Annotated in this window: 43 protein-coding genes and 1 tRNA gene; 28 read left to right on the forward strand and 16 right to left on the reverse strand. The window is 63.0% G+C overall.

Features of this window, described 5'->3' with window-relative positions; genetic code table 11:
• The first annotated feature begins 96 nt into the window (after positions 1 to 96).
• The 3 genes from ABI_RS11450 to ABI_RS11460 are packed head-to-tail and all read left to right on the forward strand — an operon-like array spanning position 97 to position 3482.
• Positions 97 to 1710 carry an alpha-glucosidase gene (locus tag ABI_RS11450; RefSeq protein WP_006273137.1) on the forward strand — a complete coding sequence of 538 codons (1614 nt, stop codon included), beginning with the start codon at positions 97 to 99 and terminating at the stop codon, positions 1708 to 1710.
• 33 nt (positions 1711 to 1743) lie between these two features.
• A complete protein-coding gene (locus tag ABI_RS11455; protein ID WP_006273138.1) occupies positions 1744 to 2784 on the forward strand; it encodes a class I SAM-dependent methyltransferase in 1041 nt (346 codons plus the stop codon).
• A complete protein-coding gene (locus ABI_RS11460; protein WP_006273139.1) occupies positions 2781 to 3482 on the forward strand; it encodes a pseudouridine synthase in 702 nt (233 codons plus the stop codon). The genes ABI_RS11455 and ABI_RS11460 overlap by 4 nt, the downstream gene beginning before the upstream one ends.
• Here the strand turns inward: ABI_RS11460 and ABI_RS11465 are convergent.
• The 5 genes from ABI_RS11465 to ABI_RS11485 all read right to left on the reverse strand — a co-directional run bounded on the left by ABI_RS11465 (position 3479) and on the right by ABI_RS11485 (position 10336).
• Complete coding sequence (locus tag ABI_RS11465) at positions 3479 to 3940, reverse strand: hypothetical protein (RefSeq protein ID WP_006273141.1); 462 nt, start codon at positions 3938 to 3940, stop codon at positions 3479 to 3481. The two genes, ABI_RS11460 and ABI_RS11465, sit on opposite strands and share 4 nt — an antisense overlap.
• Before the next feature lie 46 nt (positions 3941 to 3986).
• Entirely contained in the window at positions 3987 to 4868 is an 882-nt protein-coding gene (gene aguB / locus ABI_RS11470; RefSeq protein ID WP_040309174.1) for an N-carbamoylputrescine amidase, read from the reverse strand.
• Between the two features lie 10 nt (positions 4869 to 4878).
• Complete coding sequence (locus ABI_RS11475; RefSeq protein WP_006273143.1) at positions 4879 to 5910, reverse strand: agmatine deiminase family protein; 1032 nt, start codon at positions 5908 to 5910, stop codon at positions 4879 to 4881.
• A 130-nt stretch (positions 5911 to 6040) separates the two neighbouring features.
• Positions 6041 to 8521 (reverse strand): TonB-dependent receptor, encoded by a 2481-nt coding sequence (locus tag ABI_RS11480; RefSeq protein WP_006273144.1) that lies wholly within the window; start codon positions 8519 to 8521, stop codon positions 6041 to 6043.
• A 549-nt stretch (positions 8522 to 9070) separates the two neighbouring features.
• Positions 9071 to 10336 carry an OmpA family protein gene (locus ABI_RS11485; RefSeq protein WP_040309175.1) on the reverse strand — a complete coding sequence of 422 codons (1266 nt, stop codon included), beginning with the start codon at positions 10334 to 10336 and terminating at the stop codon, positions 9071 to 9073.
• Between the two features lie 418 nt (positions 10337 to 10754).
• Here ABI_RS11485 and ABI_RS11490 point away from each other — a divergent pair.
• Positions 10755 to 10844: transfer RNA gene (locus ABI_RS11490), tRNA-Ser, on the forward strand.
• 162 nt (positions 10845 to 11006) lie between these two features.
• Here the strand turns inward: ABI_RS11490 and ABI_RS11495 are convergent.
• The 3 genes from ABI_RS11495 to ABI_RS11505 form a co-directional block, all read right to left on the reverse strand.
• Complete coding sequence (locus ABI_RS11495; protein WP_006273147.1) at positions 11007 to 12290, reverse strand: hypothetical protein; 1284 nt, start codon at positions 12288 to 12290, stop codon at positions 11007 to 11009.
• Positions 12290 to 14656: a putative bifunctional diguanylate cyclase/phosphodiesterase gene (locus tag ABI_RS11500; RefSeq protein ID WP_006273148.1), complete on the reverse strand. Its 2367-nt coding sequence runs from the start codon at positions 14654 to 14656 to the stop codon at positions 12290 to 12292. The genes ABI_RS11495 and ABI_RS11500 overlap by 1 nt, the downstream gene beginning before the upstream one ends.
• A gap of 102 nt (positions 14657 to 14758) precedes the next feature.
• Complete coding sequence (locus ABI_RS11505; protein ID WP_006273150.1) at positions 14759 to 15385, reverse strand: cupredoxin domain-containing protein; 627 nt, start codon at positions 15383 to 15385, stop codon at positions 14759 to 14761.
• Positions 15386 to 15530: 145 nt separating this feature from the next.
• On the opposite strand from ABI_RS11505, the gene ABI_RS11510 reads away from it, so the two are divergent.
• Positions 15531 to 16547: a threonine aldolase family protein gene (locus ABI_RS11510; RefSeq protein ID WP_006273152.1), complete on the forward strand. Its 1017-nt coding sequence runs from the start codon at positions 15531 to 15533 to the stop codon at positions 16545 to 16547.
• Here ABI_RS11510 and ABI_RS11515 read toward each other — a convergent pair.
• On the reverse strand, positions 16542 to 17399 hold the full coding sequence (locus tag ABI_RS11515) for a 2-dehydropantoate 2-reductase (protein ID WP_006273153.1): 858 nt from the start codon (positions 17397 to 17399) through the stop codon (positions 16542 to 16544). The two genes, ABI_RS11510 and ABI_RS11515, sit on opposite strands and share 6 nt — an antisense overlap.
• A gap of 47 nt (positions 17400 to 17446) precedes the next feature.
• Here ABI_RS11515 and ybaK point away from each other — a divergent pair, with 47 nt between their 5' ends.
• From ybaK to ABI_RS11545, 6 genes are all read left to right on the forward strand, one after another.
• A complete protein-coding gene (gene ybaK / locus ABI_RS11520) occupies positions 17447 to 17920 on the forward strand; it encodes a Cys-tRNA(Pro) deacylase (protein ID WP_006273154.1) in 474 nt (157 codons plus the stop codon).
• Positions 17921 to 17968: 48 nt separating this feature from the next.
• Positions 17969 to 19519 (forward strand): cryptochrome/photolyase family protein, encoded by a 1551-nt coding sequence (locus tag ABI_RS11525; RefSeq protein WP_006273155.1) that lies wholly within the window; start codon positions 17969 to 17971, stop codon positions 19517 to 19519.
• A 49-nt stretch (positions 19520 to 19568) separates the two neighbouring features.
• Positions 19569 to 20078 carry a TspO/MBR family protein gene (locus ABI_RS11530; RefSeq protein ID WP_050808278.1) on the forward strand — a complete coding sequence of 170 codons (510 nt, stop codon included), beginning with the start codon at positions 19569 to 19571 and terminating at the stop codon, positions 20076 to 20078.
• Entirely contained in the window at positions 20078 to 20776 is a 699-nt protein-coding gene (locus ABI_RS11535) for an SDR family NAD(P)-dependent oxidoreductase (protein ID WP_006273157.1), read from the forward strand. Before ABI_RS11530 ends, ABI_RS11535 begins: the two co-directional genes overlap by 1 nt.
• 89 nt (positions 20777 to 20865) lie before the next feature.
• Positions 20866 to 21519 carry a maleylacetoacetate isomerase gene (gene maiA / locus ABI_RS11540; RefSeq protein ID WP_006273158.1) on the forward strand — a complete coding sequence of 218 codons (654 nt, stop codon included), beginning with the start codon at positions 20866 to 20868 and terminating at the stop codon, positions 21517 to 21519.
• A 2-nt stretch (positions 21520 to 21521) separates the two neighbouring features.
• Entirely contained in the window at positions 21522 to 21881 is a 360-nt protein-coding gene (locus tag ABI_RS11545) for a Rieske (2Fe-2S) protein (RefSeq protein ID WP_006273159.1), read from the forward strand.
• Positions 21882 to 21887: 6 nt separating this feature from the next.
• On the opposite strand, the gene ABI_RS11550 is transcribed toward ABI_RS11545, so the two are convergent.
• Together ABI_RS11550 and ABI_RS11555 are read right to left on the reverse strand one after the other, a co-directional pair.
• Entirely contained in the window at positions 21888 to 22322 is a 435-nt protein-coding gene (locus ABI_RS11550; protein ID WP_040309176.1) for a hypothetical protein, read from the reverse strand.
• 44 nt (positions 22323 to 22366) lie between these two features.
• Complete coding sequence (locus ABI_RS11555) at positions 22367 to 23227, reverse strand: alpha/beta fold hydrolase (RefSeq protein ID WP_006273162.1); 861 nt, start codon at positions 23225 to 23227, stop codon at positions 22367 to 22369.
• A gap of 202 nt (positions 23228 to 23429) precedes the next feature.
• Between ABI_RS11555 and ABI_RS11560 the strand changes: the two genes are divergently transcribed.
• The 5 genes from ABI_RS11560 to ABI_RS11580 are packed head-to-tail and all read left to right on the forward strand — an operon-like array spanning position 23430 to position 28501.
• A complete protein-coding gene (locus ABI_RS11560) occupies positions 23430 to 24377 on the forward strand; it encodes a hypothetical protein (RefSeq protein ID WP_006273163.1) in 948 nt (315 codons plus the stop codon).
• Complete coding sequence (locus ABI_RS11565) at positions 24374 to 25252, forward strand: ThiF family adenylyltransferase (RefSeq protein ID WP_006273164.1); 879 nt, start codon at positions 24374 to 24376, stop codon at positions 25250 to 25252. Before ABI_RS11560 ends, ABI_RS11565 begins: the two co-directional genes overlap by 4 nt.
• Complete coding sequence (locus ABI_RS11570) at positions 25249 to 26430, forward strand: hypothetical protein (RefSeq protein ID WP_006273165.1); 1182 nt, start codon at positions 25249 to 25251, stop codon at positions 26428 to 26430. Before ABI_RS11565 ends, ABI_RS11570 begins: the two co-directional genes overlap by 4 nt.
• Positions 26424 to 27521, forward strand: a complete 1098-nt coding sequence (locus ABI_RS11575; protein WP_006273166.1) for a GNAT family N-acetyltransferase — start codon at positions 26424 to 26426, stop codon at positions 27519 to 27521. The genes ABI_RS11570 and ABI_RS11575 overlap by 7 nt, the downstream gene beginning before the upstream one ends.
• Positions 27518 to 28501 (forward strand): nitroreductase family protein, encoded by a 984-nt coding sequence (locus ABI_RS11580; protein ID WP_006273167.1) that lies wholly within the window; start codon positions 27518 to 27520, stop codon positions 28499 to 28501. Before ABI_RS11575 ends, ABI_RS11580 begins: the two co-directional genes overlap by 4 nt.
• On the opposite strand, the gene ABI_RS11585 is transcribed toward ABI_RS11580, so the two are convergent.
• Together ABI_RS11585 and ABI_RS11590 are read right to left on the reverse strand one after the other, a co-directional pair.
• Positions 28498 to 30138 (reverse strand): c-type cytochrome, encoded by a 1641-nt coding sequence (locus ABI_RS11585; protein ID WP_006273168.1) that lies wholly within the window; start codon positions 30136 to 30138, stop codon positions 28498 to 28500. The two genes, ABI_RS11580 and ABI_RS11585, sit on opposite strands and share 4 nt — an antisense overlap.
• A gap of 52 nt (positions 30139 to 30190) precedes the next feature.
• On the reverse strand, positions 30191 to 31069 hold the full coding sequence (locus ABI_RS11590) for an EamA family transporter (protein WP_006273169.1): 879 nt from the start codon (positions 31067 to 31069) through the stop codon (positions 30191 to 30193).
• A 167-nt stretch (positions 31070 to 31236) separates the two neighbouring features.
• Between ABI_RS11590 and ABI_RS11595 the strand changes: the two genes are divergently transcribed.
• The 4 genes from ABI_RS11595 to tdh all read left to right on the forward strand — a co-directional run bounded on the left by ABI_RS11595 (position 31237) and on the right by tdh (position 35788).
• Complete coding sequence (locus ABI_RS11595; RefSeq protein WP_040309344.1) at positions 31237 to 32292, forward strand: glycosyl hydrolase family 18 protein; 1056 nt, start codon at positions 31237 to 31239, stop codon at positions 32290 to 32292.
• Between the two features lie 386 nt (positions 32293 to 32678).
• Positions 32679 to 33428 (forward strand): 1,2-phenylacetyl-CoA epoxidase subunit PaaC, encoded by a 750-nt coding sequence (paaC, locus tag ABI_RS11600; RefSeq protein WP_006273171.1) that lies wholly within the window; start codon positions 32679 to 32681, stop codon positions 33426 to 33428.
• Between the two features lie 75 nt (positions 33429 to 33503).
• The gene (locus tag ABI_RS11605) at positions 33504 to 34700 is read left to right on the forward strand and encodes a glycine C-acetyltransferase (RefSeq protein WP_006273172.1); all 1197 of its coding nucleotides are present in this window, start codon (positions 33504 to 33506) and stop codon (positions 34698 to 34700) included.
• Positions 34697 to 35788 (forward strand): L-threonine 3-dehydrogenase, encoded by a 1092-nt coding sequence (gene tdh / locus ABI_RS11610; RefSeq protein WP_245531341.1) that lies wholly within the window; start codon positions 34697 to 34699, stop codon positions 35786 to 35788. Before ABI_RS11605 ends, tdh begins: the two co-directional genes overlap by 4 nt.
• A 168-nt stretch (positions 35789 to 35956) precedes the next feature.
• On the opposite strand, the gene ABI_RS11615 is transcribed toward tdh, so the two are convergent.
• Positions 35957 to 36811 (reverse strand): type II CAAX endopeptidase family protein, encoded by an 855-nt coding sequence (locus ABI_RS11615; RefSeq protein WP_006273174.1) that lies wholly within the window; start codon positions 36809 to 36811, stop codon positions 35957 to 35959.
• Positions 36812 to 36936: 125 nt separating this feature from the next.
• Between ABI_RS11615 and ABI_RS23685 the strand changes: the two genes are divergently transcribed.
• Complete coding sequence (locus ABI_RS23685) at positions 36937 to 38043, forward strand: helix-turn-helix domain-containing protein (protein ID WP_050808279.1); 1107 nt, start codon at positions 36937 to 36939, stop codon at positions 38041 to 38043.
• On the opposite strand, the gene lhpI is transcribed toward ABI_RS23685, so the two are convergent.
• Both lhpI and ABI_RS11630 read right to left on the reverse strand, forming a co-directional pair.
• On the reverse strand, positions 38036 to 38956 hold the full coding sequence (gene lhpI / locus ABI_RS11625; RefSeq protein WP_006273176.1) for a bifunctional Delta(1)-pyrroline-2-carboxylate/Delta(1)-piperideine-2-carboxylate reductase: 921 nt from the start codon (positions 38954 to 38956) through the stop codon (positions 38036 to 38038). The two genes, ABI_RS23685 and lhpI, sit on opposite strands and share 8 nt — an antisense overlap.
• A gap of 253 nt (positions 38957 to 39209) precedes the next feature.
• Entirely contained in the window at positions 39210 to 40130 is a 921-nt protein-coding gene (locus tag ABI_RS11630) for a LysR family transcriptional regulator (protein WP_006273177.1), read from the reverse strand.
• 140 nt (positions 40131 to 40270) lie between these two features.
• On the opposite strand from ABI_RS11630, the gene ABI_RS11635 reads away from it, so the two are divergent.
• The 7 genes from ABI_RS11635 to ABI_RS11665 form a co-directional block, all read left to right on the forward strand.
• A complete protein-coding gene (locus ABI_RS11635; RefSeq protein WP_040309177.1) occupies positions 40271 to 41554 on the forward strand; it encodes an NAD(P)/FAD-dependent oxidoreductase in 1284 nt (427 codons plus the stop codon).
• Positions 41555 to 41724: 170 nt separating this feature from the next.
• Positions 41725 to 43260 carry an L-piperidine-6-carboxylate dehydrogenase gene (gene amaB / locus ABI_RS11640; protein ID WP_006273179.1) on the forward strand — a complete coding sequence of 512 codons (1536 nt, stop codon included), beginning with the start codon at positions 41725 to 41727 and terminating at the stop codon, positions 43258 to 43260.
• Positions 43261 to 43297: 37 nt separating this feature from the next.
• On the forward strand, positions 43298 to 44485 hold the full coding sequence (locus ABI_RS11645; RefSeq protein ID WP_006273180.1) for an acyl-CoA dehydrogenase: 1188 nt from the start codon (positions 43298 to 43300) through the stop codon (positions 44483 to 44485).
• 190 nt (positions 44486 to 44675) lie between these two features.
• Positions 44676 to 45812, forward strand: coding sequence for a CaiB/BaiF CoA transferase family protein (locus ABI_RS11650; RefSeq protein WP_040309347.1), 1137 nt, complete (start codon positions 44676 to 44678; stop codon positions 45810 to 45812).
• Positions 45809 to 47458 carry a thiamine pyrophosphate-binding protein gene (locus ABI_RS11655; RefSeq protein ID WP_157138871.1) on the forward strand — a complete coding sequence of 550 codons (1650 nt, stop codon included), beginning with the start codon at positions 45809 to 45811 and terminating at the stop codon, positions 47456 to 47458. Before ABI_RS11650 ends, ABI_RS11655 begins: the two co-directional genes overlap by 4 nt.
• Positions 47459 to 47753: 295 nt before the next feature.
• Positions 47754 to 48086, forward strand: coding sequence for a hypothetical protein (locus ABI_RS25220; RefSeq protein WP_006273184.1), 333 nt, complete (start codon positions 47754 to 47756; stop codon positions 48084 to 48086).
• Between the two features lie 49 nt (positions 48087 to 48135).
• Positions 48136 to 48723, forward strand: a 588-nt coding sequence (locus ABI_RS11665) for an IclR family transcriptional regulator (RefSeq protein WP_040309180.1), incomplete at its 3' end; no start/stop codon positions are given.

Here is a 48723-nt window from a genome sequence, read left to right on the forward strand (position 1 = left end):
GATTGTGCACTGACGCCGATCAGGCCCCTCAGGCTAGCCGCCCCGCGCCTAACCTCTCCCGTAAACGGGAGAGGGGTTTAAGGAAGGAATCTCTCCGTGAACGGCTACGCACGCGCCTGGTGGAAGGAAGCCGTTTTCTATCAGATCTATCCGCGCTCCTTCTGCGACAGCAATGGCGACGGCATCGGCGACATCAACGGCATCCGTCAAAAACTCAGCTACATCAAAGGACTCGGTGTTGACTGCATCTGGTTGGGGCCGCATTTCGACAGCCCTAATGCCGACAATGGCTACGATATCCGCGATTACCGCAAAGTCATGGCCGAGTTCGGTACCATGGCCGAGTTCGATGCGTTGCTGGCCGAGGTCAAGGCCGCAGGGATGCGCCTTATCCTCGATCTGGTGGTCAACCATACCAGCGACGAGCACGCCTGGTTTGTCGAAAGCCGCAAGTCCAGCGATAATCCTTATCGCGACTACTATATCTGGCAGAAGACGCCGCCCAACGCCTGGACCTCGATCTTCCGCGGCCCGGCCTGGCAAAAGGATGACGCCACTGGCGACTATTACCTGCACCTCTTCCACGTCAAACAGCCGGACCTGAATTGGGACAATCCGAAGGTCCGCCACGAGGTCTACGACGTGATGCGATTCTGGCTGGATAAGGGCGTCGACGGCTTTCGCATGGATGTCATCCCGTTCGTGTCGAAAGATCCAGCCTGGCCGGAACTAAGCGGGCGGCCGCAAGACACCTACGCCAACGGCCCCAACCGCGACGCCTATCTGCAGGAAATGCGGCGCGAGGTTTTGGAACCCTACCAGGCCGTTTCGGTCGGCGAGGCCTTCGGCGTGGCGCTGGCGGAAACACCAAAGCTGATCGACGAGCGGCGCGGCGAACTCGACATGGCTTTTCAGTTCGACACGGTCGATATCGATCGCGGACCTGATGGGTGGCGCCCATGGACCCTGCCCGAACTGAAGGCGATCTTCACCCGCCACGATGCCGCTTTCGACCGTCACTGCTGGCCGACGGTCTTCTTTTCCAACCACGACAATCCGCGCATCGTCTCGCGCTATGGCGACGATCACCCCGACTGGCGGGTGCGCTCGGCGCAGGTCATGGCGACCTTGCTTCTGACCCTGAGGGGCACACCCTTCATCTATCAGGGCGACGAACTGGGCATGACCAATGTCACCTTCCGCGATATCGCCCAGTTCGACGATATCTGGACGAAGAACGCCTGGCGTGAAGAAGTCGAAGGCGGCCGCACCACGCCGGAAGCCTTTATCGCCAACCAGAACAAGGTCAGCCGCGACCATGCCCGCACGCCGATGCCGTGGACTGCGGACGGTGGGTTCACCACGGGTACGCCATGGTTCGCGCTCAATCCCAACTACACCGACATCAATGCCGAGGCCGCTCTGGCCGACCCGAACTCGGTCTATCATGCATATGCACGGCTCATCGCCCTGCGTAACGCCCATCCCGCTTTGGTATACGGTGATTACCGCGACGCCCTGCCCCACGACGACAAGCTGTTCGTATATGAACGCAGCCTTGACGGCGACGTCTGGATGATCGCGCTCAACTTTTCCTGTGATGCGTCGGTCTTCCTGGCCCCCACCGGTTTCGACCTGGTTCTGAGCAATTACGGCACCGCCGACCGGCATCTGCGCGGCTGGGAAGCCCGCATCTACCGGAAGTTATAGCATCCTGACGCGGCCTGTGGCATAGGCCGCGCCATGGCTTTTGATCCCGTTTTAGAAACCCTGTGCCTCGCCCTGAGCGAGGACGTTCCTGCGCCGGCCGACGGCCCCGCCCTGTTCCTGCGCGCCCGCTACAACCCGGCGCTTGACGTCCTGCCGCGCGAGGCGTGGCTGTGCGACCAGAGCTTCAAACCCGACTATGACGTTCTGGTCCGTCAGGGTTTTGCTCTGCGCGAAGCCCCGCCTTTTCGCGAAGATGGGGACGGTACGCAATACGGCCTGGTCTGCGTGCTGCCGCCGCGCCAGCGCGAGGAATACCGCGCCCTGCTGGCCCGCGCCGTCACCGAGACCAGGCCGGGCGGCATCGTCCTGGCCTCCGTCAGCAATCTGGAAGGCGCCAAGACGGTCGAGAACGACCTCAAGGCCCTGTGCGGAAATGTCACCAGCCTGTCGAAGAACAAGTGCCGCGCCTTCTGGGCGCATGTCGGTGACGGCATAGACCGCGACCTGGTGGCGGCTTGGTCGCAGCTGGATGCGCCGCGTGAGGTCGAAGGCGGTCTGATCGGTCGCCCGGGTCTGTTCGCCTGGGACCGCATCGACGCTGGATCACGTTTGCTGGCCGAAAACCTGCCCAAGTTGTCGGGCAAGGGCGCGGATCTCGGCGCCGGCGCCGGCTATCTCAGCCGCGAGGTGTTGCAGCGCTGTCCCGCCGTCACGCACCTGACGCTGTTCGAGGCCGAGTCGCGCGCCCTGCCCCTGGCGCGGCAAAACCTGGCATCATTCGCGGACCGCTGTGACTTTCACTGGCACGACGTCACCAAGGGCGTGCCAATAAGCGTCTCTGGTCCGTTCGACTTTATCGTCATGAACCCGCCGTTCCACACCGGCCGCGCCGATCGCAACGACCTGGGCCACGGCTTTATCCGCGCGGCGGCCGGCGCGCTCGAAAAGGGCAGCGCCCTGTGGATGGTGGCGAACCGCCACCTGCCCTACGAGGAGGTTCTGAAGGCCGCCTTCAAAACCGTGATCACGGTGGCCGACGCCCCGCGCTACAAGGTTTTCAAGGCGGTCAAATGAAGCTGATCAAACTGTTGGCCAATCTCGGCTATGGCAGCCGCAAGGAGATGCAGCAGTTGATCCGCCGCGGCACCATTACCGATGCCGCCGGACAGCCCCTCGACGACGATTCTGCCATCGCCCATGACGATATCCGTTTGCGCGGCAAGCCCCTGGACCCGGCCCAGGGCATGATCCTGCTGTTGCATAAGCCGACCGGCTTTGTGTGTTCGACCAAGGACCGCGGCCGTCTGGTCTATGAACTCTTGCCCGAGCGCTTTTCCCTGCGCAAGCCGGTGATATCGACGGTGGGGCGGCTCGATTCGGACACGTCAGGCCTGTTGCTGATGACGGATGACGGCGATTTCCTGCACAAGGTCATCTCGCCGAGGAACCATGTCGCCAAGATCTATGAGGTCACCACCGCGCGCCCGATTTCACCGACCTATGTGCCGGTGTTTGCCTCGGGCGAACTCATGCTGGAGAGCGAAAAAGAACCGCTGAAGCCGGCCCAAATGGAGATTACCGGCGAGACGACCGCCCGGCTGACCCTGTATGAGGGGCGTTACCATCAGGTGCGGCGGATGTTCGCCGCTGTCGGCAATCACGTCGAAGCCCTGCACCGCGCGCAGATGGGCGAGTTGACCTTGGACGATCTCGCGCCGGGTAAGTGGCGCCTGATGACGCCGGATGACATTGCCATGGTGCTGAAGGTTTAGGAAATCCAGGTCGTGTCGCGTTTGACGATCTTCCAGCCACCATCTTGCAGACGCACCGTCACCTCTTCACCGTGACCGCACAGAGCGCGGCACACAAAGTCCAGGACAATCACGGCTTCGGCGTCGTCGGTGAAGCGCGGCTCATGAAACACCCAGCCGCGGTCCTGAACCGAGATCTGGACATTCGGCGCGTTCATCCGGCTGGCTGGGAAGATGGCCAGACCGGCGGCCTTGAGTTGCTCGCTGCAGTCGATGCCGCGGCTCCCCTCGCGCTTGATATCGGCATCGAATGGCCCTTCTCCGACCTGCTTTGCCACCTGCACGATCAGGTCGCAGGTTTCGGCTTCGGTCAGCGGCCGGCGGCGCGCGCCATCGGAGGCGGACGCTTGCGGTGCTGGCGCTGAAGCACAGGCGGCCAGTCCCAGCAACACGGCAGTCGTCAGGATACGAGCGGTCATGAGCAATCTCCTTTTACACCAAGTCTAGGCTCGCATTGCGGCGAAATCACACCGGACGTGGCGAGGCCAGGGCTGTGTACAGATCAGGCCGCCGGTCGCGGAAGAAGCCCCAGGCGGCGCGGTGGGTGTTGAGGTAATCAAGATCGAACTCGGCGACCAGCACGCCTTCTTCCGTCGCGCCGAACGACCGGACCAGATCGCCGCGGTTATTGGCGATAAAGCTGTGGCCATAGAAGGTCTGGCCGGCACCGTTCTGCGGCGAGATCAGGCTCTCAGTGCCGATACGGTTCGACGCGACGACCGGAATGACGTTGGCCACCGCATGGCCCTGCATCACCCTCTGCCACGGGGCGGCGGTATCGAGCGAGTCATCATGCGGCTCCGAGCCGATCGCGGTCGGATAGAACAGGACCTCGGCGCCCAGCAGCGCCATGCCGCGGGCGGCTTCCGGATACCACTGGTCCCAGCAGATGCCGACACCGATGCGGGCGAACTTGGTGTCCCACACCTTGAAGCCGGTATCGCCCGGCCGGAAATAGTATTTTTCCTGATAGCCCGGGCCATCGGGGATGTGCGACTTGCGATAGAGGCCCAGAAGGTCGCCGCCGGCATCAATGACGACCAGCGAATTGTAATAGTGCGGGCCTTCCTTCTCGTAGATCGAGGTCGGGATGACGACGTTCAGTTCGGCGGCCAGTTTTTGCATCGCAAGAACGGCCGGATGGGTGCGCCAGGGATAGGCGGTGGCGAACCAGCGCTCTTCCTGGGTGACGCAGAAATATTCACCCTGGAACAGTTCCGACGGCAGAATGATCTGCGCACCCTGCGCCGCCGCGTCGCGCACCAGCGCCGCGGTCCTGACGATATTGGCGGCCATGTCGGCGCCGTAGGCCGTCTGGAGGGCGGCCACCTTCACGGTACGGGGCATATCGGTTACCTCAGGCTTTGATAAGGGGCACTTGCTGGCTGATGCAATGGAAGCTGCCGCCGCCGGTCAGGATGGCGCGCGACGACAAGCCCAGGACCTGGCGTTCGGGGAAGAGGCTTTGCAGCGCCTCCACCGCCAGTTCACCCGGACGATCTTCGTAGATCGGCACCACCACGCAGTCGTTGGCGATCAGGAAGTTCATATGGGAGGCCGGGATGATTTCGCCATCCTCGTCGGTGACTTTTCCCGGCGACGGGATGCGCACCACCTGGATCGGACGACCGCGGGCATCGGTCTGAGCCGATAGCAGCTTCGCCGTCGCGTCATAGACGTCGGCATTGGGATCGTCGCGGCCGAAAGCCACGGGACAGGCGACCACGCCCGGCGCGACGAAACGCGCCAGATTGTCGACATGGCCGTCGGTGTGGTCGTTGAGCATGCCGTCATCCAGCCAGATGACCTTACGCACGCCCAGGGACTGGAACAGAGCCTGTTCGGCCAGGGATTGGGTCCAGCCAGGATTGCGGTTGGGATTAAGCAGGCACTGGCGCGTTGTCAGAACCGTGCCGCGACCGTCATGGTCCAACGCTCCGCCTTCCAGAATGAAGTCCTCGGTCGTGCTGGCGAAACCGTCGGCCTCGCTGATCTGACGCGCGACCTCATCGTCAAACTTCAGGTGATACTTGCCGCCCCAACCGTTGTTCTGGAATCCCACCGGCAGAGCCTGGTGGAGGTCGTCCTCATCGGCATCGTCGGCAACATAGATCGGGCCAGTGTCGCGGAACCAAATATCGCCGAAGCGGCCATCGACGATCTCGACCTTTTTGACATCACCCAGCAGCGTTTCCGCCGCAGCCCGGGCTTCGTCGCCCATGACCATCAGCTTGACGTGCTCGTCGCCCATTTCGGCCAGGACGCGCGCCAGGGCCGCGACCTCGGCCTGGGCCGGGATCAGGTCCTCCTGCCACAGATTGCCGTGGCTGGGGAAACCCAGCCAGATCGCCTTATGCGCTTCCCATTCCGCCGGAACGATTCGAGTCATGCCTGAGCCCACAATTGATAAGCGCCGCCTCTTAGCACCGCCATGCATACATTGCCACGACAATCAGGCGTAAAAAAGCGGCCCCGGACAAACCGGAGCCGCTTCATTTTTAGTCGTCGTCAGACGAAGCTTAGAACTTCGTCTTCAGGGTCAGCATAGCGGTGCGCGGCGCGCCAACGGAGTGGGTCGGCTGGCTGGCCGACTTGGAAACTACAGGCGTGCCCGGATCGACGTCGTTGATGACAACGGTGTTGTTGGTCGAACCCAGCGAACCCAGATAGGTTTCATCAAACACGTTGATCACGTTGATCTGAAGTTGCGTGCCTTCAAGACCGAACGGAACGATGTCCCAATTCAGGTCCAGGTCGAAGGTGGTGTAGGCATCCGACTTGGCGTCGTTCACGTCGGAGATGAAGCGTTCATCGACGTACTTGCCTTGCAGACCGACGCGGAAATCCGGATTGACATCCCATTGCATCCGCGTGGCGTAGGTCCATTCCGGTGTTTCGACCAAAGTCTTGCCCTTGGTCGGCAGGTAAGTCGAAGCGGTCAGTTGCAGGTCACTCAACAGTTCGCTGTGATTGTAAGAGGCCGAGGCGTAGAGCGACAGATGCTCAGTGGCCTGCCAGCCAATCTGACCGTCCCAGCCGTACATATCCACGTCGCCGACATTGCGGTCGACCGACAGCAGGGTGTCCGGATCGTACGTGGTCACGATGCGGTTGTGGAACTTGGTCGACCACAGGGCCGTCGAGGCCAGGATCGAACCGCTCTGGTAACGGTAGCCCAGGTCGAACGACTGAGTAGTTTCCGGATCGGCGATCGAGGTGACGAGCGGCGAATTAGCGGCAGCCGCGCGGCTGTACTTGTACAGGTTGTCCGTGCGCGGCGCTGAGATCTGCTCAGCGTAGCTGGCATAGATCATCTGGCTGTCGCCGATCGCGTAGGACACGCCAACGTTCGGAAGGGTCTTGGAATATTCCTTGACGAAGCTGATCGGCGCAATATGCGGCGTGGAACCGGTCGACGGGAAGAAGACGTTGCCCGAAGCGGTCGGCGTGCCGGAGGTCGCTTCGCTGGTGCAGCGCGGGAAGTCGCCGCCGGAGGGCTGGTAGCAATAGTTGTTCAGTTCGCGGGTAAGCTTCGGCGCGCGGACACCGAGGTTCACGACCAGCTTGTCGTCCAGGAACTGGCCACGATAGTCGAGCGAGAACTGTTCCAGCTTGGCGATCGAGAAACGGTTGCGGTTTTGCAGCACATTGCCGGTAAGTGACGTAACGGCATTGTCCGGATTGTCACGACCACCGAATACGTCAACCGGATCGCCATTGGCCTGCAGGTAGCCGAAGGCGCCGGTCTGGCGGTGACGGCCGTAGTCGAGGGTGTAGGCGCCGCGGATGCGATGGTTGTCGTCAAGGTCCCAGATCAACGAGCTATTGACGGTATAGCGGTGGGTGTTCGTCGTCGACGGACGCCACAGAGTGACGACGTCCATGACATCGCCGTCGCCGTTCAGGTCCTTACCGACGCCGGCGGTATCCGTACCGTCGTTGTCCAGCCGCGAGTTCTTTTCGTTGACGTTTTCGGTCTGGGTGCCGCCGTTGGCCAGGACGTATTGGACGGTTGGGTCAAACGTAAAAATCAGGTTGTCGGTCAGGTGATACTTGAACTTACCGCGCAGGCTGCCTGTGTCGGAGGGGTTGACGCGCTGTCCGAAATAATTGCCGCAGTTGGATGCAGCCTGAGCCGTACCGCCGACAGCCTTCGGGATCGTGCAGGTCGCGTCGTAGTCTAGCTGCGGATTGGTCTTGAAATCCGCAAGCGTTATGTTGCGGTAAGAATTGTTGCGGTTTTCGTTCCAGTTAACAGCCAGGCTGACATAGTCGCCGACATCGCCGAAGCCCTTGAAGATCATGCCGTTGTACTGCGTCTTGTCGATGACGCCCGGGCCTTTGAACTTGTCGTACTTGGTCTTGGAAACGGTCACATAGGACTTGAAGCCGGCGATCTCGCCCGTGTTGACCATCAGGAAGGCGCGTTTGTAGGCGAACGATCCGATGCCGAGGTTAAAGTTGACGCCGAAATCGTCGGTCGGACGGACCGTGGTGTAACCAACGGTGCCGCCAGCGGCCGAAGCGGTCGGGCTGTCGACATCAGTCGTACCCTGATTTACCGTGGCGCGCTCGATCAGTTCCGGATCCAGCTGTTGGTTGGAGTAGATGGCATAGTTGCCGGTGTCGTTCAGCGGCACGCCGTCGAAGGTCAGCGAGATGCGGTTGCCGTCAAACCCGCGGATGCGGATGTTGCCACCGGACGAACCATAAGGATCGTTGTTGGTGAAGTTAACACCCGGAACCAGGTTGATGCTGTTCAGGATGGTCTGGCCGGACGGCTGAGTCGCAATGAATTCCTGCGTGACCGTCGAGCGAGACTTGGTGATGTTTTCCTTGGTCAGGGCGCCGTCGATGGAGCGCGGGCTACGGCTGCCAGTGATGACGACCGCAGTCGATTCTGTGGCTTCCGTGCCGGTCGACTGGGCATAGGCGCCCGAAACGCTGACCAGCGACGCCAGCGCGGTGCCGGCCAGGATGATGGACTTGTTGAGTTTCATTCGGAGGATCCCCTCTCCAGTGGGTTACACGCAAAAAAGCAAAACATACCGGGCATCCGGGACAACAAATGAGCAGCCTGAGCTAGCCCAGGTTGGCCCCGTGAGACGCCGCAAGAATTGTGCTGTTAATTCTTTAGTAGGTTTCTCGCCGCTTTTTGAGCGAAAAGTGCAAACCTTTTGTGACGCTTGTCACATACGCAACGGGTTGCAGCCTTATTGTCACAGTTTGCTGCTGTGCAGCAGGCACGATTTTGCCGCATTTCGCGCGATTCCCTGGGGGTGCCGCAAGGGAAACCCACCATATATAGGCGCTCAAACCCAAGCCCTACCTAGATGTGCCGAGTCGTGACCGAACCATCACGATCTCGCGGGAAAAATTTCACACCATTGCATTTTCGTGAAGACGTGCGGAAAGACCCTGTGTCTTTTGCGACGCAGCATACATGTTGCGGATATCACGATGCCCTTTTCGGACAAGCAAAAACCCGGCCTGAAGACAGGCCGGGTTTCCGCATTTTCGCTTGTAACGTACGAATCGAGTTCTAAATCTTAGAACGCGATGTCGATCGTCGAACGACGGTTCAGGGGTTCCTTCACGCCGTCGCCGGTGGCGACTGCGGGTTGAGATTCACCCTTCCAGTCAACAGCCAGCTTGGAGCCGTCAACACCGAGACCAGCAAGGGCATCGGCCACGGTCTTGGCGCGGCGTTCCGACAGGCGGATGTTGTAAGCGGCCGAACCGGAGGTGTCGGCGTGACCGACGACCACGACGCGAGCAGCACCACCGGTCTTGGCGTAGTCAGCAGCGGCCGAAACCACAGCCTGAGCGTCCGCCGTCAGGTCCGACTTGTCGAACTCGAAGTACACGATGAACGTGCGGTCTTCGTACTTCTGCACCGGAGGCGCAGGCGGCGGCGGCGGCGGGGGAGCCGGCGGGGTCATCGGCGGAGCGGGCGGCGGCGGGGGAGGCGCAGCCACGACAGCCGGAGCACCGAAGGCCCAACGCAGGCCGACCGAGACCGTCTGGTCATTGAACTTGCCGGAGAATTCACCCGGCTGTTCCCAGCCAGCTCCGTTCGCGCCACCGCCGGCCATGTTGGCCGCGCTCAGAGGTGCAACGATGCCGTCGAAGGTGGCTTCACCAGCCGCCAGGTAGCGGTAGGTGACGTCCAGGCTCAGGCGGTCGGACAGGGCCCAGGCGATACCGGCCAGGAACTGTGCGGCCGGAACCGTGTCGGAACCCGTGATGCTGAGATCGGAAACACCACCAGCCGGGCTGGTCGACATTTGACCGATCAGCTTAGCCTTGACGTGGTCGACACCGACGCCGACGCCGACAAACGGGTGCAGCGAGGATTCCGGCAGGATGTCATAGTACAGGTTGACCATGAAGGTCGTCTGGTCGAACGAACCGCGCGGACCGCCGCAGGGATCGGCCGCACCACGGATGACGCCGACGGTGCACAGCGCGGTGTCAACGGTCGTGTTGCCCGGAATGGTCGGGTAGTCACGAGCAAACGGAGCAGTCGCGCTGGTCACGTCGCCGGGGCGATAGCCGCCTTCGAATTCAACGCGCCAGTTGGGGTTGTAGCGATAACCGAGACGGGCAAAGCCGGCCCAGTCTTCGTCGGTTGCGACGTCGTACATGTACGCGCCACCATCCGCCATCTTGCCGGTGGAAACGGCTTCATAGTCGCCCTTGGAATTGTAGCCAAGGTCGACACCGCCGTACCAGCCCGGGTATTGTTCGGCAGAAGCGCCTGTCGCTGCTACCATCGCAGCGAGAGCGACGCCCGCTAGCAAACTGAGTTTCATAATAATTGCCCTCTCTTGGCCATCGAACGAACAGCCGATCATCTCGACTGAAACTTCTAGTACGTGACTTCAATAACTTTCCGAAGTCGTTTTGCATAGCACCCAAATACGTATTTGGTTAAGAATCTGCACTTTTGGCTCCGCTTTGACGCGAACTGACACCAGAAAGACACGCTTATGGGAATGCAACCGTACAGGCGGTCATAATGACCGAACGCTACCGTAAAAAATCTATAGGCCCACCAAGGGGGCACATAAAAATATCATAAGGAAAAGAAAAAGGCTTGCGATTTCTTCGGCCTTTGCGTAGAGACACGCCCTCTGATCGACCCCCAGGCGCCCCGGCGCCGACGGACCGGGCCCGAACACCCTTTTACTGGTTTGTAAAATCAGGTGTTTTCTTCGGTCTCCCTCTGACGGAGAGGTGGCTGAGTGGTCGAAAGCACCGCACTCGAAATGCGGCATAGGGGCAACTCTATCGTGGGTTCGAATCCCACCCTCTCCGCCATATCACCTCTAAGAAGCACCCCCGCAAGGGGGCTTTTTTATGCCTTCATAACGCCGCAAAGTCTTAACGCCCGCTGGCCGGACCGCCCCGAAAAAACAGCGAATTTACCGCTTTTCCGCCGCAGTTATCGCAGCGCCGCATGGGCAATCGCGAGTCAGTAACCTACAAATGGATTTTCAGAGCGACCTGGACCTGGGTCTGGCTCTGGCGCGGATCCAGCCCCTGGGCGACGCGCGCCGGGCGAAAACTTTGCACGTGCACAACCTCAGCGGCCATGTCGAGGTGCTCCGTCAAAGGCCGCATCCAGGCCAGGGTCGCGGCGTGGCCCTTTTCGGTATTGTCATCCCTTTTGCGCCACGAAAGGTCCTTGACGGCGAACGCGTCGAATCGGCCGGAAAGGCGCGAACCGTCTTCGAAGCGGCGCGTCGCGAGCAGATAGATTGAGTCATATCTGATTTCGAAGGCACGTGCACCTTTGTCGACCGTGCCCCCCATGGCCGTTGCGCCGGTCATGTACTGAGAAAGTATCTCCCAATCGGACGCTGGCTGATACAGAATGCCCAGGTTGTAAAAACGTGTAGCCCAGCCATACTGGCCGTTGCGAACGATTTCAGGATTGCCTTGATTGTCGTAGAACTCCAAGTCAACCCTAATCGGCACCGGCGGTCGCCAATCAATTCGGGCGTAGTAACCCAAGCGCCCATCCACTTCGGCCAGCGGCTTGGATATCATCGCCTGCGACCGCGGAAGCCCAGGCAGGTCCGAAGGTAATGGCAGCGCAGTGCTTTCCGCCGCCGTGACGTCGTGCAGCGCCCAGCCGCGCCAGGTCAGGATGGTCGCCGATGTGTCGTTTTTCGTGAACCCGGCCAGGGTCAGCCCCAGTCCATGATCGCCCATCTGGGCCTGAACGTTGCCTTCCAGGCCCTGGACGAGGACCTCCTCACCGATCCAGCTGTTGATCGCCGACGGTGTCAGGGTCCGCGTCGTCGTCCAGCCGGCGCCGTCATGCTCCAGCGATACTGGCGGAAAAAACTGGCCGGCGCGCAGGCTGTAGCGAATCGCCGAGGTCGGCACCGGCTTCCACTTTACGAAAGCTTCTTCGATGCCGAAGGCCTCATTTGCGTCAGAACTGGGTGAGTCAGATCTGGGCGAATCAGGCACGTACTGCGCGATGATATGGGCCGTCACTGTGTCGGCGAGGCGCGGCTGCCATACCACGGCGGCCTGGGCCAGGTGGGCGCCCACGTCGTCGCCGCCATAACGCGTCTTGCCGAAGCCGCCGTCCCGCCAGCCGCGTTCGCCGTCGGATAAACTCAGCCGAACATCCGCCCACGCCTTGACGTTTTCCGGCTGGAACAACTGAACCTCAGCCAGGCATGGCAAGGCCGCCAGCCCCGTCAGGGCAGCAGCGGAAACGGCGAGGCAGAGACGGCGGGTTGGGGTCATCAAAGCGCCTTGCGGGGTCGGAATTCGGGCATGCGGGCGCGGGCGTCGCCGACCTGGCGGAAGTCCTCCAGGAAGGGAATCAGGGCGTCGTATGGCATGGGTTTGGCGATGCCGTAGCCCTGGGCGATATCGCAGCCCATGGCCTGCAGCAAGGTAAAGGAGGTGGCGGTTTCGACACCTTCAGCCGTAACCTTCATGCCGAGACCGTGGGCCAGGTCGATGGTCGACCGTACCAGCAGAGCGTCGCGCTGGCCCTGTTCGATCTCCATGATGAAGGCGCGGTCGATCTTCAGCTCATGCGCCGGGATCTGCTTCAGATAGGACAGCGACGACAGGCCGGTGCCGAAATCGTCCAGCGATATCTCAACGCCGTGTTCAACAAAGGTATTGATGGCGGCCAGGCCGATCTTGGGGTCTTCGATGACCGCCGTTTCGGTGATTTCCAGGCAGATATGCCCCACGGCCGTATCGACCATGCTGACCGTCCTGGCATTGAACGCTTCGTCCGAGAGCAGACGGCCGGAGTAGTTCACGCTGATGTCCAGATCAAAGCCGGCGTCTTTCAGGCGACGCTGATCTTCCAGGACGGTGTCGAAAACGTGCAGGGTCAGGTCACGGATGGCGCCGGTTTCCTCGGCGATGGCGACGAAGCGCTGGGGCGAGACATACCCGCGCTCGGGATGGTTCCAGCGCACCAGGGCCTCGACGCCGGTGATACGGCCCTCGCGATAGCTGAACTTGGGCTGATACCAAACGGTCAGCGCCTTGGACTGCAAGGCGGCAAACAGCTGGTCGGTCAGAAGCAGGGTGTCGGCCAGCTCGGAATAGATGCGCGGATCGAACAGGGCGATACCGGTCTTGGCGGCGCGCGCCTGGTCCAGCGCAATCAGGGCGCGTTCCACCATTTCATCCGCCGTCGGGCGGACATGGCTGACGTGGTAGACGCCCTGGGAGACATTGACGTCCAGGCTCTGATCGTCGGTGACCTTGATGCGCTTGACCAGACGCGCGGCGATCGCGCGGGCCAGCGGAATGGCCTGCTCGGCGTCGCACGGCGCCAGGCACAGCCCCAGGGTATCGGCCGAAAGACGGGCAATAAAGGCCTTGTCGAACAGGCGGGCCAGGATGGTCTGCAAACGCGACACCAGGGTGTGGGCATAGGCGCCCCCCCAGACGGCGCGGATATGGGCATAACGCTCGATGCCGATGGCCACGACCACGATCCCCGCTTCGGACTGGTCTTCCAACTCGGCGATGTGATCTTCGAAGGACGAGCGGTTCGGCATGCTGGTGGCCATGTCGGTCTTGGCCAGCCGGGTGATATCGCGCTCACGGTCCTCGATCGAAATGGCCATGTCGTTGAAGGCATGGGCCAGGTCGGCCATTTCATCCGTAGTCGAGATGTTCACCTGGCTGGAGCGGCCATCGCGCAAGGCGCTTGCCGCCTCCTTCAGCGCCAGGATCGGCCGGGTCAGTGAACGCGCCAAATAAAGGCTGGCCAGGATGACGAAGACAAGGCCCAGGGCGCCGATGCCGAACAGGACGGTCAGAAGCGGCTGATAGGCTTTCAGCGCTGCGCTCAGCGGATAGCTGAGCAGCAGCACGCTGCGCTGGTCACTTTCCAGGTTGGGCAGCGAGGTGGCCACGGCGATGACAGTCCCCTGGTTGCTCTCGACCATGCTGGCGGCCTTGGTTTCCAGGCTCTGGTCAATGAAGAAGCTTAAGGAACTAGGCTTGTAGGTCGTGCTTTGCTCGGCCGGCCCCTGCCACAGGCCGCCGCGGGTCTGGGTCAGGATCGAGGCCTTGATCGGGATCGAGGATAGCCCCTGCAGGTTCTGCATCTCGGCATCATCAAGGCGCGAGGCGAAAACGACCCAGCCCAGGCGGTCGGGTGCCATGACCGGGGCGGCCACGGCCTGGTAAGGATGGCTGTCGACCGAGATAATGCCGATCCGGGAGTCCACCTCATCGCTGGCTCCCAAGGCATGGGCCAGGTTGTGACCCAGCGCCGAGGTGTCGCCGGCGATTGGACGGCCATCACGGCCGATCACCAGGCCGGCATCGGTCTTCAGGCGGCTTTGCAGGTTCATGAACGCCGAATCGACGGTTGCCGTGTCTTCGGTCGCGAGCGCCTGACGGAAGCCGAAGTCGCGCGACAGCACCATGGCATTGGTTTGCAGGGCGTCGGATTTCAGCGACCAGATGCGGTTGAACACGCTGGCCGAGGCCTGCAGTTCCTTCTGGACGGAATCGCGGGCATAGGACAGCACGGCCATGTAGCAGGCAAGGGCTATCAGCAGCAGGGCCAGGGAAAACAACCCGCCATACATGACCGTCAGTTTGGTGCTGAGACGCTTGAATACCATGGACTATCCTAGTTTGTCGCAAAATAACGAGTTCATGTTCTCGGTCCTGATGGCAAATCGCTTGAAGTTGGTGAGAGCCGATTTCGTTATTTTTCAACGGGCCTAATAAGACCCGTTCGGGGTCAGTCGTGCGCGCACCTTGACCGCAAAGGTCTGGGGCGCGTTCGTCTTGCCGGCCGTCAGGGCCTTGGCGACTTCATGGTCGGGCGCATCCATCAGCGGATGCCAGACCTTCAGCGCCCCAGCCCCTTCCGGTACGCCCTTCAGCACGATCTTGCCGTCGGCGCCCGTGGTGGCGAAGTAAGGCGTATTGACGATGTGGATATAGGCCGACATCGAGTCGTGAATGTTGCAGCCCAGGGCATCCGTGCCGGCCTTGGTGAAGGTGACAGTGCGCGTCTGCCCCTTGCCGTAGAGCGGCAGCTGGAACGGCATGGCGGGCGAGAATGAATACACGTGGTGGTTGACGCGATCCTGGTTGGGAAAGCTCACCGTGGCACCGACCGGAACGGCCAGGACGAAGGGTGCGAACTGCACATTCTTCTGAGTCATGACGTACTGGGCCGACTTGACCGCAGCCGGAATCGCCGCGCCCGCCTTCGGAGTCCAGGTCACCACGGCAAACGACACGGGCTTTCCGCCGGCGTCATTGACGGTCACGCTCAGGTCCGCGGCCTGCACTGCAGGGGCGGCCAGAAGGACAATCAGGCTCGGGAAAACAGCTTTCATGCCATCGGGATATCACAACAGACTGAAAACCCGGTTAATTGCCTGAGAGAACACGGCTTTTCCACGAGGACCATCATAAAAGGCGTCACGATTGCTTTCGCAGAGCGGCTGCGCCATAGACGAAACCTCAATTTCCGAGGATTCCATGGCCAGTTTTGCCAGCGATAATACAGCGCCCGTCCACCCCAAAGTCCTGGCCGCACTGGCCACAGCGAATAACGGGGCCGCGCCCGCCTACGGTAACGACCGGGTAACGGCGCGTCTGCGTGAAACCGTGGCCGAGGTTTTCCACTGCCCTGACGTCAGCGTCTTTCCAGTGTTCAACGGTTCGGCCTGCAACGGCCTGGCCCTGGCACGGATGATTAGACCCTACGAGTCGATCCTGTGCCATCGTCAGGCCCATATCAATAATGACGAGTGCGGCTTGCCGGAATTTTTTACCGGCGGCAAAATCGTACCGATCGATGGCTTTGGCGCCAAGCTGACCGTAGCCGCCATCGGCGACACCATCGCCCATGCTCTGGAGCACGCGCCGCATACCTCGCGCCCTAGGGCGATCAGCCTGACCCAAAGCACAGAACTGGGCACGGTTTACAGTATGGATGAACTTGCCACCCTGACCGCCTTCGCGCGGACGCACGGTCTCTATGTCCATATGGACGGCGCACGCATCGCCAATGCCGTGGCGTCATTGGGCTGCGCGCCGCATGAGGTGGTGAAGGGCGTCGATATCCTGTCCTTCGGCGGCACCAAGAACGGCGCGATGCTGGCCGAAGCCGCGGTCATTTTTAATCCGGTGTTGGCCGAGGACTTTGCCTATATCCATAAGCGTGCCGGCCAGCTTCCGTCCAAAGCGCGGTTTGTCTCGGCCCAGCTTCAGGCCCTGCTGGAGGACGGCCTGTGGCTGGAACTCGGCGGCCACGCCAATGCCATGGCACGGTTGCTGGCGGAGGGTTTGCAAACGGTGGCAGGTGTCGCCCTGCTCTATCCGGTCGAGGCCAACGAACTGTTCGTCACCCTGCCGCGTCCTGTGGCGCAGAAGCTGTTCGCCAAGGGCCATCAGTTCTATCCCTGGCCGGCCGAAGGTCCGGAGGCCTATCGCCTAGTGACCAGCTTCGCCACAACCAAAGCCGAGGTCGACGGTTTTCTGGGCGAGCTATAAAGCCGCCAGCAACGGCACCAGGGCATGGCTGACCGGGGTGTGGACTCCAAACTGACGGCCTTTGCGGATCAGCACGCCGTTGCGCGCGTCCCACTCGCAGGCGCGGCCGGCACGGATGTCTTCCAGCATCGAGTTGGTTTCCTCCGGCGTGCACGACATCCACGTCGCCATCTGCTCTTCCATTACCGAGTCCGGCAGATCCGCCCCAGCGGCACGGCCCACCGCAATCGTCTCGGCCAGGATCGCCCGCGCCAGATCGGCGATGCCCGGCTTGTGAAACACGCCCATCGGCTGGCGGGTCAGGGCCAGGACTGCGCCTGACGCAGCATTGACGCAGAGCTTGCGCCACATCCGCGTCGTCAAATCGGCAACCGCTAAGGGGGTGGCGAAACTGCCGGCGAACAGGTCGACAAAGGCACGGCCATCGTCATTGTCCTGAACCAGCAGGCCGGCGCGGCCGTGCCAGAAGACCTCGCCCGGCGCCCGGCGTGTCGCCGGCACATCGACCACCACCGGCACCATAGCCACGTCACCGGCAAACGGGGCTACCCTGTCCTGATGCTCCACGCCATTTTGCAGAACCGCGATTCGCGTTCCCGGTCTGACACCTGCGCGAATGGCGTCGCCGGCCGAGGCCGTCTGATGCGCCTTGGTGCAGACGAAAACCCAGTCGGACGGCGCGGCGGGCCCAATCTTCGCCGGATGACGGCGGAACGGACCGTCGGCCGTGTCGACCGCCACTTCGGGAAACGGTTGGCGTGAGACGAAGGTGACGTCATGGCCGGCATCGATCAGCGCGGCGCCGACGGTCAGGCCAACCGCTCCGGGTCCGATAAGGGTAATGGACGACATGGCGGCTCCTTGTTTTTCGCTTTCGTCGGCCTTATCACAGGCCCGCCATGTCCAAAACCACCCCTGCTACGCTTTTTCTGACCAAGGCCGGTGTCGCCTTTGACCTGCACCCGTATGATTATGATCCGGATGCGCCGCGGGTCGGGCTGCAGGCGGCAGAAGCGCTGGGGGTCGATCCCGACCAGACCTTCAAGACCCTGATGGCCGAGGCCGATGGGAAACCGGTCTGCGTCGTTGTACCCTCGCCCCAGGAGGTCAGCATGAAGAAGCTGGCCGCCCACTTCGGCGCCAAGTCGGCCCACATGATGAAAGTACCCGACGCCGAACGGCTGACCGGTTTCAAGGTCGGCGGAATCTCGCCGTTTGGTCCGCGCAAGATGGTGCCGACCGCGATCGATGAGACGGCGCAACTGTTCGACACCGTCTATATCAATGCCGGCCAGCGCGGGCTGTTGCTCAGCATCGCCCCAGACGACGCCGCGCGGGTTCTGTCGGCGGGCTATGTCGATCTGATGGCCTGATCCGGTTGTCCTTGCGCGACGTACAGGCTGTTTCGCCGGAGACACGTCGTGACGCATCCCTTCCCGACCCTTCGTGTTGTGCTGGGCGACCAGTTGTCGACACGACTGGCTGTGATCACCGAGGCCGACCGGGACAAAGATGTGATCCTGATGGCCGAAGTGATGCGCGAAGCCACCTATGTGCGCCATCACGTCAAGAAGATCGCCTTCCTGTTTTCGGCCATGCGGCACTTCGCCCAGGCCCTGCGCGAGGCCGGGTTCAACGTCCGCTATGTCCGGCTCGACGATGATGACAACAGCCAAAGCCTGGAAGGCGAGATTCTGCGCGCGGTCAAGGCCCTGAGCCCCGATCGTGTTGTCGTCACCGAACCGGGGGAATGGCGCCTGCGCGAAAGCTTCGAGGCTCTGCGCCTGGCCCTCCCCGTCCTGTTCGAAATCCTGCCCGACACCCGCTTTCTATGCAGCCATTCCGAGTTTAACGCCTGGGCCGAAGGCCGCACCACCCTGCGTCTGGAGCACTTCTACCGCGATATGCGAAGGCGCACCGGCCTGCTGCTCGAACTCGATGGCAAGCCCAGCGGTGGACAGTGGAATTTCGACAAGGACAACCGCAAGCCCGCGCCGGCCGATCTGACGATTCCGCCGCGGATCAGCTTTCGCAAGGACGCCATCACTCAGGAGGTCCTGGACCTGGTCCGGACGCGGTTTCCCGACGGCTTCGGACGCCTTGAGCCCTTTCATTTCGCCGTCACCCGCCGTCAGGCCCTGCGTGAGTTGGACCATTTCATAGACTATATCCTGCCGCACTTTGGCGACCACCAGGACGCCATGGTCGAGGGTGAGCCCTATCTCTATCACTCGCTGCTTTCGACCTATATCAATGCGGGCCTGCTCTATCCGCTTGAGGTCTGCCAGCGCGCGGAGGCCGCCTGGCACGACGGCAAGGCCCCGATCAACGCCGTCGAGGGCTTTATCCGCCAGATCCTCGGCTGGCGCGAATATATCCGCGGCATCTACTGGCGCTTCATGCCGGACTATCTCGACCGCAACGCTCTGAACGCCAACCGCCCCCTGCCGTGGTTTTACTGGAGCGGCGAGACCCGCATGGCCTGCGTGGCCGAGGTGGTCGGCCACACGATCGACCATGCCTATTCCCACCATATCCAGCGCCTGATGGTGACCGGCAACTTCGCCCTCCTGGCCGGGTTGGATCCTGTGGCCGTGCACGAATGGTACCTGGCCGTCTATGCCGATGCCTATGAATGGGTCGAGTTGCCCAATACGCTGGGCATGGCGCTGCATGCCGATGGCGGCCTGCTGGCCTCCAAGCCCTATGCCGCCAGCGGCAACTATATCAACCGCATGAGCAATTACTGTTCCGGCTGCGTCTACGATTCGAAGGTGACGACGGGCGATCGGGCCTGTCCGTTCAATGCGCTGTACTGGGATTTTCTGGATCGCCATCGCGACCGCTTCGCCGGCAATCCCCGCATGCCCTATGTCTATAGCACCTGGGACCGGATGGGGCCGGAACGCCGGGCCGCCATCCGCACCCAGGCGGCGTTACATCTGGAGGCCATGGCGCAGAACCGGCTGTGAACCAATGGTCGGACGCCATCGTATATGTCGCAAAGTAACAGAGGTTTTTATGACCGCCACAGCAACCCGTAAGGCCCCCGCCGGGCTAAACTCTATATTGGCTCTGATAGTCGCAGCCGTCGTCGTCCTGTCGGCCGCCGTGATTGGCAATCTTGCCACGTTCAGTGGGCTCGTTCCCTGGTATGCCAGCCTGAACAAACCGGCCTTCACGCCGCCGAACTGGCTGTTTGGTCCGGTATGGTCGTTGCTCTACCTGACCATGATCTTTGCCTTCTGGCGCATCCTGACCCGGCCGCGCGCGACCGAGGGACGCGGTGCCGCCATCGCCTGGTTCGTGGTTCAGATGGTGCTGAACGGCGCCTGGTCGGTGGCTTTCTTCGGGCTTCAGTCGCCCTTGTTGGGCCTGATTACGATTGCCGCTCTGGTCGTCGCCCTGGTAGCCACCATCCTCACTTCCCTAAAGGTCGACCGCATCGCCGGTCTGATGCTCCTGCCCTATCTGGCCTGGGTCAGTTTCGCGTCTCTTCTGAATGGCGCCGTCTGGTGGTTGAACCGCTGATGGCACGCTTTCTCATTATCGCAGGCGCTAGCGCCATCGGACAGGCCACAGCGCAGCAATTGCGCGACGAAGGCCATCAGGTCATGACGACCGCGCGCGACGCCTCGCGTATCTCCCCTGACTTTGTGCTGGACGCCAGCGATTTCGACGCGGTCGACCAGACCCTTCGCGACGCCGGACCGCTGGATGGCATCGTCAACTGCTCCGGATCGCTGATGCTGCGCGCGGCCCACCTGACCACGCGCGCCCAGTATGACGAAACGATCAAGGCGTCCCTGACCACCGCCTTCGCCACTGTCCGCGCCGCCGGGCGTCACATGACCCAGGGCGGCTCGGTCGTTCTGGTGTCATCCGCCGCCGCGCGCACCGGTCTTGCCAACCACGAAGCCATCGCCGCCGCCAAGGCCGGTATCATCGGCCTGACCTTGTCCGCGGCCGCGACCTATGCCGGCACCGGCCTGAGGGTCAATGCGATCGCGCCCGGCCTCGTCGAATCGCCGCTGACCGCAGCTCTGACAAATTCGGAGACCTCCCGCCGCGTCTCCGAGGCCATGCACGCCCTGGGCCGTATCGGCAGGCCGGAGGACGCTGCCCGCGCGATCGTCTTCCTGCTCGATCCGGCCAATGACTGGATTACCGGCCAGGTATTGGGGGTTGACGGCGGGTTGGGCAGCGTGCGGCCAAAGATGAAGATGTAAGGTCACACCCTTGTGAGCGGTTTGCGCCTTCTCCCCACCGTCTGCCTTCGCTATCTTTAGCAGCGAGGCGGGCCGACAGGAGACCTTCGATGTTGAAACTGCACGGCTACTGGCGCTCCAGCGCCGCCTATAGAGTCCGCATTGCGCTCAATCTTAAAAATCTGCCGTACGAGCAGGTGTCGCATGACCTGCGCACCGGCGAACAGCATTCGGCGGCCTACAAGGCGTTGAACCCGCAAGGCCTGGTTCCGGCGCTGGAACATGACGGTGAGGTGATCACCCAGAGCCAGGCGATCCTGGAGTGGCTGGACGAGCGCTTTCCAGAGCCCGCGCTCCTGCCGGCGACGCCCGAAGCCCGGGCCGCCGTGCGCGCCATGTGCGGCCTAGTCGCCTGCGACATTCATCCACTGAATAACCTGCGGGTGCTCAAGGCGCTGAAGACCGATCTCATGGCGGATGAGAACGCCATCAAGCGCTGGACCAAGGGCTGGATCGGCGAAGGTTTTGCCGCCCTGGACCAACTCATCGCCCATCATGGCCACGGCTATTGCTTCGGTAATGCCCCAACCCTGGCCGACTGCCTGCTGATCCCGCAGATCTTTTCCGCCCAGCGCTTCGAGGTCGACCTCAAGCCCTACCCCAATATCCGTGCCGTCGGCGAACACTGCGCCGACCATCCGGCGTTCAACCGCGCCCATCCGCGGCACCAGCCCGACGCCGATACGGTAGACGCCCAGGTCTAAACGTGAGTCATTTACGCGTCTATTCTACCCCGGCCGGCGTCAGCCTGGGGCTTCTCGATCAGATCGCGCCGGGTAAGGCGCGCAACTTCGTGCTCGAAATCGGCGAGGCGCACTTCCATGGATTTGTCGTGCGCCAGGATGACCGGGTTTATGGCTATGTCGATCGCTGTCCCCATGCCGGCATGCCGCTGGCGCAGGAACTGGACGATTATTTGACGCCGCGAGGCGATCTGATCGTCTGCTCCTGGCACGGCGCGTTGTTCCGGATTTCCAGCGGTCTGTGCATCGGCGGCCCTTGTGGCGGTCAGTCGCTGACACCGTGGCCGGTAACGCTGCGCGACGGTCAGATCGTCACATCCTGACAGCCGTTATATTCCCGCAATCAGAAGGTACGGATACTGGGCCACGACCGTTCGCACCCGGATTTCAAACTGGTCGAGAAAAGCCAGTGTGGCGCGGCGATGGAGCCTTGCGGCTAAAGGAATAAAGGCGCGCGCCAGGATGAGCTTCGGGTGCACGCCGGCGCGAATATCAAATCGCAGGCCATCTAGGGCTGACAAGATCGCGTACCAGTTCTCTGCTGATAACCTGGTGATACCATAGTAGTGCCACCCGGCCTTCCAGGCCGGAAACTCAGCACTTATGGCAGATTGCAGAAACCGAAATGCCAGTTCGGACATGTTGAATACATCGGGCCCGTGCCGGTCATACTCATACCGGCTATCAAGGGCGCGATGGCTGGGAATGAACTCGAACGTCAGGCCACCGCTGGGTCCGTTTCGGATGTCGAGATCGATACGCATGGAAAGCTGGTCGGGCAGCGCCGTGAATTGTTAATACGAAAGCCTTAGCCCGGCCCAGCAACGCTAGCAAGCGCCGGCGACAGAAACGCCTCAACCTCCGCAACGAACCTTTCCGGTGCCTCCCACTGGGGATAATGGCCGCACTTATCGATCCGCACCACCCGCGCATCCGGAAGCAATCGCCCCGCGACCTCTACCTGCTTGACCGGGAAGACACGGTCCTGCTCGCCCCACAACACCAGGACCGGGCGATGCAAGCCTTCAGCCGCACGGGCGAAACTCTCTGTTCCTTTGACGCCGAATGGCCCGAGACCCGACACCACCGTGCGAACGAAGGCGGCGTGGCTACCCGGACGGCGGGCGAAGCCAGCCGCCAAATCGATCAGCTCCCGCGTGGCGAAATGCCTGTCCGCCATCGACAGGTTCAGCGCATAGGCATTGGACAGCCAGGTCGGTCGCCCCAGAGCATAGCCAACCCATGGCAGGGTCGGCGCGCGCAACGACAGGTCACATTCGCGCCCGAACCCGCCCGGCGCCATGACCACAGCGCGGTCGATACGCGCCTGGTGATTTTGTGACAGGCGCACCACCGTGCTGCCGCCTAAGGAACTGCCGACCAAATGCGACCGGGCCAGGCTCAGGTGATCCATCACCGCCACGACCTGAGCGACGAAGAAGGCGGAATCATAGGTCGCGTCCGGCCGATCTGCCTCGCCGAAGCCCGGAAAGTCGAAGGCGATCACCCTGAACCGACCCGCCAATTTCGGGATGATCTTGCCCCAGATCTCGATCGACAGGGCCAGGCCATGCAGCAGTATGACCGGGTCGCCCGGACCACCCGAATCGAACAGCCGGGTGGCGTGCCCGGTCCCAAGACGGATTCGCGAAACAGGAAGATCGAGCATACAGCCCCCGGAAATGATCGCCTCAGATTAGAAGCCTATTCATAAACAACTGTTACAGCAGGGGTAGATTTAGAGCGCGTATCGATCCTGAAGAATCGGATCGGCGCTCTAAACCTTTTTGTTTTGACGCGCATCTTATCCGAAAAGTGCGTCACACCTTTCGGATAAGATGCGCTCTACAGGAATCGCGCGGGGACGGCCTTTGATACTCTGGAACCTGCTGATCTCCGAACAGCTGGACCTGCGCTTTTCGCCGTCGCGCGGACTGACGGTGCGCATCGTCGAACGGCCGGGCCAGTGGATGGCGCCGGACGAACTCACGACCCTGATCGATGAATGCCGCGACGTCGCCACGGCCTGCCTGGAGGGCGAAACCCTCGACTACGGCATACTGGTGCCCGGTTCCGACGCCGCCCGTCGGACTATCATCACTATGATCTATGACAACGAAGGCCGGCCCATCGCCTTCAACGCCCTGCCGCTGATCCCGGCGACGCTCGGCGGCGAGCGCCTGGAGGTGCTGCATCTTGGCCTGGTCATGGTCCATCCGTCGGCGCGCAGTTCCGGCCTGTCGTGGATCCTGTATGGCCTCACCTGTTTCCTGCTCTTCGTCCGCCGCCAACTGCGTCCCCTGTGGATCAGCAGCGTCACCCAGGTTCCCGCCGTGGTCGGCATGGTCTGCGAATCTTTCGACGGCGTCTGGCCCGGCGCGCCCGACGCCCGCGCCACCTTCGCTCACCACTATCTCGGCCGCCACATCGCCCTGAACCACCGCATCGTCTTCGGGGTCGGCCCCGATGCCGGCTTCGACGACACCCGCAGCGTCTTCACCAATGCCTATACCGGCGGCTCCGACAACCTCAAAAAAACCTTCGATGTCGCGACGAAGCACCGCAACGAAGCGTACAACGCCTGGTGCGCCCGCGAGCTGGACTATGGCCGCGGCGACGATGTCCTGCAACTGGGCCAGCTCAACCTGGCCTCGGCGCGCGGCTTCCTGCTCAAATCGACCCCGCGCCACGCCCTGCCGCAGCTGGCTGTCCAGGTCCTGCTGCTGGGCGTGCAATCCGTCGTCGCTCCCCTGGCCCAATGGCTGGCCGGCAACCGCAGCCTCGGGCGCCTGCGCCCCTTCCGACAGGCCAAACCATGACAGAAGCCTTTTCCTACGACCAGATGACCACACGCAATGCCGGCTTCGTCACAGCCGCCGAACAGGCCCGGCTGCGTGAGGCCTCGGCCTTCATCCCGGGCACCGGCGGCATGGGCGGCGCGGCCTTCATGGCGCTGGTACGCGCCGGCATCGGCCGCTTCACCATCGCCGACCTCGACAGGTTCGAGGTGTCGAACCTGAACCGCCAGCTGTTCGCCAATCTCGACACGGTCGGCCAGCTCAAGGCCGAGGCCGCCGCGCAAGCCGCCCGCAAAATCAACCCCGGCATCGACATCACCGTCATGGGCGCCGAATGGGTCGACGACCTCGACGTCATCGCCGTCAACCACGACATCCTGGTCAACGGCATGGACGACGCCGGCGCCGGCGTTCACCTCTACCGCCAGGCGAAGCAACATGGCCGCACGGTCATCGACGCCTACGCCTCGCCCCTGCCGTCGGTCATCGTCGTCCGCCCCGGCGACCCGCGGCCGGAAGAACGCCTGGGCTACCCCACCGTCGGTACCGCCTGGCGCGAGGTTACCCCCGATATGCGCGTCCAGTGCCTGATGGCCGAGATCGAGTACGTCCTGGTCCATTCCTCTTCGCACCTCTATGTCGATCTCGAGATCGCCGCCGAGGTCGCCGCCGGCCGCCGTTCGCGCTTTTCCTTCTCGACCATGGTGACCATGGCCGGCACCCTGATGGCCGAAGAAGCCATCCGCCACATCCTGGGCCGCAAGGGCGGCGCCGACTGCCGCGGCTACTTCTTCAACCCGCACGCCGTGCGCATCGAACGTCCCCTAAACCCGCTGCTGGCCTGGCCCAAACGCCAGCTTGTTCGCCGCTTCATGCAGAAGATGATGGGGTCATGAGCCTGGCCCCCATGCCGCCCGCCGACGCCGCCATGAACGCCATCGCCCTGGCAGGGCTGGCCTTCGCCCTGGTGGCCGTGCCGCGCGGACCACGCGCCGGACCGCTGGACCGGCGCCTGGGCGGCCTCTATACCGGCCTGCTCGTCTTCCTGGCCCTGCGCCAGATCTTCTGGGCCATGGGACAGGCGTGGATCGTGCCCCTCATCATGGCTGCGGCCGCCTGGTTGCCGCTGCTGATCCTGCTGCTGGCCGAAGAAGTCCTGCGCCGCCACGCCGCCCGCACCGTCAAATGGTTCGTCCTGGCCGGCGGCGTCGCCTCGACCCTGGCTGCCCTGACCCTGGGCGCCAACTGGCCGCCCCTGGCGCTGCGCGGCTTTGCCGCCTTCCAGGTCCTGACCCTAGCCCTAGTCATCGGCTTTATCCTCAAGAACCGCCGCTACGAACTCAGCCCCGCAGAAACCCGCATGGCCGACAGCGTCGCCCTGGCCCTGGTCGTCTGCCTTCCCCTGACCCTCAGCGAGTTCCGTGGTCTGTTTCCAGGGCTTCCGGTTACGCTCGCAGCACTCGGCGTCCTGTTGTTCGCCGTCATGAGTTCGGCCCTGGCCGCCGGGGTCGGATCGCCGGCGCGCTTCGGACTTGACCTGTCCGCCCTGGCCGCTACGGCCGCGGTCGTCACGACCGCCATGGCCTGGCTGGTCCCCGCCCTTGGCACCGGCGACCTGGTCCGCCTGGGCGTGGCGATCGCCTCGGTCAATGCCGCCGCCCTGATCATCGCCCGTCTCAACCAAGCGCGCAGGCTGGGCCACCGTCGCTCCTCCATCGCCGCGACCCTGGCTGCTCTGCCCGATCCGGCCACGCCCGACATGATGATCGGCGCGCACCCGACCACGGCGGCGGGCCGGATCATCGCCGGCGACGGCCTGGCCCTCTATGGCGCCGACATCGTGACGGCGATCGGTGGCCACCGCGTCCTCAACCGCGCCACCACCACCGAGCCCGAGATCGCCGACGCCATCCGCAACCTGCTGGACGAACACGGCGCCACCCACTTGCTCCGGCTGTCGCCCCAGCCCCTGCGCCTGCTGGCCATCGCCTCGGGCAGCCTGGGCGGCAGCGACGCCATCGAAACCGACCTGGCCCTACTGTCGCGCCTGGTCGAAGGACAGGCCGCATGCTGACACTGGTCTCCGGCAATCGCGACGCCTTTTTCGAAGCGCCGTTCCATGCCTATCCGGCCGACGGCCCCTATGTCTCGCCCATGCGCAGCGACATCCTGCGCATGCTGGACCCGACCGACAACCCGCTGCTCAACGCCGGCAATCCTTACGCCTTCTGGACGGCGCACCGCGACGGCCGGCCCATCGGCCGCATCATCGCCCTGGTCCATCAGCAATCCAATGCCCGCCACGGCACCCGTCGCGCCCAGTTCGGCTTTTTCGACTGTGCCGACGATCCCGAGGCCGCCGCCCTGTTGCTGGACGCCGCCAAGGACTTTGCCCGCCGCCACGACCTGACCGAACTGGCCGGCAACTTCAACCTGACCGCCATGCAGCAGGCCGGCGTGGTCACCGAAGGCTTCGACGCCCGCGCCTATACCGACATGGTGGTCAACCCGGCGCACATCCCGACCCTGCTGGAACGTAACGGCTTCGAAGCCTTTTTCCCGATGTCGACCTTCACCCTCGATCTCGCCACGGCCACCCCGCCGCAACCGGACTGGGACGTGCTGGCTGCGGCCGGTTACCGTTTCGCCCCCATCGCCCGCAGCGACTTCAAGGCCCGCATGGAGGAAGCCCGCATCGTCCTCAATGACGGCTTCAGCGACAATCCGATGTTCGTGCCCCTGACCGCCGACGAGTTCGACTTCCAGGCGCGCGAGATGATGACCATCCTCGATCCGCGCCTGTCGGCCATGCTGCACCACGACGGCCGCCCGGTCGGCACCATAATCTGCATTCCCGACCTCAACGGCTTCATGAAGGCCAGCCGCTCGCGCTATGGCCTGAGCGCGCCCTGGCACTTCCTGCGCTACCGCCTCAACCGCCGGCGCGCCGTGATCATCTTCTATTCGGTGGCCCGCGACCACCACGGCCTGGGGCTGAACTCGGCCATGCTGGCTCGGGTGATCAATGCCCTGAAAACCAGCGGCTATGACGAACTGGGCATTACCTGGATCGCCGACCAGAACGCGGCCAGCCTGCGCCAGATGGAGAAGATCGGCGCCCAGCGGTTGCAGCGCCTGCACCTGTTCCGCAAGGCGATCGCATGAGCCTGTCCTCCGATCAGATCCACACCGTCGTGGCCGAAGCCGCCTTCGCCCCCAATGTTCACAACATCCAGCCGGCGCGCTGGCGGTTCACCGGCCAGGACGTCATCCTCTATGAAGACACCTGCCGCCGTCTGCCAGCCGGCGATCCGACGGGTCGCGACAGCGCTATCAGCCTCGGGGCCGCCGCCGAAGGCCTGGCCATCGCGCTTTCCGCCCAGGGTTGGGGGCTGGAAGACAATCCAGATCCCCAGCCTGACGAGGCACCGATGCGTTTCGTCCACCGTTTCCGGCTGGTGAAGCGCGACAGCGAGGATATCCTCTATCGCGTGTTGCAGCGACGGTATTCCCACCGCGGTGCCTTCCTCCCGCTCAAGCCCCTCGATCGTCAGGCGGCGCAGGGCATGACCGGCGACAGCCTGGCGGTGATCACCGAGCCCGAGGCCCTGGCTCAGGTCGCCCGCGCCTATGATGCAGCCAGTCTGAGATTTTTTCGCGATGCGGCGTTCCGCGCCGAGCTGGTTTCGTGGATGCGGTTGTCACGGACACATCCGCGCTGGGCGCTGGACGGTCTGAACGCCGAGGCCATGGCTCTGTCGCCGGTCGAGGCTATGGGGGCCGGCTTCGTACTGAAACCGCGCGTATTTTCGGTGTTGGATACCATCGGACTCGCCGGACCTTTGACGGGAGAAGCTTCGCGGGTCACCGACAGCGCCGCCGTGGTCGTCTTTCACCGGCCGGTGGGCGAAGATCCGTTCATGTCCGGCCGTGAATTTCATCGCAACTGGTTGAGGATGGTCGCCGCAAGCTTTCAGGGCGCGGTCATGGCCGCCCTGGCCGATGACGTGGTTGCCAGCGCCACCGTGGCCCGATTGACAGGCTTGGACGCTTCGAAGAGGATTATCTCCACCTGGCGGATCGGCCGCGTGACGGGTTTGCCGCCTGCCCGCGCCCGCCTGCCGGTCGACGAAATTCTGGTCTAAAGCTTCTTAAGGTAGGCGATCAGGTCGCGCTTCTGGGCCGGCTTCAACTCCGCCCCAAAATCATGCCCGCCACTGCCATAACCGGGCGCGGAGGTCTCCAGAACCCACGGCTGCGACCACGGCACATACCCCGCCGGGTACGATCCGTTTGCGGTCAGGTCGATCCCCACCGTATCGAAATTCAGGCGATGCCCTCCCACCATGAAGCGCCCAGGCCGCGGCGCCAATCCCAGAAGCGCCGCCAAGCTAGGCACGGAGCCATTGTGCAGGTAGGGCGCCGTCGCCCACAGCCCTGACAGGGGTGGCGCGGCGTAGAGGCCGGTCGCCGACGCCGTCATCGGCTTTCCGTACGCGGTCGCATTAACGGCGCGCGACAACTCCGGACTGAAGGCCCTGGCACGCGCTGGGTCGGTGCCGACATCGCCCGCCCAGTTGGGGAAGCTAACCAGGCGCGGTGTGGCACCGCTGTCGTCATAGCTGCCGTGACAAGCGGCGCAAGCCTGGCGGTAGACCTCGCTGCCCCGCGCCGCAGCCCGTTCATCCGCTGTCCCCGGAAACGGCTGCGGCCGATAGCTGCCCAGAAAGGCGTAGATGTCGTCCGCCTTACGGATGTTTCCGGAAGCCCGTTTGGGACTGATCCCCATACTCGGAACCGAAAAGAAGGTGGTGATCGTGGCCAGGGATTTCACATGCTGCGGCGTGATATCACGGGTGCCCATCATCCTGGCCTTGGTCCCCGCCGGCGCGTAGGCCCCGTCATACAGCAGGCTTGTCCGGAAAGTACGCAGACCCAGGTCAGGAATCGAGGTCACGCCGTATTCACTTTTCCCACCACCGTCCATCGGCACATCCAGCGCCAGTTTCAACGCCGCCACACCATTGGTGGCGCCGGGACTGCCGTTCGGGAACGGCAGGGCGCGTCCCTCCGCTTTCAGATCTTTCAACCGGTCGCGCACCCGCGGCAGAACCAGATTCCGCAGCGCCCACCGTTCGCGCACCGACATCTCCGGAAACAGGATCCGAACGGCCGCCATCAGGGCATCCGGATCATCGACCGAGGCGACGTAGGCGTCATAAACCGCCGAGGTATACAGTTCGAGATTGAGTGACGTATTGGGCGCTCCCAGCCAAGCCGTCTGCGGGACCGGTCGCCCCCTCTTATCATAGGTTGCGCCGGCATGGCACGAAGCACAGCCCAGGTTTGACACCGTCACCGGCACGCCAGGCAGGATCTGCACTTCGCCATACGTCATGCCCAGCGGCAAGGCCGAGGCGACCAGCGCCTTCCTTCCTGGCCAGTTGCCAAGGCTTTGCGGGTGCAAAAATCCGAATCGAGCCAGTTCATCATCCAGTGTCGCCCGCGACAGGGGCAAATCGGGCTGTCGCCGGCGCGCCTCAACGACCAGGGCAGCGGCGCTGAGCCGCCACGGCAGGGCGTGAGTTTCCAGGCTGTGCGCGCTTAGGCCACCGAAATCCTCGGCATAAAAATAGACCGCCCCGCGTTCGGCGGCATCATCGGGAAGTCTGGCCGGCAGCAGGACTGACGAGGTCGCTGCGAGACTCGACCACAGGACAAGACCCGCTACGGCCGCGGTGGCGACAGCTGCCGCTGTCCATGCGTGCTTTCCGAATGTCACGAACCGCCCCTCCTGGTCGCGCCATCGTACACGTCAGGCCGTTAATCGCTACCTAATCCGCAGGCACGTCACTGGCTACCACCCGCTTCGACGTCAGACTGCTGCCCGCCGAGGCGACAATCACCAACCCGATGGCCAGCCACTGCATCGCGGTCAGCCATTCGTGCAGCAGCACCAGGGCCGCCAGGGCGGCAACGGCCGGCTCCAGGCTCATCATCAGGCCGAAGGTCTTGGCCGGAATGTGTTTCAGCGCCAGCATTTCCAGCGTGTAGGGAATGGCGCCCGACAGAATAGCGACGCCCAGACCCCACAACAGGATTTGCGGATCAAATAACTGCATACCGGCGTGCGCAACGCCGATGGGCACGGTGAACAGCATCGAAAACGCCATACCGATAGCCACGGCCTTGCCGCCATGGACGCGGTCGCTGACCTTTTGGCCCAGTATAATATAGAGCCCCCAGCACACCCCGGCGATCGAGGCGTAAAGTACGCCCAGAGGATCCAGCGCCCCGGCCCCGCCATGAAACGGCAACAGAATCGCCAGACCGCCGATCGCAAACGCGACCCACACCGCATCCAACCACCGTCGCGAGGCCAGGATGGCCACGGTCAAGGGCCCGGCAAATTCGATGGCGACGGCGATACCCAGCGGCAGACGCTGAACCGCCATATAGAAGACCAGGTTCATCACCCCGAGAAGCCCGCCATAGAGTGCCACCAGCCCCCAGTCGGCGCGGGTCTTGGGTCCACCCTTCCACGGCTGGAACAGGGCCACCAGGACGATGGCCGAAAAAGCCTGACGCAGAGCGGTCGTGCCTTCGGCGCCGATCAGGGGGAACAGGTGTTTGGCCAGGGATGCCCCGATCTGCACCGAAACGATGGCGATCAGGACGGCCGGTACCGGCCAGGTTCTGGATTGTGCGGACATGGCAGGTCTCCGGCGTCGTCTTGTCTTGACCGGCTACGACGTCCGGAGATGATCTGCCAGATCAATAACCAATCGCCGTCAGCATCTCAAGGATCAGCAAAATAAAATTGGTCTTATTGATTATGACCAAAGGCGGTGACACTCTCTATGAAAAAGAGGGAAACGTCATGATCAGAACATGTGTTGCCGCCGTACTGGCGCTTACCATCGCGGCGCCAGCCTTGGCCGCGGCGAAACCGGTGAAGTCGAACGCGACCCCGGCCGTGGTGATTGGCTATATTCCGACCTTCAAGGACTATCGTCCGACGCTGGACGTCATCGATATGTCCAAGCTGACACATATCAACATCTCCTTCGTCAATCCGGATGCCCAGGGCCGGTTCGTCAATGGCGACCTGCTGGCCTGTTCCGATGGTTATGCCCCCGGCGGCGGCATGCTGCCGGCGGAGGATATCCGCAACATCGTCGCCAAGGCGCACAAGCACGGCGTTAAGGTGCTGGTGTCCCTGGGGGGCGGGATACTGCCGAAATGCACAGGCGATTGGCTGGACCTGTTATCGGATGAGAAGCGCGCCACCACCGTCGCCAGCCTGGTCAAGTTCGCCGAGGACTTCGACCTGGACGGCATCGATGTCGACCTCGAATGGGAGACCCTGACCGCCATCGACAAGGCCGGGCGCTATGTCCCGTTCACCGAGGAACTGAGCAAGGCGCTGGATAAGCGCGGGCTGCTGCTGACCTGCGCCACGGCTTCGAACCCGGGCGGGATGATCCCGATCGGCTCAATCCCGCATTTCGACTACATTAATATCATGTCCTATGACGGCGTCGGAGCCACCTGGGGGCCGCCGGGCGGTGAGAACGCGTCGATGGACATGGCGCGCAAGGACATTGCGACCTGGCTGGCCCGCGGCGCGCCGAAGGAAAAAATTGTCCTGGGCGTACCCTTCTACGGCCGCGGCTTCGGTACCTATGCCGGGCAATACAACGATTACCGCAGCATCCTGGAGCGCCACGGCGAACAGGCTGCCTATGGCGACGTCATCGGCGAGCGCTGCGCCGGCTGTTCATACATCACCTATAGCGGCCGCCCGACGACCCGCGCGAAGGCAAGGCTGGCGCGGGAGCAGACGGCAGGGGTGATGATCTGGGAACTGACCGAGGACGTCCAAGGGCCGAACAGTCTGCTCGATGCGCTGTATGACTCGCTGAATAAGGAATAGGTAGAAAAGCGCCTGATTTATCCTCCCCCGGCCTCGCCGGCAGGCAAAGCGGCGGAGGATAGGCACGCACGATCCGTAACCTTAACCCGCACAATAACTGCAGCATAATATACGATTTATATGACAGCCCGTTCGGAAAATTTCGCAAATTTATACGCCTTCCGCAAAATTTGACATAAATGTCAAATTCCGGTTTGACCGCTCCGGCGTTTTTTTGTATCAACAAAATCAATAACAAGAGAAACGCCACAATGTACGCCTCGTATACTGAGACAATCGGCACGCCGAAAATGCTGCAAGACTCGCTTGCAGCAAAAAGGGTTAAGACCGGGTCTAGCGTTCCGCAAATTCCACAACAATAAAGCACACACGGGAAGGCTACGGCCATGCGCGATCACCTGTTCGACTACACCCTTCGCCTGGGTGACGACGCCTTTATCCTGGGCCAGAAGCTCAGCACCTGGTGCGGCCACGCGCCCTGCCTGGAGGTCGATCTCGGCCTGTCCAGCCTCGCGCTTGACCTGGTTGGCCAGGGTACGGACTGGCTGGAGCTGGCAGCACGCATCGAAGGCGCCGGCCGTGATGCCGATGCCCTGGCCTTCAAGCGCAGTAGCGATCAGTTGCAAAACTGCCTGCTGGTCGAACAGGCCAATGGCGACTTCGCCCAGACCCTGGCGCGGCAATTCTTGTTCTCCAACTGGCAGTATCTGATGCTGGAGGCCCTGAGCGGCTCCTCCGACACGTCCGTCGCCGCCATCGCAGAACGCAGTGTCCGCGACGTCGCTTACCATGTCGACTTCAGCCGTGACTGGATGATCCGCCTGGGCGACGGTGCCTGCCTGAGCCATCACCGCCTGGTTAAGAGCCTGGAAATGATGTCGCGTTATGTCGACGAACTGTTCGTCATGGATGACTGCGACGAAATCCTGCTGGATCGCGGCGTCGCCGTCGACAAAGCCCTCCTGCGACCTGAGTTTGACGCCCGAATCGAAGCCGTCTTGCAGGACGCCGGCCTGGTCGCGCCACGCCCGCTGGCGCCCGTCATTGGCGGCCGTAAAGTCCACGGCGACGACGTGCGGCAGTTGGAAGAGATGCAGTTCAACCTGCGCAACAACGACGTCCGTTGGGGCTTTTGACAGCATCAGGTTAATTTCATTTGAAACCACATTGGCGGGGGTGTAGAGACCGGGGCAAAACGCATTGGAGGTACCATGCGCACCGCCTTTTACGACCGGGTCGACACCACCCTCGCTGATATGGCCGCCCGCGGCCTGACCAAGCCCGAACACGTCATCGCCTCAAAGCAACGACCGGCCCTGACCCTGGCGGACGGCCGTCAGGTCGTCAACTTCTGCGCCAACAACTATCTCGGCCTGGCCGACCACCCCGACATCATCGAGGCCGGCCGCGAAGCGTTGCTCAGCCACGGCTCCGGCATGGCCAGCGTCCGTTTTATCTGTGGCACCCAGGACCTGCACAAGCAACTGGAGGCGCGCATCGCAGCCTATGTCGGCAAGGACGACGCCATCCTCTACGCCGCCTGTTTCGACGCCAATGGCGGGGTGTTCGAACCGCTGCTGGGTGAAGAGGACGCCATCGTCTCGGACTCCCTGAATCACGCCTCGATCATCGACGGCGTTCGCCTGACCAAGGCGAAGAAATACCGCTTCAAAAACGCCGACCTCAACGACCTGGAAGACCAGCTCAAGGCGGCTCGCGCCGCTGGCGCCCGCACAGTCCTGATCGCTACGGATGGTGTCTTTTCGATGGACGGCTATTTCGCGCCGCTGGACGGCATTGCCGAACTGGCCGACCGCTACGACGCCTTGATCATGGTCGACGACTGTCACGCCACCGGCTTTGTCGGCCCCAAGGGCGCCGGCACGCCGCACCGCCTCAAGGTCGCCGACCGGGTCGATATCCTGACAGGCACCTTCGGCAAGGCGCTCGGCGGCGCCATGGGCGGCTACGTCGCCGCGCGCAGGTCCGTCATCGATTTGCTGCGGCAAAGGTCGCGGCCGTATCTCTTCTCCAATGCCCTGGCCCCCGCCGTCACGGCCGCCTCGCTCAAGGCCATCGACCTGGCCGAGGCCGGTGACGCGTTGCGCGATCGTTTGTCCGCCAATGCCGCCCGTTTCCGTGCCGGGCTCAGCAAGGCCGGGTTCAAACTCCTGCCGGGCTCGCACCCGATCATTCCAGTGATGCTGGGCGACGCCAAACTGGCGCAAAGCATGGCGGCTAAGCTGCTCGACCACGGCATCTATGTCATCGGCTTCTCCTTCCCGGTCGTCCCGGACGGCCAGGCGCGCATCCGTACCCAGATGTCAGCCGCTCACAGCTTCGAGCAGATCGATGCCGCCATCGCCGGATTTACCGCCGTCGGCCGGGACTTGGGGGTGGCGGCATGAGCGACGACGTGAAGCCCCTGACCGTGGCCCGGACGCGGCCAGCGACAATGCCAAAAACAATGTCTGCCCTCGCCAAGCTCAAGGCCGAGCCGGGTATGTGGCAGACCAACGTGCCGGTCCCCGTCTGCGGTCCGGACGAGGTGTTGATCCGCATCACCCATACGGCCATCTGCGGCACCGATATCCACATCTATAACTGGGATGACTGGGCGGCGAAGACCATTCCCGTCCCCATGGTGACCGGCCACGAATTCGCTGGCGAGATCGTCGAGATCGGTTCGCGCGTCACCCGCAATCTGTGGCTGGGCCAGCGCGTCTCCGGCGAAGGCCATGTCATCAGTCTGGACAGCGAAGCCGCCCGCATGGGTCGGTTCCACCTCGACCCCGACACAAAAGGCATCGGCGTCAACCGGCCGGGTGCTTTTGCGCAATATCTCGCCCTACCCGCCTTTAATGTCGTCCCCCTGCCCGACCGCGTCTCTAACGAGGTCGGCGCTGTGCTGGATCCGTTCGGCAATGCCATCCACACCCTACAACAGACCGATGTGGTCGGCGCCGATGTGCTGGTCACCGGAGCTGGGCCGATCGGCATCATGGCCGCGGCGACGGCGCGCTTTATCGGCGCGCGCAGCGTCACCATCACTGACATCAATCCCTACCGTTTGGAGCTGGCCGGACGAATGTCCGATGTCCGCACGGTCGATGTGTCGAAGGTGGACCTTCACGACGTCCGCCGCGAGTTGGGCATCGCGAATGGCTACGACGTGGCGCTGGAAATGTCGGGCGCCAAACCGGCCATCCCCCAGGCACTGGAGCACCTGCGCATGGGTGGGGCCCTCACCTTGCTGGGCATCCCGTCGAGCGAGTCGACGGTGAACTGGTCTGACGTCATCATGAAGGCAATCACGATCCGCGGCGTCTATGGCCGCGAGATGTTCGAGACCTGGCGCAAGATGCTGGGCTTGATCGAGGCCGGCTTCCCGATCGAGCGCATCATCACGCATCGTTTGCCGGCATCGCAGTTCCAGGCGGGTTTTGACGCGATGCGCTCGGGCCAGTCCGGCAAGGTCGTCCTGGCGTGGGATTAAGATTTGGGGCAGCCTTGCCTTCGCCGCGTAGCCGCCCTCATGAGTAAAGTGGGTCCACAGATTTCACAGATTGAGAGGGATTTTTTCGAGCGTTGCCGGTGCCCCGGAGCCATTCACCTCAATCCTTCTAATCCCTCTAATCTGTGGACCACTTAACGTAGAATGCCGCTACGCGGCGGTATCAGGGCTGACCCGGCCACGCATGGCGCCGAACACGAGACCCAGCCCGATCACAGCCCAGATAGCGACCACCGGCAACTGCTCGAACGCAAGGGATTTGTCGCCGACGGCGATGTCGTAGAACAGCCAACCGATGGCGCCGGCGTTCATCCCCTGGTGCACCAGCATGGCAATCAGCACGCTGCCGCGCGCCTTCGACAGCAGCCAGGCGACGAAGATCGACTGCCCGACCAGGAACAGCCAATAGCAGGCCAGGCCGATGGCGGTGAAGTCGCCGCCCGACAGGCTGGAGCCGTCCTTGGCCAGCCACAGCGGCGCATGCCAGTAGGTCCAGATTGTCCCGACAATGGCGCCGGTGACGAAGATGCCATAACGGTTGAACAGCACCGGCTGCGCGAAACCACGCCAGCCGGTTTCTTCCAGCAGCGGCCCGAGGAACAGCGCCACGCCATAGAAGGCGGCAATGATCCACCAATGGTCCCAACGGATCGCGCCGACATCATGGCCCAGCGCGGCGTAGATTCCGACACCGCCCAGGATGACCACCGGCGCAAACAGCACCGCCAGCAGGTACCACACCGCCCCGACCTTCCAACGCACCAGCCGCGACAACAAAGCGCCGGCCTCACGCGGACCGCCTGTCAGCAGCGACAGGAGGATCGCTGCGGCCGAGGGCCCGAACCCGCCGGCGAGCATCCGCATGATGGCGATGGGGTCCATACTCAGCAGGTTGGGTTTGATGTCATCGAGGATCGGCCACCAGCAGAACCACGACCAACCATAGGCCAGGGCGGTAAAAATCAGGACGAGTAACAGGGGACGTTCGGTTTTCCAGTTTTGCATGTGAGCCTCCGTTGAGGCATCCCGGATATCGCGGTCCTTTCGGGTGTGTCGTCCCATGCGACAGGCCGGGACGTCCCGGCGTGACGGATGCGACACGGCCTGCTAGATAGCCCGTGGGAGGCGAGATGGTGGACACAACCTTACTTCTGGTTCTGGCGGCGGCAACCTGGGCGCAGGCGGCCTTTTGCATCTGCGTCCTGGCGCGCAAGACGTGGGATACCCCGGCCTATGCACCTTTGGCCGCGCTGTTCGCCATCCTGTGTTTTGCCAGCGGGGGGCCGGTCGTCGCGGCCTTCGCCCCGCAGGCCGAGAAGGCGTTTTACGAATTGACGGTGCCCGCCTATCTCCTCGTCACGCCCGTATTGTGGACCGCCTTTGAAGGCTTCACCTCCGAAACGCGATGGCGGTTCGAAGCGCGCCACCTGCCCTATCTGGCGCCGCCGGCCACGGCACTGGTCCTGGTTCTGCTAGATATCTTCGTTGCGGAGGCGCCGGTGGGTTATGTGGTGGTAGTAGCCGTGCTGTGGGCGGGGACACTGGGTTTATGGTTGTGGCAGACGGGGCGGATGGTATTCACGGTCATGACGCGGCTGCCTGTCTATCGCCAACGGCTCAAGGCACTGTTTTCCGAAGGCCAGGGCGAACTCAACGGCGCCGAAGCTATTGCCATGGCCATACTGACCCTTTGGCTTATCGTGCTGATCGCTGTTGTCCTGCGCAATATGACAGGAGCTTCGTTCCTGCCCGACTGGACGGTGGCCGTCCTGTTCCTGGCACTGACCTGGTCGCTGGGCGGATGGGCATTGCATCAAAAGCCGGGTTTCGAAGGCCGTTACGTGACGGCGGACTCCTCCGAGTCGGAGAAGTACCAGAAATCCGCCCTGGCCGACGCCCAGGGCCAGCGCATCGCCGACCGGCTCAAGGCCGCGATGGAAACAGACAAGCTGTATCTCGACCCGACCCTGTCGCTACCGAAGCTGGCGCGGCACCTGCATGTGTCGGGCAATCACATTTCGCAGACACTGAACGGTGTGATCGGCCTGTCCTTTTTCGATTACGTCACCCGCTGGCGGGTCGAAGCCGCCAAGCCGGAGGTGCTGGCCGGGGCGAAAGGCATATTGGAGATCGCCTACGACAATGGCTTCAACGCGCGTTCGTCGTTCTACAGAGCCTTCAAGCGTGAGACAGGAATGACCCCGACCGAATATCGCGATCGCGGCGGGGTTACCTGAGGGCAATCGCTGCCGCGGCCAGATCCTGGGAGGCTTCACCGACGCTCTTAAACAGGGTAATAACGTCCTCGCGGCGTTCGACCCGGGCCTCGCGGCAAAGGTCCGGCAAGGTGCCACGGATGTCCTCAAAGCGGATAATGCCGTGCGACAACGGCCCGGCCAGGTCGCCGGCCTCGCTCAGAGCGGCATGGCTGTCGACCCAGATGCTGGCCCGCGCCATGGCGGCATCATCGGCTTCGCGCATGTCGAGGGTATAGCCGCCGATCAGCGCCACATGTTGCCCCTGCGCCAGCCACTCGCCCTTGACGAGGGGCGTGTGGCTCAGGGTGGCGCAGGCGACAATATCGGCGCGTTGAACCGCATAGGCCAGGTCCTCGGTCGCCGTTGCCGCGAAACCGTGGTCGCGCAGGCGGTGGGCCAGTTTTTCAGCATTGGCGTGGGTCGGGCTGTAGACCTCGACCGTGCGGATATCGCGGACGGCGCGGTAGGCGAAGGCGAGTTCGCTGGCGATACGGCCGGATCCGACCAACAGCAGGCGATGAGCGTGGCCGAGCGCCAGCCGGTCGGCGGCAATGGCGGCGACAGCGGCCGTGCGACGGGCGGTCAGTTCGCCGCCATCCAGCAGAGCACGGTGTTCGCCGGTGACGGCATCGAACAGCAGGTAGCTGGCGGTCACGGCGGGCAGGCTGCGAGCCGCGTTGCCGGGGGTGACGTTGACGATCTTGACGCCGCCGAAGCCTTCGGTCCAGGCCGGCATCATCAGCAGGGTAGCGTCGGGTTCGCCGGCCTGGTGGACGGTATGAACATGACGCTGGGGGCTATCGGTTTTGCGTAACAAAAGCGCGGGTAAGTCGCGCACCAGAACGTCGTAGGGCAGCCGTTCAATGAGGTCGCGGGCACTGAGAATTTGCATGGTGTGGCTCCCTTTTTGCGCAGTGTTAGACCTGAGTTGACAGTCTTGCAAGGAAGGAAGAGGGAACACGGAAAACACCGAAGGCCGCTGCGCGGCAACACTGAAGACACGGAATTCCGGATGAACAATCTCCCGCGCGAAGCGCCGTGCGACAATGTAAAAATGGAGGGCGCTTCGCGCGGTTCAGCACTGACTTCCGTGTGTTCAGTGTCCGCCGCCAAAGGCGGCGCTTCAGTGTTTTCCGTGTTCCCGCTTACCTTGCCCCGGACAAATCGCTGGCCATCTCCGCTAATATCCACTCACGGAAGGCTCGCAGCGGCGGATGCTCTGCGCGTTCCGCCGGCCAGGCCAGGTAATAGGCTTCGGCGTTCTTCATCTCACCGCCATCCGGCAGATCCAGCGCCCGCACCAACTGCCCGGCCTTCAGTTCCTCCTCGATCAGAAACGTCGGCAGCAAGGCCACCCCTAGCCCCGCCCGCGCCACCTGAGCCACCGTGGCGAACTGGTCGAACAACATGCCCTGGACGTGTTCCGCCGGCGCATTATGCACCCTCAGCCAGCGCTCCCAGGCGTCCGGCCGCGTCGTCAAATGCAGCAGGGGCGCTGCGCGCAAATCCGACGCCGTGGCAAAGCCGTGCTGCGCCTTTAAGGCCGGGCTGCAGGCCGGCACGACGTATTCTTCGCGCAGCAGAACCGTCTCCGCTCCGGGCCACCGCCCCAGGCCATGATGGATGGCGGCATCCAGAGGTTCCAGGGCAAAGTCGAACACGGTCAGCCGCGTCATCAGGTTCAGGGTAATGCCTGGATTGGCGTTCAGAAACGACGGCAGGCGCGGCGCCAGCCACCGCGTTCCGAACGTCGGCAGGATGGCCAGGTTCAGGGTCCCACCCAGTGGGTTGGCGCGCAGGTTCAGCGACGCCGTACCGATCTTTTTCAGGGCGTCACGGATGTCGCGGGCATAGGCCTCACCACCTGGCGTCAGCCGGATGGTCTGGCGCTCACGGTGGAACAGTTCGACCTCCAACTGCTCTTCCAAAGCCTTGATCTGGCGGCTGACCGCGCTCTGGGTCAGGTTCAGCTCGCGCGCCGCCAGGGTAACGCTGCCGGTACGTGCGGCGGCCTCGAAAGCCTGCAGATGCGACAGGGACGGTAAGAAGCGGCGGGGAGCTATCATATTCTCAAATGGCCAAACATTCTGAAATGGAATGATCTGTTGCGCAAATATCGGTATATCGCGCTATATATTGCGCGTAAACATACCGAAAAAGAATAACATCACCTTTGCGAGTCCACTTTACAGGTCAGCGCCTTCCCATGTCCGTACGCCCCACAACTCATGGACTTTGGGAGACCACAGCCCCGCCCGCGCCCGTCACCGCGGCGTTGGCGGGGGATGTTTCCTGCGATGTCGCCATTGTTGGCGGCGGCTATACCGGCCTGTCGTGCGCGCTGCACCTGGCCAAGCGCGGCCTGAAAGCCGTGGTCCTCGAAGCGAAATCGATCGGGTTCGGCGGCGCCGGCCGCAATGTCGGCCTGGTCAATGCCGGCATGTGGGTCATGCCCGACGAACTGCCGCGCGTCCTGGGCGACGTCCATGGCGACCGCCTGCTGAACCTGCTCGGCAATGCGCCGGCCGCCGTGTTCGACATCGTCGAGACCTACGGCATTGCCTGCGAACTGCAAAAGCAGGGTACCCTGCATTGCGCTCTCGGCGACGACGGCCTTAACGAACTCAAGCAGCGCGCGGCACAATGGCGTGCCCGCCAGGCGCCAGTCTACCTGCTGTCAGCCGAAGAAACCGCCCAGCGCATCGGCACCAAGGCCTATGCCGGATCTCTGTTGGACCTGCGCGCCGGCACCATTCAGCCCATGGCCTATGTCCGCGGCCTGGCCTATGCCGCGGTCAAGGAAGGCGCTACGATCCATACCGACAGCCCGGTCACCGACGTCACGGCCACCGGCGACCGTTGGACCGCGCGCACGGCCGGCGGATCGGTCACCGCCAACTGGGTGGTCATGGCAACCGACGCCTACACCCAGGGGCCGTGGGAGATCATCCGCAAGGAACAGGTCCACCTGCCCTATTTCAACCTGGCCACGCAACCCCTGCCTGAGGACGTCCGTGCTTCGATCCTGCCGGGTCAGGAAGGCTGCTGGGACACCGAAGAAGTCCTGTCGTCCTTCCGAATGGATGCGCGCGGCCGGCTGGTCTTCGGTAGCGTTGGTGCGCTGCGCGGTACCGGCGAAGCCATTCATCGCGGCTGGGCGTTACGAGCTCTGCACAAGTTATTTCCGCAGATCGGGCCGGTGGAGTTCGAGGCCGAATGGTTCGGCTGGATCGGCATGACCGACGACAACCTACCGCGCTTTCACAAATTTGCCGACCGCGTCGTCGGGATCAGCGGCTATAATGGCCGCGGAATCGCCCCCGGTACCGTCATGGGCCGCGCCCTGGCGGAACTCATCTCCGGCGAAAAGGCCGAAGAGGATTTGCCGCTGCCGCTGACGACGCCCGAGGCGGCGAAGATGCGGGCCTTGAAAGAAGTTTTTTACGAAGCCGGCGCTCAGGCCGTTCATCTGACTGGAGCCCGGTTTTAACCCCCAACGTTTTTGAGAAGCTGATGAAGTAGACCCCTCCACCGCTTCGCGGTCCCCCTCCCCACCTTCGGTAGGGAGGAGAAGAACAAACCTCTCCTCCCCATGATAATGGGGAGGGGGACCGCGAAGCGGTGGAGGGGTACTTCCCCGAACCCGACAGGACCACCACCATGATCACCGAAAAGACCCGTACCGGCGAAGAGGTCGCCAATCTGCTGAAGACGCTCGGCGTCGACGCCGCCACCTATAACGGCGGCAGCCTGACCGTCACCTCGCCCGTCACCGGCGATGAGATCGCGCAGACCGTCGAAACCCCGGCCGCCGACGCCGCCAAGGCCATCGACGCGGCGCACCAGGCCTTCCTCGACTGGCGCACCGTCCCGGCGCCCAAGCGCGGCGAACTGGTCCGTCTGTTCGGTGAAGAACTGCGCACACACAAGAATGAGCTCGGCAAGCTGGTCTCGCTCGAAGTCGGCAAGGTGACCTCCGAAGGCTTGGGCGAAGTCCAGGAAATGATCGACATCTGCGACTTCGCCGTCGGCCTGTCACGTCAGCTCTACGGCCTGACCATCGCCACCGAACGCAGCCAGCACCGCATGATGGAAACCTGGCACCCGCTGGGCGTGGTCGGCATCATCTCCGCCTTCAATTTCCCGGTCGCCGTCTGGGCGTGGAACGCGGCCCTGGCCCTGGTCTGCGGCAATGCCATCGTGTGGAAGCCGTCGGAAAAGTCGCCTTTGACGGCGCTCGCCACCCACGCCATTTTCGAGCGCGCCCTGAAGCGCTATATCGACGAAGGCTATGACGCCCCGGTTGGCCTGTCGGCTTTGATCATCGGCGGCCGCGAGCTCGGCGAAGCCATGGTCGACCACCATAAGGTCGCCCTGGTCTCGGCCACCGGCTCGACCGCCATGGGCCGCGCCGTCGGCCCGAAGCTGGCCGCGCGCTTTGCCCGCTCGATCCTGGAACTGGGCGGCAACAACGCCGCCATCATCGCCCCGACCGCCGACCTGGACCTGGCCCTGCGCGGCATCGCCTTCTCGGCCATGGGCACGGCCGGCCAGCGCTGCACCACCCTGCGCCGCCTGTTTGTCCACGACAGCGTCTACGACACCCTGATCCCGCGCCTGAAGAAGGCCTATGCCTCGGTCAAGATCGGCAATCCGATGGAGGACGGCGTCCTGGTCGGTCCGCTGATCGACAAGGCGGCTTTCGACGGCTTCGAAAAGGCCATGGCCGACGCGAAGGCCACCGGCGCCACCATCACCGGCGGCGAACGCGCTTCGGTCGGCGGCGACAATGCCTACTATGTTCGGCCGGCCATCGTCGAAATGACCAGGCACGAAGGCCCGATGCTGCGCGAAACCTTCGCCCCCATCCTCTATGTCATGCGCTACAGCGACATCAAGGACGCGGTGGCCATGCAGAACGACGTCGGCGCCGGCCTGTCCTCGTCAATCTTCACCAACGACATGCGCGAAGCCGAGCTGTTCATGTCGGCGGCCGGTTCGGACTGCGGCATCGCCAATGTCAATATCGGCACGTCGGGCGCCGAAATCGGCGGCGCCTTTGGTGGCGAAAAGGAAACCGGCGGCGGCCGTGAATCCGGGTCGGATTCCTGGCGCGCCTATATGCGCCGCGCCACCAACACCATCAACTACGGCAGTTCCCTGCCGCTGGCCCAGGGCGTGAAGTTCGATGTCTGATACCGCACATCCCGCACAAGAAATGGCCGCAAAAGAAATGGCCCCCAAAGCCGGTTTCGACTGGGCCGATCCGTTCCTGCTGCATGAGCAGTTGACGGACGACGAACGCATGATCATGGACGCCGCCCGCGCCTATTGTCAGGACAACCTGATGCCGCGCGTGCTGAAGGCCTATGGCGAGGAATATACCGACCGCCATATCTTCAACGAGATGGGCGAACTGGGCCTCCTGGGCGCTACCCTGCCGGAGCAATATGGTGGCGCTGGCGCCTCCTACGTTGCCTATGGCCTGGTGGCGCGCGAGGTCGAACGTGTCGATTCCGGCTACCGCTCGATGATGAGCGTGCAATCGTCGCTGGTCATGTACCCGATCTATGCCTACGGCACGCAAGAGCAGCGCATGAAGTACCTGCCCAAGCTGGCGCGCGGCGAATGGGTCGGCTGTTTCGGCCTGACTGAGCCCGATGCCGGTTCCGATCCCGGCGCTATGCGCAGCAAGGCCGAAAAGATTGACGGCGGCTACCGCCTGACCGGCACAAAGATGTGGATTTCCAACTCACCCATCGCCGACGTCTTCGTCGTTTGGGCCAAGTCGGACGCCCATAACGGCGAGATCAAGGGCTTTGTCCTCGAAAAGGGGATGAAGGGCCTGACCGCACCAAAGATCCATGGCAAGCTGTCGTTGCGGGCCTCCATCACCGGCGAGATCGTCATGGACGGCGTCGAGGTGTCGGAAGACGCCCTGCTGCCCAACGTCTCCGGTCTGAAGGGGCCTTTCGGCTGCCTCAACCGCGCGCGTTACGGCATTGCCTGGGGCGTCATGGGTGCGGCCGAAGACTGCTGGCATCGCGCCCGTCAATACGGACTGGACCGCAAGCAATTCGGCAAGCCCCTGGCCCAGATGCAGCTGTTCCAGAAGAAGCTCGCCGACATGCAGACCGAGATTACCCTAGGCTTGCAGGCGGCTTTACGGGTGGGGCAGTTGTTCGACGCCGGCAAGGTTGCGCCGGAAATGATCTCGCTGATCAAGCGCAACAACTGCGGCAAGGCCTTGGACATCGCTCGCGTCGCACGCGACATGCATGGGGGCAACGGCATCCACGAAGAGTACCACGTCATGCGCCATGCGCAGAACCTGGAGACGGTCAACACTTACGAAGGCACCCACGACGTCCACGCCCTGATCCTGGGGCGGGCTCAGACGGGTTTGCAGGCGTTTTTCTAAACAGCGCAGATCACTGGCTATCTCCTTCTCCCCGCCTGAGGGGAGAAGGTGGTCGTGGCGAAGCGGAGACCGGATGAGGGGTTGTTTCCGGAAGCTCTTCCGATCGTGGTTATACCCCTCACCCCTACCCTCTCCCCTTCAAAGGGGAGAGGGAGTATGACAGCGCTCATCCTTGCGTATCGGCTTTGATATGAAACCTCTTTCCGGCCTCAAAGTTCTCGAACTGGCGCGTATCCTGGCAGGACCGTGGTGCGGCCAGCTTCTCGCCGACCTGGGCGCCGAGGTCATCAAGATCGAACGCCCCGAAACCGGCGACGACACCCGCACCTGGGGGCCGCCGTTTGTCACTGACTCCGAGGGCAATGTCTGGGGCGCCGCCTATTTTCATAGCTGCAACCGCGGCAAGTCCTCCGTTGCCGTCGCCTTCGAAACACCCGAAGGCCAGGCCATCATCCGTACCCTGGCTGCGGAAGCCGACATCGTCATCGAGAATTTCAAGGTCGGCGGCCTGAAGAAATACGGCCTCGACTATGACAGCCTGAAGGCCGTCAACCAGCGCCTGATCTATGCCTCGATCACCGGCTTTGGCCAGACCGGCCCCTATGCCGCCCGCGCCGGCTACGACTACATCATCCAGGGTATGAGCGGGCTGATGGACATCACCGGCGAGCCCGAGCGCGAACCGCAAAAGGTCGGCGTCGCCATCGTCGACATCTTCACCGGCGTCTATACCGCCACCGCTATCCTGGCCGCCCTGAACGGCCGCCACACGACGGGTCAGGGCTGCCATATCGATATGTCGCTCTACGACACTGCAACCGCCGTACTGGCCAACCAGGCATCGAACTATCTGGTTTCGGGTAAATCGCCGTCACGTCTGGGCAATGCTCATCCCAATATCGCACCGTACCAGGTGTTTCAGGTCGCCGACGGCCACGTCATCATCGCGGTCGGCAATGACGGTCAGTTTTACAAGCTGTGCGCTGCACTGTGCGCGCCCGAGATCGCCGCCAATCCGGCCTATGCCACCAATGCCTTGCGCGTCGCTACCCGCACGGATTTGCAATCCATTTTGCAGCCGTTTTTGCTGCAACATACGCGCGCGGAGCTGCTTGACCTGCTGGAACGCCACGGCGTCCCGGCCGGGCCGATCAACCGTATCGAGGACGTGTTCAGCGACCCGCAGATCATCCACCGCGGCCTGAAGCTGGAGCTTGACGGCGTGCCCTCGGTCGCCTCCCCCATCGTTATCGACGGCCAACGCATGGCCGCCGATACCCCATCCCCCAAGCTTGGCTCCGGGCAGCCGCAATGGAAAGACTCATGAGAACCGGCGGACAGATCCTTGTCGACCAACTGAAGATCCAGGGCGTCGAGCGCCTGACCTGCGTGCCGGGCGAAAGCTACCTGGCCGCGCTGGACGCCATGTACGGCAACGGCATGGACGTACTGATCTGCCGCCACGAAGGCGGTGCCGCTATCATGGCCGAAGCCTATGGCAAGCTGACCGGCAAGCCCGGCATTTGTTTCGTGACGCGCGGGCCCGGCGCGATGAATGCCGCCCACGGTGTGCACATCGCTCAGCACGATTCCACGCCGATGATCCTGTTTATCGGTCAGGTCGAACGCGCCATGTTGGGCCGCGGCGCCTTCCAGGAGATGGACTACGAGCAGGTCTTCGCCAGCGTCGCCAAGTGGGTGGTCGAAATTCACGACCCGAAGCGTATTCCCGAAATCATCGCCCGCGCCTTCCGGATCGCCACCCAGGGCCGCCCCGGTCCGGTGGTGATTTCGCTGCCTGAAGACATCCTGACCGAAATGGCCGAGGCAACCGACGCGGCCGTCATCGTGCCCGCCCGCGCCGAACCGTCGATCGCCCACATGCAGCAGGTCGAACAGATGCTTGCGAGCGCGAAAAAGCCCCTGATCATCCTGGGCGGATCGTGCTGGAGCGACGATGGCTGCGCAGCCATCGCTGAGCTTGCGCAAAAGTGGTCGCTGCCTGTGGCGACCGAATTCCGCCGCACGGCGCTGTTTCCTGCTAACCATCCGTCCTATGCCGGCGATCTCGGTTTCGGCCAGAATCCCAAGCTGTCGCAGCGGGTCAAGGACGCCGACCTCCTGATTCTCCTGGGCGCGCGCATGGCCGAGGTGCCATCCAATGCCTACACCCTGATTGACATTCCGCAGGCGAAGCAAAAGCTGATCCACGTCTTCCCGGATGCCGCCGAGATCGGCCGGGTTTATCAGGCGGATTTGAGCATTGTCTGTGCCCCCGACAACTTCGCGCAAGCCCTGGCGGTTGTGACCCCGCCGGTCGCCAGGCCTTGGGCGCGCGAAACCGAAAACGCCCATATGGACTTCCTGATGTGGACGACCAAGCCGGCCAATCTGCCCGGAGATTTTCAATATGGCGAGGTCATGGTGTGGCTGCGCGATACCCTGCCGGCGGACACCATTGTCTGCAACGGCGCCGGCAACTATGCCATCTGGCTACACCGTCACTGGCGCCACACTCAGCCACGCACCCAGGCGGCGCCGACCTGCGGCAGTGTCGGCTATTCCGTCCCGGCCGGTGTCATGGCCAAGCGGCAATATCCCGACCGCACCGTGGTGGTGTTCGCCGGCGACGGCTGTTTCCTGATGAACGGCAATGAGTTCGCCACCGCCATCCAGTACGATATCCCCGTCATCGTGATCGTGGTCGATAACGGCATGTACGGCACCATCCGCATGCACCAGGAGCGCGACTACCCTCACCGGATGATCGGCACCGACCTGAAAAACCCCGACTTCGCGGCCTTCAGCCGGGCGTTTGGCTGCCATGGCGAGACGGTACGCACGACGGAAGACTTCTATCCGGCGTTCGAGCGCGCCCGCGCCAGCGGCAAGCCGGCCATCATCCATTGCTACATCGACCCGCAGGCCATCACCCCGGCCAAGACCTTGAACCAGATCGCAGCGGGCGGGTGAGGTGGAGGATAACTTTGGCCCCTTCAGCGATCTTTTCCAAACGCTGCCAGAAAGGAAAGTTCCAGGTTACCTCGAACTGCTCAATCTCCACGATGGGCATTCGGCAGTGCAAAGCCTTCGTAAGGCTTGCGCCGCTGACCCGCACCTAGTGTCATCCCATGTTCATGCTATGCTAGGCCACGCCAACTGGCGCGTTCAACTCGTGGCAGCTGCCGCGATGATCATCGGAGATAGTGTTGATTGCCAGGACGCCCTTTGGGCAGCCTTAGACCGGCCCTGCTGGACATCACCACAATTGGCCGTCGCCGCTGCACTGGTCGACGTCGATTTCCTCAACAAGGCCCGGATGCGGCTGGAGCGGCGCTGTACGGTCTCTTCTGAACCGGCCGCCACTCTGTCGGCGATCGAGCGCCACGTCGCCATGGGTCCGGCCTCGAGCGGCGGGCACTCCGTCAAGTTGTTCAGCGCGCTTCTTGCTTTGTGTCAGGAGATGGGAGCGCCCTGGGTGGCCAGCCTGGAGGCTGAGCAAGATGTAGAGGCGCTTCTGGCTGCCGACGTCGACGATGGCGGCGAAAACGCTTTGGATTGGAAGCAAGAGATCAGCGCGTTGAAAGAGCGAATCTCCTGACTCGTCGGATAAATCTGGAAGCCTTTTCCATTTCTGCTAAACTCGCCGAATGGAACCCGTTCGCCGCCCGCGTGGCCGACCACGCGAAGACAAGACCGACCCCAAGGCCAACCAGTCGCTCGAAAAGGCGCTCGGCCTTCTGAAGGTTCTGTCGGCCCATGACGGCCTGACCCTGACCGCCCTGTCTGACGCCGCCGCCCAACCGCCGTCGACCGTACACCGCCTGCTCGGGACCTTATCCGCCCACGATTTCGTCGCCTTCGACGAAGCCACCCAGACCTGGGCCATCGGGATCGAATCCCTGCGCATCGGCATGGCCTTCCAGCGCCGCAACAAGCTCCTGTTGGCCGGCCGCCCGATCATGACCGCCCTGATGGAAGCCACGGGCGAAACCGTTAACATGGCCATGCTCGACCGCTTCCAGGTCGTCTTCGTCTCGCAGATCGAATGCGAAGCCCCCATCCGCGCCTTCTTCCGCATAGGCGAACGCCGCGCCGCCTATGCCTCGGGCATCGGCAAGGCTCTGCTGGCACATCTGCCGACCACACGCCTTGACCAGTTGCTCAAAACCGAACACCTGACCGCCCTCACCCCCGCTACGCTCTCCGACCCAAACGCCCTGCGCGCCGACTTGGAT

It is taken from the genome of Asticcacaulis biprosthecium C19 (assembly GCF_000204015.1).
GTDB lineage: Bacteria > Pseudomonadota > Alphaproteobacteria > Caulobacterales > Caulobacteraceae > Asticcacaulis > Asticcacaulis biprosthecius.

What these genes read in the sequence shown, in the direction of transcription:
- ABI_RS11455 (WP_006273138.1), top strand. Translation starts at nt 1,744, where the DNA reads ATGGCTTTTGATCCCGTTTTAGAAACCCTGTGCCTCGCCCTGAGCGAG.
- ABI_RS11460 (WP_006273139.1), top strand. Translation starts at nt 2,781, where the DNA reads ATGAAGCTGATCAAACTGTTGGCCAATCTCGGCTATGGCAGCCGCAAG.
- ABI_RS11465 (WP_006273141.1), bottom strand. Translation starts at nt 3,940, where the DNA reads ATGACCGCTCGTATCCTGACGACTGCCGTGTTGCTGGGACTGGCCGCC.
- aguB (WP_040309174.1), bottom strand. Translation starts at nt 4,868, where the DNA reads ATGCCCCGTACCGTGAAGGTGGCCGCCCTCCAGACGGCCTACGGCGCC.
- ABI_RS11475 (WP_006273143.1), bottom strand. Translation starts at nt 5,910, where the DNA reads ATGACTCGAATCGTTCCGGCGGAATGGGAAGCGCATAAGGCGATCTGG.
- ABI_RS11480 (WP_006273144.1), bottom strand. Translation starts at nt 8,521, where the DNA reads ATGAAACTCAACAAGTCCATCATCCTGGCCGGCACCGCGCTGGCGTCG.
- ABI_RS11485 (WP_040309175.1), bottom strand. Translation starts at nt 10,336, where the DNA reads ATGAAACTCAGTTTGCTAGCGGGCGTCGCTCTCGCTGCGATGGTAGCA.
- ABI_RS11495 (WP_006273147.1), bottom strand. Translation starts at nt 12,290, where the DNA reads ATGACCCCAACCCGCCGTCTCTGCCTCGCCGTTTCCGCTGCTGCCCTG.
- ABI_RS11500 (WP_006273148.1), bottom strand. Translation starts at nt 14,656, where the DNA reads ATGGTATTCAAGCGTCTCAGCACCAAACTGACGGTCATGTATGGCGGG.
- ABI_RS11505 (WP_006273150.1), bottom strand. Translation starts at nt 15,385, where the DNA reads ATGAAAGCTGTTTTCCCGAGCCTGATTGTCCTTCTGGCCGCCCCTGCA.
- ABI_RS11510 (WP_006273152.1), top strand. Translation starts at nt 15,531, where the DNA reads ATGGCCAGTTTTGCCAGCGATAATACAGCGCCCGTCCACCCCAAAGTC.
- ABI_RS11515 (WP_006273153.1), bottom strand. Translation starts at nt 17,399, where the DNA reads ATGTCGTCCATTACCCTTATCGGACCCGGAGCGGTTGGCCTGACCGTC.
- ybaK (WP_006273154.1), top strand. Translation starts at nt 17,447, where the DNA reads ATGTCCAAAACCACCCCTGCTACGCTTTTTCTGACCAAGGCCGGTGTC.
- ABI_RS11530 (WP_050808278.1), top strand. Translation starts at nt 19,569, where the DNA reads ATGACCGCCACAGCAACCCGTAAGGCCCCCGCCGGGCTAAACTCTATA.
- ABI_RS11535 (WP_006273157.1), top strand. Translation starts at nt 20,078, where the DNA reads ATGGCACGCTTTCTCATTATCGCAGGCGCTAGCGCCATCGGACAGGCC.
- maiA (WP_006273158.1), top strand. Translation starts at nt 20,866, where the DNA reads ATGTTGAAACTGCACGGCTACTGGCGCTCCAGCGCCGCCTATAGAGTC.
- ABI_RS11550 (WP_040309176.1), bottom strand. Translation starts at nt 22,322, where the DNA reads ATGCGTATCGATCTCGACATCCGAAACGGACCCAGCGGTGGCCTGACG.
- ABI_RS11555 (WP_006273162.1), bottom strand. Translation starts at nt 23,227, where the DNA reads ATGCTCGATCTTCCTGTTTCGCGAATCCGTCTTGGGACCGGGCACGCC.
- ABI_RS11565 (WP_006273164.1), top strand. Translation starts at nt 24,374, where the DNA reads ATGACAGAAGCCTTTTCCTACGACCAGATGACCACACGCAATGCCGGC.
- ABI_RS11570 (WP_006273165.1), top strand. Translation starts at nt 25,249, where the DNA reads ATGAGCCTGGCCCCCATGCCGCCCGCCGACGCCGCCATGAACGCCATC.
- ABI_RS11575 (WP_006273166.1), top strand. Translation starts at nt 26,424, where the DNA reads ATGCTGACACTGGTCTCCGGCAATCGCGACGCCTTTTTCGAAGCGCCG.
- ABI_RS11580 (WP_006273167.1), top strand. Translation starts at nt 27,518, where the DNA reads ATGAGCCTGTCCTCCGATCAGATCCACACCGTCGTGGCCGAAGCCGCC.
- ABI_RS11590 (WP_006273169.1), bottom strand. Translation starts at nt 31,069, where the DNA reads ATGTCCGCACAATCCAGAACCTGGCCGGTACCGGCCGTCCTGATCGCC.
- ABI_RS11595 (WP_040309344.1), top strand. Translation starts at nt 31,237, where the DNA reads ATGATCAGAACATGTGTTGCCGCCGTACTGGCGCTTACCATCGCGGCG.
- paaC (WP_006273171.1), top strand. Translation starts at nt 32,679, where the DNA reads ATGCGCGATCACCTGTTCGACTACACCCTTCGCCTGGGTGACGACGCC.
- ABI_RS11605 (WP_006273172.1), top strand. Translation starts at nt 33,504, where the DNA reads ATGCGCACCGCCTTTTACGACCGGGTCGACACCACCCTCGCTGATATG.
- tdh (WP_245531341.1), top strand. Translation starts at nt 34,697, where the DNA reads ATGAGCGACGACGTGAAGCCCCTGACCGTGGCCCGGACGCGGCCAGCG.
- ABI_RS11615 (WP_006273174.1), bottom strand. Translation starts at nt 36,811, where the DNA reads ATGCAAAACTGGAAAACCGAACGTCCCCTGTTACTCGTCCTGATTTTT.
- ABI_RS23685 (WP_050808279.1), top strand. Translation starts at nt 36,937, where the DNA reads ATGGTGGACACAACCTTACTTCTGGTTCTGGCGGCGGCAACCTGGGCG.
- lhpI (WP_006273176.1), bottom strand. Translation starts at nt 38,956, where the DNA reads ATGCAAATTCTCAGTGCCCGCGACCTCATTGAACGGCTGCCCTACGAC.
- ABI_RS11630 (WP_006273177.1), bottom strand. Translation starts at nt 40,130, where the DNA reads ATGATAGCTCCCCGCCGCTTCTTACCGTCCCTGTCGCATCTGCAGGCT.
- ABI_RS11635 (WP_040309177.1), top strand. Translation starts at nt 40,271, where the DNA reads ATGTCCGTACGCCCCACAACTCATGGACTTTGGGAGACCACAGCCCCG.
- amaB (WP_006273179.1), top strand. Translation starts at nt 41,725, where the DNA reads ATGATCACCGAAAAGACCCGTACCGGCGAAGAGGTCGCCAATCTGCTG.
- ABI_RS11645 (WP_006273180.1), top strand. Translation starts at nt 43,298, where the DNA reads ATGGCCCCCAAAGCCGGTTTCGACTGGGCCGATCCGTTCCTGCTGCAT.
- ABI_RS11650 (WP_040309347.1), top strand. Translation starts at nt 44,676, where the DNA reads ATGAAACCTCTTTCCGGCCTCAAAGTTCTCGAACTGGCGCGTATCCTG.
- ABI_RS11655 (WP_157138871.1), top strand. Translation starts at nt 45,809, where the DNA reads ATGAGAACCGGCGGACAGATCCTTGTCGACCAACTGAAGATCCAGGGC.